Source organism: Lutibacter sp., from assembly GCF_021647475.1.
GTDB lineage: Bacteria > Bacteroidota > Bacteroidia > Flavobacteriales > Flavobacteriaceae > Lutibacter.
Map to the genome: position 1 here is coordinate 1 of NZ_JAKIUR010000018.1, position 51086 is coordinate 51086.

The window sequence follows — 51086 nt, forward strand, 5'->3', positions numbered from 1 at the left end:
ATATAATCAGATGTAAATTATTAGCTAGAATTTTTGCAACTATAAAACGACAAACACCTTATGTAGATATACTAAAATATGCTGCCTGAAAATATTTGAAATATATTTGGTGGAGTCATAGAATACGTAATGACGTTTTACTTTGTCGTTATCATTTCTTGCAATGACATAAATTGTTGATTTTTAGTCTGTAATTAAGAACTTAGATTTAAAAGTAAAGTTAAAAGATGAAAAGAAGTATCTAAAATCTTTCAAAAACACCTAAACCAAACAATGCAAAGTCGTATTTTACAGGATCATTAGCATCTAGCTTTCGTAAATAAGTATCTAATTTAGCCAAAGCTTTAGCATCATTTTGTTTTCTGGCTAGTAATCCTAATTTTCGGGCAACATTTCCTGAATGTACATCTAACGGACAAGATAGTTGAGAAGAAGAGAAGGTTTTCCAAATTCCAAAATCAACTCCGGCATTATCATTTCTAACCATCCAACGTAAAAACATATTAATTCTTTTGGCAGCTGAGCCTTTTAAAGGATCAGAAATATGCTTTTCTGTTCGTTGTAAATGTGGTTTTTCAAAAAAAATATTTTTTAATTTGTGAATTGCCGGTTGCGTGGAAATAGCAGTTGAATTTTTTGAAAATACTTTTTCCAATCCACCATAATTTTTATAAATATGTTGTAAGCCAATAATAAAGTATTTTAAATCGTTGGCATTAAAAGTACGATGAACAAATCCATCAAAATAATTAGAATTATTAGATTTATAATTCATTACAAAATCATAGGGTGAATTACCGAGTAATTTCATCATTTTAGTTGCATTTTTAATAATCATTTTTCTGTTTCCCCAAGCAATGATTGCAGTTAAAAATCCAGCGATTTCAATATCTTCTTTCAAAGAAAATTGATGAGGAATTTGAATAGGATCACTTTCAATAAATTTTGGATTATTGTATTGTAGTACTTTTTCGTCTAAAAATTCTTTGAGTTCTGCTTTATTCAAACTATTAATTTTTCTATTTTTTTAATAATTACTGAAGGATTTTCTTGAAAATTGAACCAATTTATGTTCGCATCTTTTTTATTCCAAGTTACTTGTCGTTTTGCAAAACGGCGTGTATTTTTTTTAATTTCTTCAACAGCAAAATCTAGAGTATAATTTCCATCAAAATAATTAAAGAGTTCTTTATAACCAACTGTTTGTAAGGCGTTTAGGTTTTTGTGTTTGTATAATTCTTTTGCCTCACCAACTAAACCTTCTGCAATCATAATGTCAACACGTTTATTAATACGCTGGTACATTATTTCTCGTGGAGCTTCCAACCCAATTTTTAGTGGAATAAAGTTTCGTTTTACTTTAGGTTTATTTTTAAACTGTGAGTAAGGTTTGCCAGTACCAATACAAATTTCTAAGGCTCTAATTAATCGATGTGGATTTTCAATTTCAATAGAATTATAGCTTTCTATATCTAATTTTTTTAATTGAAGTTGAAGATTTTCAAGTTTACCATTTTCAAGTTGTTTATTTAACTTTTCTCTTATTTCAGAATTTACTTCAGGAAAATAATCTAATCCTTCAATTACTGCATTAGTGTATAAACCGCTACCACCAACCATTACAACAATATTGGTTTTTTTAAATAATTCGTCTAATTTTTGCAGTGCTTCTTTTTCAAATTGACCAACGCTATAATTTTTAAAAATACTTCTGTTTTGAATAAAGTGATGAGGAACAGTTGACAATTCTTTAAAAGAAGGAACAGCGGTTCCTATTATCATTTCTTTATAAAACTGGCGAGAATCAGAAGAAATAATTTCTGTATTAAAATGGTTAGCTATTTGTATGCTTAAATTGGTTTTTCCAATAGCAGTTGCACCAATTATGGTAATTAAATAATTTGTTATGGTTTGGTTATTTTCCACTTTATATTGTCAAAATTAACTGCTAAAATTGTATTATTTTTTTTGTATTATTTTTTTGAAGATATTTTTTAACAATGTTTCTGTTAAGTATATTGTTTTCAATAGATGATAGCAAGTTATGTAAAACTTCTAAATTATTTATTTGATAATTTAAATCGGTAAAACAAAAACCTTTTAATTCATTATTTTCTATGAGTAACACAGATTTTTCTCCAGTATCTCTTCCCTTTTCAACAACTAAGAAATTATCATTATTAAAATGGACTTTATGTAGATTATTTTTTTTAATAAAATTATATTTGGGTTTATTTACTTTTAATTCTTCTGCAAACTTTAACTGTGCAATTAATTCATTACCAGTATCTTCATAAGAAACAGAAGTTACGTTTTTTTGAATTTCTTTAGCTTTTTTTGAAGTACGCAAAAACAGTTGATTAACCGACTTTTTTATATTTTTCCCTTTTCCAATATATAAAATAGTACTTGTGCCATTATGAAGGTAAAACAATCCTGTTTTAGAAGGAAGCTCATCTAAAAGATTTTGTAATTTTGGTGCTAATTTTTTTTTGTTTAGGGTTTTAACAGCTTTTTTTATAATTTCTTTATCAACATCTTTGTTCAATAAAAGTTTAAAAAGTTGAACGGTTGCCATTGCATCTCCATCTGCTCGATGACGACTAGCTACAGGTATGGCTAATGATCGACATAATTTACCTAATTTATAAGAAGGTAATCCTGGAATTAATTTTTTACTTAGTTCAACCGTACAGACAGATTGCTTTTCATAATGGTAGCCTAATCTTCTAAATTCTGTAGTTAAAATTCTATTATCAAAAACCGCATTGTGAGCTACTAAAATACAACCGTCAGTTATTTCAATAATGCGTTTTGCAACTTCAAAAAATTTGGGTGCATTTTTAAGCATAGCATTATTAATACCTGTTAATTTCACCACGAAAGGTTGAATGTCTATTTCTGGATTAACTAAGCTAATGAATTGATCTACAACTTGATGTCCGTCAAATTTATAGATGGCTATTTCAGTAATACCTTCTTCATTGTATTTGCCACCAGTAGTTTCTATGTCTAAAACGGCATACATTAAGTGTAGTTTCTTGCTCCAAAAATAGCACTTCCAACTCTAACCATTGTACTACCTTCTTCAATTGCAATTTTATAATCGCCACTCATTCCCATAGATAAAATGGTTGGATTAAAATTTTGTAAACTATATTTTTTTGAAGATTCAAATTGAGTTTTTAAGGTTTTAAATTCAGAATGAACAATAGTTTTGTCGTTCGTAAAACTTGCCATTCCCATAAACCCTTGGATATTTATATTTTTTAATTCTTTTAATTCAACTGAAGTAAGTATTTGTTGAACTTCATTAAAAGATAAACCAAATTTTGTTGCTTCACTAGCAATTTTAACTTCTAATAAACAATTTATAATACGATTATGTTTTAAAGCTTGTTTGTTAATTTCTTTCAGTGTTTTAAAGCTATCAACACCGTGTATTAAATGCACGAAACTTGCCATATATTTAACTTTATTACGCTGTAAATGCCCAATCATATGCCATTCAATATCTTTTGGAAGCTGTTCAAACTTATTTGCCATTTCTTGAATTTTATTTTCACCAAATACTCTTTGACCAGCATTATAAGCTTCTAAAATATCAGAAGTAGGTTTAGTTTTAGAAACCGCTACTAATTGAACATTTACAGGTAATGTACTTTTTATGATATGTAAGTTTTCTTGTATACTCAAGATAATTAATCTAATTTATTGATTACTAATCCAGATCGTAATTTAGGTTCAAACCAAGTAACTTTTGGTGGCATAATATTATTAGTATCTGCAATATTCATTAATTGCTTCATACTAACAGGAAATAAAGCAAAAGCAACTGCCATTTCACCTTTATCAACTCGTTTGCTTAATTCACCTAAACCTCTAATTCCACCAATAAATTCAATTCGAGTATCAGTCCTTAAATCTTTAATATTTAAAACAGGCTCTAAAATAAATTTTGATAAAACGCTTACATCTAAACTATCAATTGGATTATTGTCATTAAAAGTATTTGGTTTTGCCGTTAATCCATACCATTTACCATTTAAATACATTGAAAAGTCGTGTAGTTTAGCTGGTTTTATAATAGCTTCGCTAGCTTCTGAAATAATAAAATTTTCTTCAATTTTCTTTAAAAAATCTTGAGTACTTAATCCGTTTAAATCTTTTACAACTCTATTATAATCAATTATTTGTAACTGATTATCAGGAAAATGAACTGCCATAAAATAATTGTAAGGTTCGTTTCCTGTATGATTAGGATTTGCTTTTTTAAATTCTTCCCTCATACCAGCAGCAGCAGCCGTTCTATGATGTCCATCAGCAACATACGTATAAGGTACTTTTTCTTTAAAAAGTTTTTCTAAAGTTGTGTTAGTTTCAGTATCTTCAATTACCCAAAAATGATGTCCAAATCCATCTTCTGCTGTAAAATCATATTCTGGTTCTTTAGTATTTACAATATTTTCAACAATGGCATCAATTTCAGGAACCGCTCTATAGGTAAAAAATACAGGTTCAATATTTGCTTTTAAATATCGGGTAAGTACTTTTCTATCTTCTTCTTTATCTGGACGTGTTAATTCATGTTTTTTAATAATGCCATCAATATAATCTTGACAAGCAGCGGCACCCACAATTCCGTATTGTGTTTTGCCATTCATAGTTTGTGCGTATATGTAATAATGTGCATTATTATCTTGAACTAGAATTCCTTGTTTTTGAAATTTATCAAAATTTTCTTTTGCTTTAAGATAAACTTTTTCTTCGTGAGGATCTGTGCCTGGTTCAAATTCAATTTCTGCTCTTGTTATATGTAATAAAGATCCATCTTTTCCTTTTGCCATTTTGGTGGCTTCTTCAGCATTCATTACATCATAAGGTAAACTTGCTACTTCTTCAATACGTTTTTTAGGAGGACGAAGACCTTTAAAAGGTTTAATTATAGCCATATTTTTATTTATATTTATGTTGTTTAACTATTCGCAAATTCTTTAAAAATTGAAATTATTTGCGTAGCTAATTCTGTTCCAATACGTTCTTGAGCTTCACCAGTTGCGGCACCAATATGTGGTGTTAATGATAAATGTTCGTTCATTAACAATTGAATTGCTGGTTTTGGTTCATTTTCATATACATCTAAAGCGGCATTTGAAACTTTTCCATTTTCAATGGCTTTAACTAAGGCTATTTCATTAATTACACCTCCACGAGCGGCATTAACAATAAATACGCCATCTTTCATCATATCAAATTCAGCAGCATCAATAATATAATTTTTTTGTGCAGGAACATGTAATGAAATAAAATCAGCTTCTTTTAAAACTTCTTCTTTAGTAATGGTATTTATATGAAAAAATACAGATTGGTGATCGAAAAAACTAAGTTCTAAATTAACAGCATCTAAAAAAGGATCAAAAGCAACAACTTTCATTCCTAATCCTAAGGCTATTTTAGCAGTGGCTTGTCCAATTCTGCCAAAACCTAAAATACCTAATATTTTTCCTTTTAATTCTACACCTTTTGCAAAAGATTTTTTTAAATCTTTAAATTTAGAATCTCCTTTTAAAGGCATTTGACGGTTAGATTCAGGTAAAAAACGAGCCATGCCTAATAAGTGTGCAAAAACAAGTTCGGCTACAGAATGAGAGGAAGCTGCTGGAGTATTAATTACTTTAATACCTTTTTCACGAGCATATTCTACATCAATATTATCCATTCCAACACCGCCACGACCTATAATTTTTAAATAAGGACAATTGTCAATAATATCTTTTCTAACTTTAGTGGCACTTCTTACCAATAAAACAGAAATTTTATTTTCATTTATATAATCAATAAGGTTTTCTTGAGCTATGGTTTTTAAAACTACTTCAAAACCAGCTTCTTTAAGTGCCATTACGCCACTGGTTGCTATTCCGTCGTTTGCTAATACTTTCATAATACAGTTTAATTATTTTTAAGAGATTTGTTTTTCGAATTGTTGCATAGCATCTACTAAAATTTGAACGCTTTCAATTGGCATTGCATTGTAAATACTTGCTCTATATCCACCAACAGATCTATGACCTTTAATACCTACAATACCTGCTTCATTCCAAATTTTATCAAAAGTTTCTTTATTTGAATCATCGGTTAAATTAAAAGTAACATTCATAGTTGAGCGATCTTCCTTATTGGCATAACCTTTAAATAGTGGATTTCTATCAATTTCAGCATATAACAATTTAGCTTTTGCTTCATTTATTTTTTCAATAGCAGGAATTCCTCCTAGGTTTTTTAGCCATTCTAAGGTTAGCATAGAAACATAAACGGCATATACAGGAGGCGTATTAAACATACTATCTTTACTTATATGTACTTGATAATCAAGCATTGAAGGAATATCACGTCCTGATTTTCCTAAGATTTCATCCTTAACTATAACTAAAGTAGTGCCAGCCGGACCCATATTTTTTTGAGCTCCTGCGTAAATTAAATCGAATTTAGAAAAATCTAATTGACGAGAAAAAATATCAGAACTCATATCACAAACTAATAATCCATTAGTTTTTGGGAAGTTTTTAATTTGCGTTCCAAAAATGGTATTGTTAGACGTACAATGGAAAAAATCTATATTGCTAGGTATTTCGTAATTTTTTGGAATAGATTTGTAGCCTTCGTCTTTTGAGGAAGCTACTACGGCAATATCTCCTAATTTTTTAGCTTCTTTAATGGCTTTGGTACTCCACGTACCGGTGTCTAAATAAGCAGCTTTACCATCTACTTTTAATAAATTGTAAGTACTCATTAAAAATTCTAAACTTGCTCCGCCTTGTAAAAATAATACGGAATAACCATCTGGAAGATTTAATAATTCTTTTACTAAACTTCTTGCATTTTCCATTACCTCAACAAAATCTTTACTTCTGTGTGAAATTTCAATTAAGGATAGATTTAAATTGTTAAAATTTAAAATAGCATTAGATGCTTTTTTTAAAACTTCTTGTGGTAAAATACAAGGACCTGCGCTGAAATTGTGTTTTTTCATCTCGATTATTTATGAAATTATCAATAGCACAAATTTCGGAAAAAAAGTAGGATTATTTACTATAAAAAAGTAAAAAAAGTATTAAATGTTTAGTAAAAATTTTAAGGTATCAACATCATCGGCATAATCCCATAATTTTGGATGTTGTGTTTGTCCGAAATAAACGGAATTATCTTCATTTGAATTATTTACAACACACTGAATTTGTTCTTTTTCAACTTTTAACTTTCTTTTTAAATTAGTTAGAGTATCGTAATACTCATAAAACAAAGTTGCTATTGGAGAACCATAATTTGTATCTTCTTTAAGCATAAAAAAACCATTTTCTAAAAATTTAAATTGGCTCATTAAATAAATGGTTTTATTATAATCGTAATTATTTTCATACTTTTTGTAGGTAATAATATCTTTATACTTGTATAAAGCATTAAACAGCAAATCAAAATTATAATCTTTTGGTACAAATATTTTAGAAATGCTTCTACAGCCTAAACCAAAATATTGAAAAATATCTTCTCCTAAGTTTTCTAATTCTTCATTAGTTTCATTTCCTGTTAAAATTGCAACAGAATTTCTATTTTTTCGAATAATATTAGGTTTGTTTTTAAAGTAATATTCAAAATAGCGAGCGGTATTGTTACTGCCTGTGGCAATTACTGCATCAAACTGCGTTAATTTATTTTCTGTAAATGTGATTTTATTTTTGAAATAAGGATTTTCATATTCTAGAAATTTTGCAATTAATGGCAAAAAATGGCGGTCGTTTGAGGATAGTTTTACGGTTACTTTATGTCCACTTATTAAAACTGATAAAAAATCATGAAATCCAACCAGTGGAATATTTCCTGCCAAAATAATAGCCACATTTTTATTTGAATTAGTGAAATTATAGTTTGATGTCCAAGCTGTTAAATTTTTATAAGTAAGTGCTTCACTCCAACTTTCAAAGGCTTTGAGTACATTTTCTTTCGTAAACCATCCATTATATTCTTGAGCTCTTTCAATTTGCATTTTAAAAGCTTCAAAAAATAGCGTATTATTTTCTGATTCTTCTAATTTTTCAATTTTAGAAGTGGTAAACTGTTTAAAAAAAGTGCCAAGTTTAGTAAAGGATTGAATTCTTTCTTCTAAAGTCATCGTAATTTTAATTTTATATTTGCAAAAATAATCTAAATAATATTAGTATGGCCATAATAATAACCGATGCTTGTATAAATTGTGGTGCTTGTGAATCTGAATGTCCAAATAATGCTATTTATGAACCAGCAGAAGATTGGAAATTATCTGAGGGCACTTATTTAAAAGGAAATGTAGTTTTACCAAATGGTACAAAAATTAATGCAGAGGAAATCCAAGAGCCAATAGAAGATGATTACTTTTATATTGTATCAGATAAGTGCACGGAATGCAAAGGTTTTTATAATGAACCACAATGTGCAGCAGTTTGTCCTGTAGATTGTTGTATTTTAGATGAAAATCAGATAGAAACAGAAAAAGAATTATTAGCAAAACAACGTTTTTTACATAATAAAAATAAAATTTAAGCATCTTTTAAAAAACCAATTAGCCTAAGTCTTTTATATTAAATGTAAATACTATATTTGCACCGCTAAAAAAACAATAAATGAAAGCAGGAATTGTAGGATTACCAAATGTAGGAAAATCAACGTTGTTTAACTGTTTGTCAAATGCAAAAGCACAAAGTGCTAACTTTCCATTTTGCACCATTGAACCAAATATAGGCGTTGTAAATGTGCCAGATACTAGATTGTATAAATTGGAAAAATTAGTAAATCCTGAGCGAGTTATGCCAGCAACAGTTGATATTGTTGATATTGCTGGGTTAGTTCGTGGAGCTAGTAAAGGTGAAGGTTTAGGAAATCAATTTTTGGGAAATATTAGAGAAACCGATGCCATTATTCACGTATTGCGTTGTTTTGAGAATGATAATATAATTCACGTTGATACCACCATTGATCCTGTTAGAGATAAAGAAACTATTGATATTGAATTGCAATTAAAAGATTTAGAATCTCTAGATAAAAAATTAGACCGAGTTAAAAAAACAGCTAGAACTGGTAATAAAGAAGCTCAAAAAGAATTAGATGTTTTAGAAAAAGTAAAAAAAGGATTAGAAGCTGCTATTTCTGTTAGAGCCATAGAACTTAATGAAAAAGAAAGAGAAGAATATGTAAAACCGTTGCAGTTATTAACCGATAAACCTGTTTTATATGTTTGTAATGTTGATGAAAAATCTGCTGTAAATGAAAATGATTTTGTGGATGCTGTCAAAAAATCGATTAAAAACGAGAATGCTGAAATTATTGTTTTGGCGGTGGGAACAGAAGCTGATATTAATGAATTAGAAACTTTTGAAGAACGCCAATTATTTTTAGAAGATTTAGGTTTGAAAGAGCCAGGAGCATCCGTTTTAATTAGAGCCGCTTATAAATTACTTAATCAGCAAACTTATTTTACCGCTGGCGTTAAAGAAGTTAGAGCTTGGACTATTAATATTGGTGATACCGCACCACAAGCTGCTGGAGTTATTCATACCGATTTTGAAAAAGGATTTATTAGAGCTGAAGTTATTGCTTATGACGATTTTGTACATTACGGAAGTGAAACTAAAGTAAAAGAAGCTGGAAAAATGAAAGTAGAAGGTAAAGAATATATTGTAAAAGATGGTGATATTATGCATTTTAGATTTAATGTATAGCTGAATTTATAAGCCTTTTCTTCGTCATTACGAGGAACATAGTAACGAAGTAATCTATCACTTCATCTCGTCATTACGAAAGAGGTACGATTGAAGTAATCTTATCAATAGAAACAGATTGCTTCACTACATTTCATTTCGTTCGCAATGACGTCACTGTGAGGAGTATTTCACGACGAGGCAAGTCTTTCCATTCAAACCAATAGATTACTTCCTTATACTACCATTGCTCTCACAATGATTTTTTTAGATTTTTTAAGATATTACTGCAATTAATTACAATTTGGTTATCTGTTTCTAAAATAATTTATCTGTTAATAACTATTTTAACAGACTTTTTTTTATATTTTTAAACAAAATAGTACTTTAGCATCGCTTCAAAAAAATCACAAAAATAAATGGCAAAGCAAACATCCTATACTGAAGACAATATTCGTTCGTTAGATTGGAAAGAACATATTAGAACTCGTCCCGGAATGTACATTGGCAAGTTAGGAGATGGCTCATCACCTGATGATGGTATTTATATTCTTATCAAAGAAGTGTTGGATAACTCTATTGATGAGTTTGTGATGGGAGCTGGTAAAAAAATTGAAATCGTTGTAAAAGATGAATTGGTAACTATTAGAGATTATGGACGAGGAATTCCATTAGGGAAAGTAGTAGATGTAGTTTCTAAAATGAATACTGGTGGTAAATATGACTCCAGAGCTTTTAAAAAATCCGTAGGGCTAAATGGAGTAGGGACCAAAGCTGTTAATGCATTATCTTCTTATTTTAAAGTGGAATCTTTTAGAGAAGATAAAACCGTAATTGCTGAATTTTCAAAAGGAGAATTATTAAAACACGAAAAACCTAAAAATGCTACCCAACGCAACGGAACAAAAGTATCTTTTATACCTGATAAAGCTATTTTTACAAAATTCAAATACAGAAGTGAATATATTGTAAAAATGATTAAAAATTATGTGTATTTAAACACAGGATTAAATATCTATTTTAATGGCGAAAAATATTTTTCTGAAAATGGATTAAAAGATTTATTAGAAGAAAATATTGCAGAAGAATCTATGTTGTTCCCCATTATTCATCTACAAGCTGAAGATATTGAGGTAGCAATAACATTTAGTAAAGCTCAATATAGTGAAGAATATTATTCCTTTGTTAATGGTCAACATACCACACAAGGTGGAACGCATCAAAATGCTTTTCGTGAAGCAGTTGTTAAAACCATTCGTGATTATTTTGGTAAAAATTATGATGCTTCCGATGTTAGAAAATCAATCGTTTCTGCAATTAGTATAAAGGTAATGGAACCTATTTTTGAAAGTCAGACTAAAACAAAATTAGGTTCTACAGAAATGGGCGGTGGTTTACCTACGGTTAGAACCTTTATCGGCGATTTTGTTAAAACTAATTTAGATAACTATTTACATAAAAATCCAGATGTTGCTGAAAAAATTCAGAAGAAAATATTACAAGCAGAAAAAGAACGAAAAGATTTATCAGGAATTCGAAAATTAGCTCGTGAACGTGCAAAAAAAGCAAGTTTACACAATAAAAAATTACGAGATTGTAGATCTCATTTAAATAATTTAAAAAAAGATAATAGGTTAGAAAGTACTTTGTTTATTACCGAAGGAGATTCGGCAAGTGGTTCTATAACAAAATCGAGAAATGTAAATACACAAGCAGTTTTTAGCTTAAGAGGAAAACCTTTAAATTCCTACAATATGAGTAAAAAAATAGTGTATGAAAATGAAGAATTTAATTTATTGCAAGCTGCTTTAAATATTGAAGAATCTATTGAAAATTTACGCTATAATAATGTTGTAATTGCTACCGATGCCGATGTAGATGGAATGCATATTCGCTTATTGTTAATTACTTTCTTTTTACAATTTTTTCCTGAATTAATAAAACAAGGACATCTATATATTTTAGAAACACCATTATTTAGGGTCCGTGATAAAAAGAAAACCTTTTATTGTTATACTGAAGAGGAAAAACAAGATGCCATTAAAAGTTTAAAAGGAAAACCAGAAATAACTCGATTTAAAGGATTGGGTGAAATTTCGCCAGATGAATTTGTTCATTTTATAGGAAAAGATATTCGCTTAGATCCTGTAATGTTAGATAAAGATATGTCTATTGATAAATTACTCGAATTTTATATGGGGAAAAATACTCCAGATCGACAAAAATTTATTATTGAAAATTTAAAAGTTGAATTAGATATTGTAGAAGAAGCGTAACATGCAAGAAGAAAACAACGAAAAATTAAACGAGAAATTTGAAAGTCAAGAAACCATTACCAAAATTACAGGAATGTATAAAACTTGGTTTTTGGATTATGCATCGTATGTAATTTTAGAGCGTGCGGTTCCTGCAATTAGGGACGGATTTAAACCTGTACAGCGTAGAATTTTACATTCTATGAAAGACTTGGATGATGGGCGTTACAACAAAGTTGCCAATATTGTAGGTCACACCATGCAATATCACCCACACGGCGATGCTTCAATTGCCGATGCTATGGTACAAATAGGTCAAAAGGAATTGCTGATTGACATGCAAGGTAACTGGGGAAATATTTTAACCGGTGACCGTGCAGCAGCTTCACGTTATATTGAAGCTCGTTTGTCAAAATTTGCTTTAGAAGTTGTTTTTAATCCTAAAACTACAGAATGGCAAGCGTCTTATGATGGAAGAAGAAAAGAACCCATAGATTTACCAGTTAAATTTCCTATGTTGTTGGCACAAGGAGCTGAAGGAATTGCAGTTGGGCTTTCTACAAAAATTTTACCACACAATTTCAACGAATTAATTGATGCTTCTATAAAACATTTAAAAGGTAGAACTTTCACCTTAATTCCAGATTTTCTAACGGGTGGAATCGCAGATATTTCTAATTATAATGATGGAAAAAGAGGAAGTAAAATTAGAGTTAGAGCTAAAATTTCTCAGTTTGATAAAAAAACATTGGTTATCAATGAAATTCCTTTTGGTACAACCACTTCAACTTTAATTGATTCTATTTTAAAAGCGAATGATAAAGGTAAAATTAAAATAAAACAAATAGAAGATAATACCGCTGCTAATGTTGAAATATTAATCCATTTACCAAGTGGAATTTCACCTGATAAAACAATGGATGCGTTATTTGCATTTACAAATTGTGAAAATTCAATATCGCCTTTATGTTGTGTAATTGAAGATAACAAACCTGTATTTATTGGGGTTTCTGATATTTTAAAAAGTTCAACAGATCATACCGTAAATTTATTAAAAAGCGAACTTGAAATTCAGCTAAACGAATTAGAAGAACAATGGCATTTTGCATCATTAGAACGCATTTTTATTGAAAATAGAATTTATCGAGATATTGAAGAAGAAACTACTTGGAAAGGAGTTATTTCTGCAATTGATAAAGGATTAAAGCCTCATATCAAGCATTTAAAACGTGCCATTACTGAAGAAGATATTGTCAAGCTAACGGAAATTAGAATTAAAAAGATATCTAAATTTGATATTGACAAAGCAAAACAACTTATTGAGAGTTTAGAAGATAAAATTACAGAGGTACAACATCATTTAGCTAATATTATTGAATTTTCCATTGACTATTTTAAAAATCTTAAGAAAAAATATGGCAAAGGAAAAGAACGAAAAACTGAGCTTCGTTTATTTGATGATATAGTTGCTACTAAAGTGGTAATGCGTAATTCTAAATTATATGTTAATAGGGAAGAAGGTTTTGTTGGAACTTCCTTAAAAAGAGATGAATATGTTGCAGATTGTGCCGATATTGATAATGTAATAGTTTTTAGAAAAGATGGAAACATGATGATTACTAAAGTAGATTCTAAAACTTTTGTTGGTAAAGATATTATCCACGTTGCTGTATTTAAAAAGAATGATAAACGTACCGTTTATAATATGATTTACCGTGATGGTAGAAGTGGACCAAGCTATATGAAACGGTTTAATGTTACAGGAGTAACCCGAGATAAAGAATATAATTTAACTACAGGAAATAAAGCTTCTATTATACATTATTTCACAGCAAACCCAAATGGTGAAGCAGAAATTGTTACTATTAATTTACGTGCAGTTAGTGGTGTTAAAAAAATAAAATGGGATATAGATTTTTCAGATTTAGCAATTAAAGGAAGAGGTGTAAGAGGAAATAGGGTAACTAAAAATGCAATTAAAAAAATTGAATTAAAAGCAGAAGGAGTTTCTACATTAAAACCTCGTAAAATTTGGTTTGATGATATTACAGAACGATTAAATGTTGATGGACGCGGCGAGCTGCTGGGGGAATTTAAAGGCGAAGATAGATTGTTGATAATCAATCAAAAAGGAATAGTTAAAACCATAAAACCAGAGTTGAGTACTCATTTTGATAGTGATATGATTGTGTTGGAGAAATGGATTCCTGAAAAACCTATTTCTGCTGTCTATTTTGATGGCGAAAAAGAAAAATACTTTGTTAAAAGGTTTATGATTGATAACCCTAATAAAGATGAATTATTTATTTCAGAACATCCAAAATCACAATTGCAAATTGTAGCAACAGATTTTCGTCCAATGGCAGAAATTATATTTTCAAAACGAAGTTTAGAGAATATTACAATCAATTTTGAAGATTTTATTGCAGTAAAAGGAATTAAAGCACTTGGAAATCAATTGACTACAGATAAAATTAAACAAGTAAATTTATTAGAATCATTACCATACGAACCTCCAATTATTGAAGATGTTGAGGTAACTGATGAAGAAGTAATTGATAATTCAGAAATTTCAGAAAAAGATAAAAATTTATCAGATGAAAATAAATCAACCTCTGATGATGATGGACAGATAACGTTATTTTAAAGTAACAGATTGCTTCATCTTTTTCAAGGTTTTGCAATAACAAAATACATTGTCATTCTCAGTTTAACTAGGAATCTTTTGAAAAGAGACAGATACTGAAATAAATTCAGTTTTGACTTCAGACTTTTCATCATGGTCAAATCAATAATGGAAAACCTATTTCAATATAATACATGTAAACAATTCATTATTTAACAAATTATTTTAAGCCTTATTTTTTAAAAAATCATCCAAAAAAGATAATTTTTTTTATACCTTTGATTTAAGATTTTGAGTATATAATAAAATAAGTATATTATGAGAATTCTATCTACTTTTATAGTGCTTTTTCTAATTTTTTCTTGTAAAGAAGATACCACTGTTAACCTTAAAGATTTTTCTGCTGGTAAATGGAAGGTGTACAGTGAGGCTGACACCAATCAATCCAATTTATTGGGGGTTTTTGAATTTAGAGAAAATGGAACACTTTATGTCTATCCAGATTTGAATTTTAATACTGATGAAAGGATGGTTTTTACTTGGTTATCTGATAATGATTCTCAAATTGTTATTGTTTTACAAGGGGATCCAATAATGCAAGGAGATCCAATAATGTTTTCTAATGTTACCCAAGGTGATCCTATTATGCTAGATATAACTCATTGGAACAAAGATGACGACTATATGCGTATTACAATAGATGGAAATGGATATGTTTTTGTAGCGTTGAATTAATGAAGAACTTTTTGTAGAAGTGCTTTTTCCAATCCATTTGCTCTATAACTATTTAGGTTTTGTCATTTAACTTATTCACAACTTACCTTGCAATCTTCCTTAGTGTTAACAGATTTTTTTACCTAAGTTGTCTGTAAAACGTTAATTTATAATATTTTAAAAGTTTGGGATGTGCAATTTTTATTAAATCTTTTAATACTAAATCTGGTCTAGCAGGAGCTAATTCAAAATAAATTATTCCGCCTGTTGCTCCTTTATTATTAACATAAGAATATATTTTTTTGGTTTTAAACGCTTTAAATTTTGAATAGATGTCATTTGCATTTTTAAGATCATCTAAATTTTTATAAAAACTAGGTGAAATCCAAATAGTTGCATCTTTTCCTTTTGTAAATACATTTTCAATATTTAAGGATAAGCTTCCTTTTCCTTTAGTGTTTTTGTATAAATAATTAGTATTGGCATCTGCTAAAAAAGAGGCTTCAAAACTATTTCCTGCAGGTAAATTCCAGATATCTTTAAATAATCCTCCTGAAATTACAGAGGGTTTATTTGTAGCTTTTAACGCAATGGTTTTTGCATTTAAATAGTTTTTTTCTATGTTATTAAAAATACTATCAGCTAATTTTTCTTTTTTGAATAAAACACCAAAAAATTTAATCCATTCTGCTCTTCCAAGTGGTGTTTCTTCAAACCAATCGCCATTCAACAAAACAGGAATTCCTAGTTTTTCAATAGTAGTAAACATTTTGTTGGAGGCATTTAAGGTAAATCCAACCACCACATCAGGATGTAAATTCAATAAAAGTTCGGTATTTATTTGTTCTTCATTTCCTAAATCTTTAATAAATCCTTTTTCAATACGTTTTCTAGTTTTTTTAGAGGAAATATATTTGGTGTTTGGAAAGCCAACTAATTTATCTTCTTCATTTAATAATTCTAAAAAAGGAATATGAGTGGTACTTGTTACTACCAATGATTTAATTGGAATGTGAATAGTATTTATATCCTTAGATTTTTTAGAAGACAATTTAAATTCAAAAGTTTCTTTTGAATTTGGATAAGGAGCTTTAATAATTAATTTGGTAAAATCTTTAAAATGCTGAATCTCAAATCCTTTTGCATATTTAATATTGGTTTTACTAATTAGTATTTTTTCATTTTTTTTATTGTTAATAGTTGAATTACAGCTATTTAAAATAAGAAATAAGATGGCAATTATTGTAAAAAAGGGAAATTTAAACTTCATTTATTTATAAATTTCAACAAATGTAGTATTTCCATTTTTAATGCCATAAATCAAATTCAATATCTTACTTTTGCAATCGATTATGGTTCTTTTGTTTGATTTCTCAAACGAAGTGAAAAGGGAATTCGGTTAAAATCCGAAGCTGTTCCCGCAACTGTAAGCTTAGCCGAGTATTTCGGCGGTTGTTATGCAACTTTTACCACTGTTTTTTAACGGGAAGGTACATAACAGTACGCAAGCCAGGAGACCTGCCAAAATCCAAATAGTTCAAACTTTCGGGCGAAAGGTTTGGGTATGGTGTACTATACTTAACAAATTTTCCTGATTTATTTTATTAATTAAATCATTAAAAAAAATGAAAAAAACATTCATTAATCTTGGTGTTATTTGCGGATTATTTGCAATGAACACAATGCATGCACAACAAAAAAAAGATTCAGTTAGGCAATTAAATGAAGTGGTAATTACGGCTACTAAATTTGCTGAAGAAAAAGAAAAAGTAGGCAAAATTATTTATCAAATTTCACCTGAAACCATTGAAAATTCAAAAGGAAAATCGGTAGCAGCAGTTTTAAGTGATTATGCAGGAATAGAAATAAACGGAGTAAATAGTGCCGCTGGGAAAAATAAAAGTATTTATATACGAGGAGGAAGAGACCGTCAGGTTTTGGTGCTGATAGATGGAGTTCCTGTAAATGATCCTTCAGGAATTGCCACTACTTTTGATTTACGTTTGCTTACTTTAAATCAAGTTGCATCTATTGAAATTATGAATGGTGCTGCAAGTACGCTTTATGGTTCTGGAGCTGCAACTGGAGTTATTAATATTATTCTAAAAAAATCATCTAAAAAACCAATTGCGTTAAATTATCAAACCTCTACTGGAACTAATAATTCTTCTAATAATTCAAAATTAAATTTACATAATTTTGAACAAAATGTTTCTGTAAATGGGACCTTAAATAAATTTAATTATTTGGCAACACTTAGTACTTCTTTAACAAACGGATTGTCAGAGGCAAGTGATGAAAATAGTACTACAAGTTTTGAAAAAGATAAATTTTTAAGTACAAATTCTTATGTAAATTTTGGTTATTCATTTACTTCTAACTTTAAAGTAAATTTATTCGGTAATTATGATAAAAATAAATACGATTATGATGCAGGAGCATTTAAAGATTCTGATATTAATAACGGTACTAACAAACAAGTTAGAGTTGGAATTCTCTCAAATTTTAAGTATAAAAAAGGAATATTAAAAACAATTGCTTCCTATAATAAAATAGATAGAATGTTTGACAGTTTTAATAGTTGGACAAATGCCACTGATCATTTTGAATATACTGGAAAAACGTATTATGTTGATTTGGTAAATAATTATAAAATAGCAAGTAGATTTCAGTTTATTACAGGTTTAACTTATCAAAAACAAGAAAATAATACCAATTCACCTTATGGAAACATTGATGATAAATTAGCTAACTACACTATTTTTGATGCCTATACAACATTGATATATAATAGTTTAAATGGATTTAATTTAAGTGTAGGTACGCGTCTAAATAATCATAGTGAATATGGAAATCATTGGGTGTATGAAATTAATCCTTCTTATAATATTACCAAAAAATTAAAGTTAATTTCATCTTATAGTACAGCATTTATTGCACCAAGTACCTATCAACTTTTTTCGCAATACGGTAATGTTGATTTAAAACCAGAAGAAAATAAAACAACAGAAGGAGGTTTTGAATTTGAAATACAAAATAAAATAGATTTTTCAATGGTTTATTTTTATCGCGAAGAAAAAAATGCAATTATTTTGCCAGATTTTATTAAATATTCAAATGAAAACTCAATTACAAATGCAAAAGGTGTAGAAGCAAATTTGAATTTTAAACCACTTAAACAAGTTACTTTTAAATTAGGATATGCTTACACTTACAAAAGCTCAGATTTAGATTATATTCCTAAAAATAAATTTACAGCATTATTAGAAACAGCTACTCTTAAAAACACCTATTTATCTTTACAGTTTAAAAATACATCCAAACGAACTTATTTTGATCAATGGGGAAGTGGAAGTAATATAAATATTGCGGGATATAGCTTGGTAGATTTTTATGGAAGTCATCAACTAATTAAAAATACATTATCGCTTTTTGTTCAAGTTAATAATATATTTAATAAAAATTATGTTGAAACTATTGGCTATACCACAAAAGGCAGAAATTTTAAAATTGGTTTAGATTTTAAATTTTAATATAAAACTAAAAGCTGGCAAATTTTGCTAGCTTTTAAATTAGTTCTCGTATTTCATTTTTTAAAATTTTTAACGCAGATAATGAAGGTGAAGGATTAGAAGTGGTACTTTCTATAATTTTTTCACGTAATTCTTGTGCAGTTTTTATATCCTTTAAGTTTAAACTTGTTCTAATAATATAAATTGTTGCATTTTTTGAAGCAATTATTGCATCCCAACTATCATCAGAAATGTAAATCTGTTGAGCTAAATTGTGTTCAAATTCTTTTTCAATAGTCTCAATTAGACTTATAGCGTAAGCACCCTTATCATTATTTACTGAGGAAACTCGTATAATTAATTTTTGAAGATTTATTCGCTCTAAAAATAAAGTCATTCGTTCAAATGCTTGTAGTTTAATAGCTAACGTAGCTTTTTTGTTCTTTTTGAGTAGAGCAAGCTTTATTTTTTGAGTTTCATTAGAGGTATAAAGTTTAAAAAAATAATAGGCAACTAGTCCAGTTACGGCAGATGGAATGGTATAACTTAACAATTCTATAATTTTTGATAATTCAATATTTTGGATAAATAACATATAATGTGAAAATTAAGTTCAGATTTATTATAAATATTTCAATTTTTCTTAATAATACTGATAAATATCAGTGAATTTGATTTTAAAACAATTTAATTTTGTTCTCGTAACATTTATAAAAAATAGTTTAGTTAAAAAGTCATATTTGTTACAAATATAAAAGAACATTAATTAATTATTAAAATTATGAAAAATTTATTAAGATTAGTAGTAGTATTATTTACATCTGCAATTTTTGCACAAGCAGGCCATGTTATGCAAGGTGTTGGTGCCGTAAATATGTCTATGGGTGGAGCAGCAACTGCACAACCATTAGATATTAGTGGTGCTTTACAATGGAACCCAGCATCTATTTCAGTATTTGATAGTAAAATATTAGATTTTAACATTGGTATTTTCTTTTCATCTCCTGAATTAAGTTCAAGTTTACCAGCTGGAGCAATGGGTCCTGGTTCTCCTGCAGTTTCAGGAACAACTTTAGATACAAGACCTGTTTCTCCAATGCCAGCTTTAGCAATGGTTTGGGGTAAAGAAGGCAGCAAACATACCTTTGGTGTTTCTGCATTTGGTATTAGTGGTTTTGGAGTTACTTTTCCAGAAGAAGCTAATAATCCTTTAAGTTCAAGCTTTAACCCAACAATTAATTCAAATCCAATTAATTATCCTCAGGCAGCACATGGTTTTGGACAATTAAAATCTGATTATATGTTATTACAAGTTGGCTTAACTTGGGCATATGAAATTACTGATAATTTTTCAATTGGTGTGGAACCTACTGTAAATTATGCATCATTACAATTAGAACCAAATCCAATTGCATCTCCTGATTTTACTCCTCCAGCAGGAGCTCCAGGAGATAAAGGTTATCCAATTAGTGATAAGGCTTCAGCTATTGGTTTTGGTGCTCAATTTGGTTTATTTTATCATTCAGATAGCGGTGTTAAATTAGGTGTTTCGTACAAAACAGAACAACAATTTGGTGATTTGACATTTAATAATAAATATTTAGATGGTTCAGCTGCACCAGATGTTAATTTTAAAATGAATTATCCTGCAATTTTCTCAGTTGGTTTAGGTTATTCAAATGAAACATTTGACCTTGCACTTGATTATAGAAATGTAGATTATGAAAATGCTGATGGCTTTGCAGAAAAAGGTTGGACTAATACAGGTTCAGTAAAAGGTTTCGGATGGAAAAATATTAATATATTATCTGCTGGTATTCAATATAAAGGAATTAAAAAATTACCTTTAAGAGTAGGTTATACTTATAGTAGTAACCCTATTGATCCACAATTAGCATTCTTTTCAACTCCTGCAACCGCAGTTATTAAAAATGCTTTTCAATTTGGATTTAGTTATCCACTTACTGATAACCTAATGTTAAATGGTGTTTATCACCACGGAACTAGTGGGAAAAATGATACAAGCGGACCTTTATTAAACCCAGGAATGGCATCACCTACAAACCCTTATGGTGCAATTCCAGGATCAAATGTTAGTTATTCTATGAAAACTGATTTGATAATGGTAGGTGTAACTTATAAATTTAAAAAATAATTACTCGAATTACATTATTTTTTAAAGGCTTCTTTTTGAAGCCTTTTTTTATGTTTAGTATAAAGTAGTGAACTAATTAATTTGAAATTGTGTAATCTTGCAAAATGATTTTTAATAAAAAGAAAGATATTTTATTTAATGCTGCTATCCTATTATTTTTAATAGCATCTTTTTACGGGTTAATTATAAGATGGAATTTTACTTTTCCAAGTGAATTAATAAACTATAAAAATATTTTACAAGCACATTCTCATGTCGCTTTTTTAGGTTGGGGATATTTAGCTTCATTACTTTTAATTAATCATTTATTTATTAAAGAAAAAATAGCGTCATTAAAAATTTACAATATTGCAATACGCATTATTATAATAGCGATATCATTAATGTTAATAAGCTTTCCTTTAATAGGATATAAATCTATATCTATAGTTTTACTTTCTGTTTTTGGAATAACAAGTTATGTAATATCTTTCCAATTACTAAAAAATATTAAAGGGAATAATGTGCCTGTAAAATTAATTAGATATGGCGTTTATTATTACCTTTTATCAAGTTTAGCAACTTGGTTTTTGGCGTTTGTAATTGTAACTCAAGGGAAATCTACTTTGTATTATAATACCATCTATTTTTACCTTCATTTTTTATATAACGGCTATTTTGTTTTTGTGCTTTTTGGTTTGTTGTTTAAACTTTTTGAAAATCAGCAGATAATTATTTCTAAACAAAATCAATACCGATTTTTTATCTTTTTAAATATTGCTTGCATTCCAGCGTATGCGTTATCCATTTTATGGAGTAAAGTATCTTTAGCATTTAATTATATAGGATTTTTTGCTGCTATTTTACAACTAATTTCATTGTATTATTTATTGAAAATAATGAGAGAAGTTTTTGGTGAATTAAAATGGAATTATTTTTCAAAACTACTTTTAAAATTTTTATTAGGAGCTTACGTCCTTAAAATTACTTTTCAAATTGCATCAGCTTTTCCATATATAGTTATAAAATCACTAGCCCTAAAACATTATTTTATAATTGGTTATTTACATCTATTTACTTTAGGATTTATGACTGTTTTTTTAATGATGTTGTTAATTCAAATTAAAAAAATATCAATAAAAAATATGATTTCAAAAATTGGTTTAGTAACTTTTTTAACAGGTATTGTAGGAACTGAATTTTTACTCTTTTACCAAGGTTTTTTATTTTTATCTAAATTCAAATCGTTAAAATTTTATAATATTGAAATGCTAATTTTTAGTGTGTTGTTGGTTATTGGTTTAAGCTTTGTTTTTCTCCCTCAGTTATTAAAAAAAAGAAGCTAAATAGTAAAGGAGTTTGTCAATAACTTTTATTGCTTAACTTAATTTGTAATAGTACTTTTGAATTTTATTGAATTTCTGTGAATACTTATTTAGAAAATCTTAACGAATCTCAAAAAGCTGCCGTTTTACACAAAGATGGTCCAATGATTATCATTGCTGGTGCAGGCTCTGGTAAAACGCGAGTTTTAACTTATAGAATTGCTCATTTAATGAAGCAAGGTATTGATCCTTTCAATATTTTATCGTTGACTTTTACCAATAAAGCTGCACGAGAAATGAAAAATAGGATTGCAACCGTAGTTGGCGATTCTGAATCTAAAAACCTTTGGATGGGAACTTTTCATTCCGTTTTCGCCAGAATTTTACGTTCGGAAGGTCATCATTTAGGTTTTCCTTCAAATTTCACTATTTATGATATGCAAGATGCTGTCCGGTTGATTTCTTCTATTATTAAAGAAATGCAGTTAGATAGAGAAAAATATAAATCAAAACAGATTTTAAGCAGAATTTCTTCCTTAAAAAATAGTCTAATAACGGTTAAAGCATATTATAATGATACTGATTTAATTTTGGCAGACAAAATGGCTCAACGACCAAAACTGGGTGAAATTTATCAACAATATGTAGATAGATGTTTTAAAGCCGGAGCTATGGATTTTGATGATTTACTACTACGAACAAATGAAATTTTAACAAGGTTTCCTGAAGTTTTAGCAAAATATCAAAATCGATTTAAATATATTTTGGTGGATGAGTATCAAGATACCAATCATTCTCAGTATTTGATTGTTAGGGCATTAGCCGATCGTTTTCAAAATATTTGTGTAGTTGGTGATGACTCGCAAAGTATTTACGCTTTTCGAGGAGCAAACATTCAGAATATATTAAACTTTCAACGCGATTATGATAAAGTTTCTGTTTTTAAGCTAGAACAAAATTATCGTTCAACAAAAAATATTGTAGAAGCTGCAAATAGCGTAATTGCAAAAAATAAAACAAAATTAGATAAACAAGTTTGGACAGATAATGATAGAGGTACAAAAATAAAAGTAATGCAAACTTATACAGAAGCAGATGAAGGCAGATTTGTAGCTAATTCTATTTTTGAAAATGCGATGAATTTGCAATTAAAAAATTCTGATTTTGCAATTTTGTATAGGACTAATGCACAATCAAGAGCTATTGAAGATGCTTTACGAAAAAAAGATATTAAATATAAAATTTACGGAGGATTATCTTTTTATCAACGAAAAGAGATAAAAGATATTTTAGCTTATTTACGTTTGTTGGTAAATCAAAATGATGAAGAAGCATTAAAAAGAGTTATAAATTATCCAGCCCGCGGAATAGGCTCTACAACTATGGACAAATTAGCTGTTGCAGCAAATCATTATAAAAAATCTATTTTTGAAATCATTCAAAATATATATAAAATTGATATAAATTTAAATGCAGGCGTAAAAACAAAACTTTCCAATTTTGTTACTATGATTCAACATTTTCAAATTGAAGCAAAAACCAAAAATGCTTTTGAAATTACCGATTTTGTAGTTAAACAAACACAATTAATAAGAGATTTAGAAAAGGATGGAACTCCTGAAGGTGTAAGTAAAGTTGAAAATATTCAGGAATTATTAAATGGAATTAAAGATTTTATTGAAGTTCAAAAAGAAAAAGAGGAGGAAGATTCCTTGTCCTTTTTTTTAGAAGATGTTGCTTTAGCTACCGATTTTGATAGTGATAAAAAAGATGATACTCCAAGAGTAGCTTTAATGACCATTCATTTAGCAAAAGGACTGGAATTTCCATTTGTGTATATTGTTGGTTTAGAAGAAACATTGTTTCCATCCGCAATGAGTATGAATACCAGAAGCGAGTTAGAAGAGGAACGCCGTTTATTTTATGTAGCATTAACAAGAGCAGAAAAGCAAGCCTATTTAAGTTACGCACAAACAAGATATCGTTGGGGAAAATTAATAGACTGTGAGCCTAGTAGATTTTTAGAAGAAATTGATGAAGAGTTTTTAGAGTATTTAAAAGTGAAAAAAGTACATTTTCAACAAAATAAATTTATAAATGAAGATATTTTTGGAAGTGTACCACAAAATAAAATTCGTTTTAAAAAGCCTATTCAAAGAAATCTTATAAAAAAACAAATATCAAAAATAGAAACACCAAACCTAAAATTTAATATGCCTAAAAACTTAAAGAAAGTTACAAATGCCACTATTCAAAATAATAATTTATTCGATAATGCTATTGTAGTAGGCAATATAGTTGTACATGCCAAGTTTGGTAAAGGAGAAGTAATTAATTTAGAAGGTACAGGAGCTAATAAAAAAGCAGAAATTAAGTTTGCTTCAGTCGGATTAAAAAAATTATTATTACAATTTGCAAAGCTTACAATAATTAGCTAAAAGGCATTGTAAAACCAATTTTTAAGTTGTAATTTGCATAAAATAAAAACAGAAATAGATAGATGGAATTTGATTTAGAATACAATTCAGATAGGTCGCATTTAATTATTCCGGAATACGGAAGGCATATTCAAAAATTAATAGATTATTGCGTAAAAATAGAAGATGATGCTGAACGAGATAAAATGGCAAAAGCAATAATAGATGTTATGGGAAATCTTCAACCTCATTTAAGAGATGTTCCAGATTTTAAACACAAACTTTGGGATCAATTATTTATAATATCTGATTTTAAATTGAACGTAACGCCACCTTTTGGTAAAATAACTAAAGAAGTTTTTGATGAAAAACCAGAGCCATTAGCATATCCAAAATCAGCTACAAAATATAAGTTCTACGGAACCAATATTCAAACTATGATTGATACTGCTTTAACGTGGGAGGAAGGTGAACAACGTGAAGCATTATATTTTGCAATTGCAAATCATATGAAAAAATGCTATTTAAATTGGAATAACGATACGGTAGATGATGCGGTAATTTATAAACATTTAATGGATTTATCTAATGGAAAAATAGATTTAGAACCATTACATGAAGAATTAGCAGAAAGTAGAAATTTATTGCGAAAAAGAAAGACAAATACCAAACAACAACACCAAAAAAATAAAAAATATAACTACTCAAAAAAATAGTATGGCAACATTTGTTATAGAAGGAGGTCATAAATTAAACGGTAGCATTACACCTCAAGGAGCTAAAAATGAGGCGTTACAAGTGATTTGTGCTGTTTTATTAACTGATGAAGAAGTTGTAATCAGTAATATTCCTAATATAAGAGATGTTAATAAATTAATTTTTATTTTAAAGGAATTAGGCGTTAAAATCAAACAAATAGATGAACACACCTATTCTTTTAAAGCCGATGATATAAATTTAAATTATTTAGAGTCTGATGATTTTAAACGTGATGGAAGTTCCTTACGTGGTTCAATAATGATTGTTGGACCATTATTAGCACGTTTTGGAAAAGGATACATTCCTCGTCCCGGAGGAGATAAAATAGGTCGTAGAAGACTAGATACCCATTTTGAAGGATTTATAAAACTAGGAGCCACATTAAGATACAACCACGATGAAAAATTTTATGGCGTTGAAGCTGATAAATTAGTCGGAACCTCAATGTTGCTTGAAGAAGCTTCAGTAACGGGGACTGCAAATATTATTATGGCAGCAGTATTAGCAAAAGGAGAAACTACAATTTATAATGCAGCCTGCGAACCTTACATTCAACAATTATGTAAAATGCTAAATACTATGGGAGCTAATATTTCTGGTATTGGTTCAAATTTACTTAGTATAAAAGGTGTAAAAAAAATAAATGGTTGTAACCATAAAGTTTTACCCGATATGATTGAAATTGGTAGCTGGATTGGCATGGCAGCTATGACAAAATCATCATTAACCATTAAAGATGTTAGTTGGAACAATTTAGGGTTAATTCCTACAGTATTTAAAAAATTAGGAATTAAATTAGAACAAAAAGGAGATGATATTTTTATTCCTGAGCAAGAAAATTATGAAATCCAAAATTTTATGGATGGTTCCATTTTAACTATTGCTGATGCTCCTTGGCCAGGTTTTACTCCAGATTTATTAAGTGTTGTTTTAGTAGTTGCTACACAAGCAAAAGGTAGTATTTTAGTCCATCAGAAAATGTTTGAAAGTCGATTATTTTTTGTAGATAAACTTATTGATATGGGAGCAAAAGTAATCCTTTGTGATCCTCATAGAGCCACAGTTATTGGTTTGAATCATGAATCTAGTTTAAAAGGTACAACCATGACATCCCCAGACATTAGAGCTGGAATTTCTTTATTAATTGCTGCACTTTCAGCTAAAGGAATAAGCACCATTCATAATATTGAACAAATAGATAGAGGTTATGAAAATATTGATGAAAGGCTTAGGGCTATTGGAGCTAAAATTACAAGAACTGAACAATGTATTTAAAATCTCGATTAATCGAGATTTTTTTTAATGTCATAATGTCATTTTTTTTAAATTGGCAAAAAAATTGCTATTACTAAAATGAATTTTTTTTAAGAAAAGATATGAGTAAAAAGAAGGAACATAAAAAAGAAAATCATAAAGAAGAGTTTATAGAAGAAACTACTGAAATTAGTGTTGAAGATCAGCTTACAGGAGAATTATCTAAAGAAAAAGATAAATTTTTACGTTTGTTTGCTGAATTTGAAAATTATAAAAAACGAACTTCAAAAGAGCGTATTGAATTATTTAAAACTGCCAGTGAGGAATTAATGACAGTTTTATTACCAATTTTAGATGATTTTGAAAGGGGTTTGGCAGAAATTAAAAAGTCTGATGATTCTGAGTTATTAAAAGGAATGGAGCTTATTAATAATAAACTTAGAAATTCTTTAGCTCAAAAAGGATTAACTGAAATGGAAGTAAAGGCTGAAGATGTTTTTGATGTAGAATTACATGAAGCAATCACTCAAATTCCAGCACCGTCAGATGATTTAAAAGGTAAAATTATTGATGTTATTGAACAAGGATATAAATTAGGAGATAAAATAATAAGATATCCAAAAGTAGTTGTTGGACAATAATTTAGAGATATGAAAGTAGATTATTACGAAGTTTTAAAAATTACCAGATCAGCGACTGTTGCCGAAATAAAAAAAGCATACCGAAAAAAAGCCATAAAATATCATCCAGATAAAAATCCAGGAGATAAAAGTGCTGAAGAAAAATTTAAGCAAGCAGCAGAAGCCTACGAAATATTAAGTGATCCAAATAAAAAAGCACGCTACGATCAATATGGTCATGCTGCTTTTGAAGGTGGTGCAGGAGGAGGTTTCCAAGGAGGACATATGAATATGGATGATATATTCAGTCAATTTGGAGATATTTTTGGCGGTGCTTTTGGTGGTGGTGGAGGCTTCAGTGGTTTTGGTGGATCTTCAAGAGGAAGAGCAAGAGTTAAAGGAAGCAATTTAAGAATTAGAGTTAAACTAACTTTGGAAGAAATTGCTACCGGGGTTGAAAAGAAAGTTAAAGTCCGTAGAAAAGTAAAAGCTGAAGGTGTTACTTTTAAAACTTGTTCTACTTGTAATGGTAACGGACAAGTAATGCGTATAACTAATACTATTTTAGGTAGAATGCAAACGGCTAGCACTTGTCCAACTTGTCATGGCGCAGGAGAAGTATTAGATAAGAAACCTAAAAATGCAGATAGTAGTGGGTTAATTCAAAAAGAAGAAACCGTCTCTATTAAAATTCCTGCAGGTGTAACAGAAGGTGTTCAGTTAAAAGTTAATGGAAAAGGAAATGCAGCCCCTGGAAATAATTCTATTGATGGAGATTTAATTGTTGTTATTGAAGAATTAGAGCATGCAACTTTAAAACGTGAAGGCACCAATTTGCATCATGATTTATATATTAATTTTTCAGAAGCGGTATTGGGAGTTTCTAAAAATATTACTACAGTTACAGGAAAAGTAAAAATTAAAATAGAGCCAGGAACTCAATCTGGTAAAATATTAAGATTACGAGGAAAAGGTTTGCCAAGTATTGAAAGTTATGGAAATGGAGATTTATTAGTGCATATAAATGTTTGGACTCCACAAAATTTATCTAAAGAGCAAAAACAATTTTTTGACAAGATGGTAGATGATGAAAATTTCGCTCCAAATCCATCTGCAAATGATAAATCCTTTTTTGAAAAAGTAAAAGACATGTTTTCGTAAAAAAAATATTTTTTTCTTTAAATTAATCAATAAAAAAATTATATTTGAAGTGTTATTAGGTTATTATCTAATAACACTTTTTCTTTTTCATAGCAATTTTCCCACTCATACTATGAGTGGGTTTTTTCATAGCGATTAATAACGTATTTTTGCCAAATTAAAAGTAGGTCGCCTTATCGTTCCGTTTATCGGAAAGGAAAGTCCGGACACCACAGAGTAGTATAGCGGATAACATCCGTCCAGCGAAAGTTGAGGACAAGTGCAACAGAAAGCAAGTACAGTTCGGCTGTAGTGAAACCAGGTAAACTCTATGCGGTGCAATGCCATGTATATTGAAATTTTAAAGTTACTCGCTTTATTTCAAGGGGTAGGCAGATTGAACTTTAAAGCAATTTAAAGTCTAGATAAATGATAAGGATTTCATTTTATTGAAATACAGAATCCGGCTTATAGACCTACTTTTTTATTCTAACTACATTTTTATTAAAATTTAACCATATTTAGAGCTGTTTTTTGATAAATAGCTAAATTTCAATAGAAATATTAAAACATTAATAACTTATTGAGGATTATGCTAATTATTTTTAAAAATAGTTCAAATTTTTGTAAATTTGAACTCACAAAATAATAAACTAAATAATATAGATATGGCATTTGATATAGATATGATTAAAGACGTTTATGCTCGTATGACAGAACGTGTTGATATAGCTAAAAAGGTGGCTGGAAAACCACTTACTTTGGCAGAAAAAATATTATATAACCATTTATGGGAAGGAAACTCAAAACAAGCATATAAAAGAGGTGAAGATTATGTAGATTTTGCTCCAGATAGAATTGCTTGTCAAGATGCTACCGCTCAAATGGCCTTATTACAATTTATGCAAGCTGGTAAAAATAAAGTTGCGGTACCAACAACTGTACATTGCGATCATTTAATTCAAGCTAAAATGGGAGCTACTAAAGATTTGCAAACTGCATTAAACAATAGTAGTGAAGTTTTTAATTTTTTAGCTTCAGTTTCCAATAAATATGGAATTGGTTTTTGGAAACCAGGAGCAGGAATTATTCATCAAGTAGTATTAGAAAATTATGCTTTTCCAGGCGGAATGATGATAGGTACTGATTCACATACTGTAAATGCAGGCGGTTTAGGTATGATTGCTATTGGAGTTGGTGGAGCAGATGCCGTAGATGTAATGGCAGGAATGCCTTGGGAACTAAAATTTCCTAAATTAATTGGTATAAAATTAACAGGGAAACTTTCTGGTTGGACTGCCCCTAAAGATGTTATTTTAAAAGTAGCAGGAATACTTACTGCAAAAGGCGGTACTGGTGCAATTGTAGAATATTTTGGAGAAGGAGCTAAATCTATTTCTGCCACAGGTAAAGGCACTATTTGTAATATGGGAGCTGAAATTGGAGCTACTACTTCTACCTTTGGTTATGATGATTCTATGGAACGTTATTTAAGAGCAACTGATAGAAATGAAGTTGCTGATGAAGCAAACAAAATAGCATCCTATTTAACTGGTGATACAGAAGTATATGAAAATCCTGAAAACTATTTTGATGAGGTTATTGAAATCAATTTATCAGAATTAAAACCACATTTAAATGGACCTTTCACTCCAGATTTAGCTACTCCAGTTGGTGAAATGACTGAAAAAGCAACAAAGAATGGTTGGCCACTAAAAGTAGAATGGGGATTAATAGGTTCTTGTACCAACTCTTCTTATGAAGATTTATCTAGGGCAGCTTCAATAGCAAAACAAGCCGTTGATAAAAATTTAGAAGTTAAAGCTGAATTTGGTATAAATCCAGGTTCAGAACAAGTGCGTTATACTGCTGAACGAGATGGATTATTACAAATATTTGAAGATTTAAATGCGAAAATATTTACAAACGCTTGTGGTCCATGTATAGGTCAATGGGCTAGAGAAGGAGCAGAAAAAGAAGAAAAAAACACCATTGTTCACTCTTTTAATAGAAACTTTTCAAAACGAGCTGACGGTAATCCAAATACCCATGCTTTTGTTGCATCGCCTTCTATGGTGGCTGCAGTGGCAATTTCTGGTAAATTAGATTTTAATCCATTAACGGATAAATTAATCAATAGAAATGGAGAAGAGGTTGTTTTAGAAGAACCAACAGGATTTGAATTACCTCCAAAGGGATTTGAAGTAGATGATCCTGGTTATGTAGCACCAATAAAAGATGGTTCAGATATTAAAATTAATGTAAGTCCAAAATCTGAAAGATTACAATTATTAACTCCTTTTAAACCAATTGGAAGTGAAATTAAAGGAGCAAAATTATTAATTAAGGCTTTTGGAAAATGTACAACAGACCATATTTCAATGGCTGGACCTTGGTTACGTTACCGTGGACATTTAGATAATATTTCTAATAATATGCTAATTGGAGCGGTAAATGCTTTTGGTGGTGCAACTAATAAAGTTAAAAATCAAATCACAGGAGAATTTGGCACAGTGCCAGATACAGCACGAGCTTACAAAAAAGCAGGAATTCCTTCAATAGTAGTAGGAGATTATAATTATGGAGAAGGCTCTTCTCGTGAACATGCAGCAATGGAGCCTAGAAATTTAGGAGTAGTTGCCGTTATTGTAAAATCATTTGCTCGTATTCATGAAACTAATCTTAAAAAACAGGGAATGTTAGGATTGACCTTTGATATGGAAACAGAATATGATTTAATTCAAGAAGATGATACATTCAACTTTTTAGATTTAAATGAATTTGCACCAGAGAAACAACTAACTTTAGAAATTGTTCATAAAGATGGTAGTAAAGATATAATTAAATTAAACCATACTTATAATAAAAATCAAATAGATTGGTATAATGAGGGCTCTGCACTTAATTTAATTAAAAAGGAAAATGCATAATTAATTTTAACTTTTAATTTTTAAAAGGGAAACTTTAAAGTTTCCCTTTTTTTTATTCAAATTAAAAGATAAACTATTATTTTTTTAGAGAATTAGTATTAGAATTTTTTGTAACTTTTTCCTTTAAAATAGTTTCTATGAAAATACTTCATATTAGTGCTGAATGTTATCCCATAGCAAAACGAGGAATCGCTTAAGCAAATTAGAGTATGGATATATAATTATTAGCTTGACATTAGAGCCTCCGTTAGGTGGTATAATACATTTGTATGTCATGCTAAAACCCACTCATAAATAGGATATTTGAAATTTGCACATGCCAATATTAAACCTAAAACTACAAAAGAACTATTTTTAAATCATCGCTCTTATTGAAATTATAATTTTAGTATATGGCAAAAAAAGAAGACTACAATTAGCTTTGCAAATATAATATTTTCTAGATATTATCCGCAATATTACCTAAAATGTTTTATCTTTGTATTATGAAATTATCAGAATTCTATAAATATTTTCCTGATGAATTGGCTTGCTGTCAAATATTGAGATGTATTAGAGAGCAAGAAGGTGTTGTTTGTAAAAAGTGTGGAAACGAGGAACATTATTGGAAAAAAGATAAGAAGAGTTTTGAATGTAAAGAATGTAATTATAGAACATCACTTAAAAATGGGACTATTATAGAACACAGTAATTTACCATTAAAATATTGGTTAGCGACTATAGCCTATTTAAATATCATAGGTAAAAAAATATCAGCACTTGAACTTCAAAAAGAACTTGGACATAAACGCTATGAACCCATTTGGTTAATGTTGAAAAAAATAAATAATATATCTGAAGCTGATAATTTTCTTTATAAGATATCAGATTATATTCAAATAGATGAAAATAGAGTTAAATATATAAATAATAAATAAACTAAACCACTATGGATTGAAAATCCATAGGTTCAAAAAAAATGTAAAGAATGAAATTCTTATTCCAAAATAATATTATCATTATCCAAGTTAGATGGATTACGATGATGTTCGAGATATTCTTGAACCATTTTGTCTGTAATGTTCCCCGTACTCCAAACACCATAACCTATCGCCCAAAAATGCCTGCCCCAATAACGTTTATTAAGTGCAGGGAATTCCTCTTGAAGTCGTCGAGATGTCCTCCCTTTCAAACGTTTTACAATATCACTGATTTTTTGAGAAGGTCGATATTCTATATGAAGATGTACATGGTCTTTGCTTATAACTCCGCTAAGAATATGGATGTCTTCAGAATCACAAATCTGTTTTACGATATCACGACATCTTACTTGAACATCGCCTTTAAGTACTTGAAAACGATATTTTGTAACCCAAACTATGTGAACTGTGAGTCTAGATACTGTGTGACCCATACGCCTTTGTCCTTTCATATCTCAAAAGTACAAAATTGTGTAGCAACTGAAAGTCTTGCACTAAAGTGCATAGTTTCAACTAACATCTGTGACCAATGAATACATATATATTAAATCTATACATTAACACTTAAAAAATAGGAATTATGAAAAGAATTAAGAATTTGTACGACGAGTTAAATTGGGAAACTGCCACAGGTTATTCTAAGGGAACAAAAAGAAAAGTCCTAAGGGATGATGATAATAAGGGACAAACAATTTTATTAAAATTACCAGAAGGCTTTAATATGGCTCCGCATTCGCACATTACAGCGGAGCAACATTTTGTGCTTGAAGGAGAATACCAAAGCGGTGGGGAAAGCTATCCAGCTGGTTCTTACCAGATTTTTTCGTCTGGAGAGGAGCACGGGCCATTCGAATCAAAAAAAGGAGCTTTAATTCTGGTTGTGTGGGATCCTCTTCAAGTAGTTCAATAATCGAAGGATTGCTTAACAGGTATTAAAGCAAGAGAGATACCAAGGAAATAGAAGCTAGAGTGTATCAAGGGCATGATGATAATCATCCTAGATTAATTGATTTGGTTAACAAAGGAGTTTTGTATGTTATTATTGGAAATACTGGTCCAAATCATTCAGTATTTTAGATAATCGAAATGCCAAGTTTTATTTAGCAAAAATATTTGTTGCGAAAGATGCTTTAGATGCTTTCCTAAATAATAAACTGGAAAGGCTGATAAAAGCTACCCTAAAAAAACTATTCGTAATAAATAGAATGAGTACATAATAATTAAATAATAATTTTAAAACTCATAAAATGACAAGATTAAGAAAAAATAACGGAACTGGACAAGGCAAGGGACTTGGAAGTGGTGGTGGTCAAGGGAAAAACAAAGGAGGAGCGTATAGTGTTGGGGGTTATTGTATATGTGCTAAATGTGGTGCTAAAGTTCAACATCAACAAGGCATTAAATGTACAACACTTAAATGCCCAGAGTGTGGCCATACAATGATCAGAGAAGAGTTGTTAAATGATAAGCGTTCTAAGGGCTAAAGGGATTTATCTTCTGCTATTTCTAATATGTTTAAATTTTGGTCACCTTCCCAAAATAAATAATTTGTTGTCATAACAATTAGATAAATAATTGAACAGTAATGAAATTAAATCATATAGGATTAAATGTTCAAAGTAAAGATGAGTTAGTTGATTTTTACCAAAACATACTTGGGTTCAACTTTGAATATCAATTTGCACTTAACTCTGTTTTTGCAACAATTTTTTTTGGTATAATAAAACAACCAGAAGTCTTTCTCTATAAAAAAGAGAATCTACATTTTGAATTATTTATTTATTCTGAAAACGCTAAAATGGGTTTTGCCCACCTCTGTTTAGAAGTAACAAACCGTAAAATAATTGCAAAAAGAAGTGAAAATGCAGGATATCCAATAACAAGAATACAAAGAAACGACAAACCCGATATTATTTTTATTAAAGATAAAGCGAGAAATATTTTTGAATTAAAAATAGAAAATAATGAAAACTTATCTTGATTGTATTCCTTGTTTTATGCAACAAGCATTGCGTGCGGGGCGAATGGTTACTTCTGATGAAAAACTATTAAAGCAAATTCTAAATAAAACAGGTGAAATGGTGAAAACCATTTCAATGCAAGCTACACCTGCTGAAACAGGAATGATAGTCTATAATATTGTAAAAGAAGTTACCGGAGTTAATGACTCATATAAAAATATTAAACAACAACATTTTAAAGAAACAAAATCTATTTATTCCGAATTGGAAAATATAGTGGCAAATTCTGATGATAAACTTCTTTCTGCTATAAAAATAGCTATTGCTGGAAATATTATTGATTTGGGTGTTAATAAATCATTTAATATAGTAAAAGATGTAAAAATTATTTTGAAACAGGATTTTGCTATTTTTGATTATGAAATTTTTAAAATTCAATTAGAAAAATCTAAAAACATTTTTTATATTGGTGATAATGCGGGAGAATCAGTTTTTGATAAACTACTCATTAAAGAATTGAAAAAACCAGTAAAATATGCCGTCCGTTCAATCCCTATAATTAATGATGTTACTATGGAAGATGCTATTGCTTCGGGATTAGATGAAGTAGCTGAATTAATTGATTCAGGATGTAAGTCTCCTGGTATAATTCTCAAACAGAGTACACCTGAATTTATTAGACTTTTCAATACTTCCGATCTTATAATAAGTAAAGGACAGGGGAATTATGAAGGATTATCTGATTGTAAAAGACAAGTTTTTTTCTTATTAAAAACAAAATGCTCAATTATATCTAATCATCTTGGGGTGAAAGAAGATTCAATTATTTTTAAAGAACATAAAATATAGTAAGAGATGAAGAGACTAAAATATAATATTCAAATAAATTTAATATTATGGTAAAATCAAAGAAAATTGGAATCATCATTTGTGACCGATACCGAAATTATGCAGGAGGGAAGTGTTTTCGTGCAATGAAAAATCATGAAGGAGCTTTTAGTATTTATGATAATGATACAAATTTAGAGTTAGTAGGTTATACAACTTGTGGGGGTTGTCCTGGTGGAAATATTGAATATACACCAGAAGAAATGATAAAAAACGGAGTAGAAGTAATTCATTTGGCTACAGGATTTGTTGTTGGCTATCCTCCATGTCCTTACATCAATCATTTTAAACAATTTATTAAAAATAAATATAATATAAAAGTAGTTGTTGGAACACATCCTATCCCACAAAAATATTTTTTAACACACACAAAATTAGAAACATGGAATACTCCGGAATGGCAAAGAATAATCAATCCAACACTGTGCGATGAAAAAACACGCTTAGCATATGATTAATTATTAAACATTTTTTATCTTTTTATCAGCTATTTTGTTAATGCTTAACATCTGCAAACAAATAAATATAATAGCTAAAATTTTAGTATATGTATAAACATCTTTTTGGACCTGTTCCGTCACGTCGGTTAGGAATGTCATTAGGAATTGACTTAATTCCTAAAAAAGTTTGCTCATTAAATTGTGTTTATTGCGAAGTAGGTAAAACTACAAAGCTCACTCTAGATAGAATGGAGTATGTTAAATATGATGATGTTATTGCTGAATTAAAGCAATTTATGAGCAATAATCCTAAAATTGATTACATTACATTTTCAGGATCGGGAGAACCAACTTTAAACAATAGAATTGGAGATGTCTTGAATTTTATCAAAAAAGAATATCCTAAAATGAAAACAGCCATATTAACAAATGGGTCTTTATTGTATGATAAAAACTTAAGAACCGAATTGTTGGATGCTGATGTAATTTTGCCTTCGTTAGATGCAGCAAGTAGAGATGTATTTAGAAAAATTAACAGGCCCAGTAAAAAATTAAATATTAAAACATATATTCAGGGATTAGTTGATTTAAGAAAAGAATATAGTGGTGAAATTTGGCTCGAAATATTTTTATTGAAAGGATACAATGATACAAAAGAAGAATTAAAATTATTGAAAGAAGCAATTCTTAAAATTAAACCGGATATCGTTCAATTAAACACCTTAGATCGTCCTGGAACAAGGCATGATTTAATTCCTTTAACAAAGAATGAAATGCAAGGAATTATTGACTTTTGGGAATTGCCAAATATTGAAATCATAGCCTCTCCAGATAAACGGTCAAGTATTGAATCATATAACGGTGATATTGAAACAGCAATTATAGAAACGATTACCCGCCGCCCTTGTACTCTTGATGATTTACATAATTTTTTAGGCATCCACATTAATGAAATAAATAAATATTTGGGAGCACTGGAGGCTAATAATAAAATTAGAACTGTTACCCTTGAAAGAGGTGTGTTTTATGAATTGAAACATAAATAAATTGATTTAAAGGAGGGAAATAATGGAACAAGCAACAAATAACTCATTAATTGGTAGAATTGCAGACATTTTTGGATTAAATAAAAAGTTTCATCAGTATAAAGATATAAATGTTGATATGCAGGATAAGGCTTTAATAAGCCCAGTCGAAGGAAAAGTTGTGCATATTGGTAATATTGATAATGATGGAATACTTATCTCAAAATTCAATAAAGAAATAAGGTTAAAAGATTTGATTGGGAATTATTATAGGCAATTTACTGGCGGAAAATATATCAATATTTATTTAAGTCCGCTTAATGATCATTTTTGGGTTACACCAAATAGCGGAAAGTTTATTTATACACAAAAAAACAAAGGAAAGGCTATTTTTCCTGTGTATATAGGCTTAGAAAATTTATTGGGAATAGAAATGTTTAGCAAGGCAATCAAAAAAAATGCATCTATAGGTTCTATTTTTCAAACCGATAAATTTCCAATAGCAATGATTGCTGTTGGCTCGTTGAATGTAAATAGAATTTTTACAGATTACGAAGAACAGAAAGAATATAAAAAAGGAGTTCCTTGTGGCTATTTTAGTATTGGTTCAACTATGTTATTATGCTTCCCTAATTATTTGAATGTTTTGGTAAAAAAAGGAGACAATATTAAAATAGGGCAGCGAATTTTATTGTAATTTATATTAAAGAATCTTATGGAAGTGATATATAAAATATTTCTGCATGCAATCATGATTACCGGCTTTGTTTTTGTCATGATGTTGGTTATTGAATATATTAATGTACAATCAAAAGGTCTGTGGCAAAAAAACCTTACTAAAAATAAATGGCGTCAATATCTAATTGCCGGTATTTTAGGAGCAATTCCTGGTTGCCTTGGAGCATTTACAATGGTTGCCATGTTTTCACACAGGTTGGTTTCTTTTGGAGCAATAGTTACTACAATGATTGCGACAAGTGGAGATGAGGCTTTTGTAATGTTAGCTATGTTTCCTCAGAAGGCCATATTGTTAACCCTGATTATTCTTGTGGTTGGGATATTGGCGGGCTATCTTACAGATAAATTTTATAAACCTAAAAAAACACTCGAAAAAGTTTCATCTCATATACTCCCTTTGCACGATGAACCTGAATGTAAATGTTTTGAAAAAGATAAAATTTGGAGCAATTTATTTCATCCTTCCTTATACCGGCTCACAATAGCAATTATTATTATATCTCTTATAGCAGGTATTGCTACCGGGATGTTAGCTGAAAATTTAGAGATTTGGATGAAAATATCAGTATTACTTGCATTTCTTTTTTCCCTTTTTATTGTATTGACGGTTCCTAATCATTTTATTAGAAAACACATTTGGGATCATATTGTAAAAATACACCTTCTACGGATTTTTCTATGGGTATTTGGAACCCTTTTGTTTATGCATTTTTTAATGAATTATATTGATGTTCAAGCATGGTTATCTACTAATATGTTTGTTGTATTGATTGTTGCTATTTTAATTGGTTTTATTCCCGAATCAGGACCACATCTTATTTTTGTTACACTTTTTGCACAAGGGAGTATTCCGTTTAGCATTTTATTGGCAAGTTCAATATCACAAGATGGACATGGAATGTTGCCAATGCTTGCAGAATCTAAAAGAAGTTTTTTTGCAGTAAAAATTGTGAATATGATTTATGCGTTTATTGTAGGATTGTCAACTTTATTATTAGGATTTTAACTTTAAAATAAATGAAAATGAAATTAGTTTTATTACGGCATGGAGAAAGTCAATGGAATAAAGAAAATCGGTTTACAGAATGGACGGATGTTGATTTAACCAAAAATGGAATTAACGAAGCAAAAAATGCAGGGAAATTATTAAAAAAAGAAGGATTTACCTTCGATGTAGTTTATACTTCAGTATTAAAAAGAGCAATTCACACACTATGGAATGTGTTGGATGAAATGGATTTGGCTTGGATTTCCGTATTTCGCTCATGGCGATTAAATGAAAAAAGTTATGGGGCTTTACAAGGTTTAAACAAAGCAGAAACGTCTCAAAAATATGGTGAAGAGCAAGTTTTAAAATGGCGAAGAAGTTACGATGTAAGACCTCCTGAATTGGATATTAGCGATGATAGGCATCCAGTTAATGAAAATAAATACAACAAAATTGACAAGATATTTTTACCTGCAACTGAATGCTTAAAAGATACTGTAGAACGGTTTTTACCCTATTGGAACAAAACCATTAAACCAACCATTCTTAAGAACCAAAAGGTGTTAATTGTAGCACATGGAAATAGTTTAAGAGCTTTAGTTAAATATTTAGAAAATTTATCTGATGATGAAATATTAAAAGTAAATGTTCCCACTGGTATTCCTTTAGTTTATGAATTAAATGAAAATTTTAAAGTTAAAGCTAAATATTATCTTGGAAATGACGATGAAATTAATAAAGCTATGAACTTGGTTGTAAATCAAGGTAAATCATCTAAATAAAATCATACTATAGTTAACCCATTGTGTATTATGATAAAATCTCGTCAATTTCTTTAGATTAATATACTGATAAAATTAACTAATATAAATTGAGTTTATAAAACATATTTTTTTAGATTTTATAGTTTAGTTTCCTTATTTTTTTTCGTAAATTTCAACATAAATCGTTTCTATGAAAATACTTCATATTAGTGCTGAATGTTATCCAATTGCAAAGGTTGGAGGTCTGGCTGATGTTGTAGGTTCTTTGCCTAAATATCAAAATAAACAAGGAATTACTTCACAGGTAATTATGCCTTTTTATGATAATAAATTTACAAATACGCATAAATTTATAACTGTTTTTAATAGTGAATTTCAATTAGGTGAAATCAACTACCCTTTTACAATTAAAAAATTGAAAAATAATAGTTTAGGTTTTGATTTATTTTTAGTAGATATTCCTGAACTACTGCATAAGAAATATGTGTATTCTAATGATGATACTGAACGCTTTTTAGCATTTCAAATTGCAACTTTAAATTGGATATTAACTTGGAAAGTTAAACCAACAATTATTCATTGTCATGATCATCATACTGGGCTTATTCCTTTTATGATGTCGCAATGTTTTAAATACGATCGTTTAAAAATGATTCCTACTGTTTTAACCATTCACAATGCACAATATCAAGGTTGGTTTAGTCATAATAAGCTAAATTTATTTCCTGCATTTAATTTTAAAAATGTTGGATTATTAGATTGGGATGGCAGTATAAATCCACTTGCAGCAGCTATAAAATGTACTTGGAAAGTTACTACGGTTTCACCAAGTTATATGGAAGAATTAATTCATTCTGCAAATGGATTAGAATCACTTTTAAAACATGAAGTCTCTAAATGCAAAGGTGTTTTAAATGGTATTGATACTGAAGTTTGGAATGCTGAAACAGATACATATCTTATTAAAAACTATAAAATTTCAGCTACTCAATCTGGGAAAAAGAGAAATAAACTGTATTTATGCAATCAGTTTAAATTAAATTCTAGTAAACCATTATTTATTTTTATAGGTAGGTTAGTAGGAGAAAAGGGAGCAGAATTGCTTCCTGAAGTTTTTGAAAAAGCTTTAACAAAAAATGAGTTATCTATTTTAGTATTAGGTTCAGGAAATGTAGAAATAGAAAAACAACTTGGAGATTTAAAAGCAAAATTTAAAGGAAAATATAATTCATATATTGGTTATAATGAAAAACTAGCACATATTATGTATGCGGGTGCTGATTTTTTGCTAATGCCATCAAGGGTTGAACCTTGTGGATTAAATCAGTTATACGCTTTAAGATACGGAACTATTCCGGTGGTTAGAAGTATAGGTGGTTTAAAAGATACAGTAATTGATATTTCTAAAAAAGATGGCGTTGGTATTGTTCATAAAAATGTAGCTGTAAACGAAATTATAGAAGCAATGGATAGAGCAGTTGAACTATATAATAATCCGTTAGGATTTAAAAAAATCAGAAAACGAGGAATGCAAAAAAATTATTCTTGGGAAGTTTCAGCAACTTCATACATAAACATATATAAATCATTAAAAGCTTAAATTATGATAAATGATAAAGTTTTAGCAATTATTTTAGGAGGCGGACAAGGTTCTAGATTATATCCATTAACACATGCACGTTCAAAACCAGCTGTGCCAATAGCTGGTAAGTTTAGATTGGTAGATATTCCTATTTCAAATTGTATAAATTCTGGTATTAAAAGAATGTACGTTTTAACCCAATTTAATTCTGCATCTTTAAACAGGCATATAAAAAACACGTATCATTTTAGTTTTTTTAGTGCTGCATTTGTAGATGTTTTGGCTGCCGAACAAACACCTACCAATCAAACATGGTTTCAAGGAACTGCGGATGCTGTTAGGCAAAGTATGCATCATTTTAATAAGCATAATTATGAGTATATTTTAATTTTATCAGGAGATCAACTTTATCAAATGGATTTTAATGCTATGGTTAAAGCACATATTAACAGTAAAGCTGAAATTACTATTGCTACCATTCCTGTAAATGCTAAAGAAGCACCTTCCTTTGGAATTTTAAAATCTGATGAAAATAACTTTATTTCTTCTTTTATAGAAAAACCAGAAACAAAATTATTACCAGATTGGACTTCAGAAGTTAGTGATGAAATGAAAGCAAAAGGGAAAAATTACCTAGCTTCAATGGGAATTTACATTTTTAATAAAGCATTATTAAATAAGTTAATGAAAAATCCTGATACCATTGATTTTGGTAAAGAAATTATTCCTCAAGCAATAGATAAACATCCTGTATTAAGTTATCAATACGAAGGATATTGGACAGATATTGGGAATATAGAATCGTTTTTTGAAGCTAATTTAGGATTGACTGATACATTTCCTGAATTTGATTTATACAGTAAAGCAAGGCGAATTTATACGCATCCTAGAATGTTACCAACTACAAAAATATCAGGTACCAACCTAGATAAAACAGTTCTAGCAGACGGTTGTATAATTGATGCAGGTAAAATTGAACATTCCGTTATTGGAGTTCGTTCAAAAATAGATAAAGAATCAACTGTAATTAACACCTATATGATGGGGAGCGATTACTATCAGTCCATTGAAGAAATACTTGATGAATCCATAGTATCTATGGGAATTGGGAAAAGATGCTTTATAAAAAATGCTATTTTAGATAAAAATTGTTGTATTGGAAATGATGTTAGAATTAATGGCGGACATCATTTAAAAGATACAGAAACAGATACTTACGTTGTAAAAGAAGGAATTGTAGTTGTTAAAAAAAATGCCGTTATACCAAATGGTTTTGTAATATAATAGATGACAAAAAAAGTACATACATATAGCCTTTTTACTGATTTTGATATTGATTTATTTAAAGCAGGAAAGCATTATAATTTATATAAAAAATTTGGGGCTCATATTTTAACTTTAGATGGAGTAGAAGGAACCTATTTTTCAGTTTGGGCACCAAGTGCAAAATCCGTTTCCGTTATAGGAGATTTTAATTATTGGAATGAAAATGAACACCATTTAAATGTTCGGTGGGATGAAAGTGGTATTTGGGAAGGCTTTATTCCAGAAGTTAAAAAAGGAGCTGTTTATAAATATAAAATTCACAGTTCTAATAATAATATAGTTACTGAAAAAGCTGATCCGTATGCTCGAAGATGCGAACATCCACCAAAAACAGCCTCTATTGTTTGGGATGACAATTATAAATGGAAAGATAAAAAATGGTTGAATGTTAGAAAAAATAAAAATGCATTAAATCAACCATTTTCAGTGTATGAAGTTCATTTAGGTTCATGGAAAAAAAAGGTTGAAGAAAATAGATTTTTGTCTTATACTGAAATGGCTGATGAATTAGTAGAATATGTTAAAGATATGAATTTTACGCATGTAGAATTTATGCCAATTATGGAATTTCCTTATGATCCATCTTGGGGTTATCAAATTACCGGTTATTTTGCACCAACTTCTCGTTTTGGCTATCCTGAAGAATTTAAATATTTAGTTGATAAATTTCATCAAAAAAATATAGGTATTATTTTAGATTGGGTACCTTCTCATTTTCCAGAAGACGCCCACGGACTTGGTTTTTTTGATGGTTCTAACTTATACGAACATCCAGATAAAAAAAAAGGATATCATCCTGATTGGAAAAGTTTAATTTTTAATTATGGACGTAATGAAGTGCGTTCGTTTCTAATTAGTAATGCTATTTTTTGGTTAGAACAATATCATGTTGATGGGTTACGAGTTGATGCCGTGGCTTCTATGTTATATTTAGATTATTCAAGAGATAATGGTGAGTGGGATCCAAATGAATTTGGAGGAAGAGAAAATTTAGATGCTATTAAATTTATGAAAGAATTTAATGAAGCGGTTTATAAAAATTTTCCAGATGTTCAAACCATTGCAGAAGAATCTACTTCATTTCCAATGGTTTCAAAACCAACATTTGTAGGCGGTTTAGGTTTTGGAATGAAATGGATGATGGGTTGGATGCATGATACATTAACATATTTTAAAAAAGATCCAATTTATAGAAAACATCATCAAGGAGATATTACGTTTAGCTTAACCTATGCTTTTACAGAAAATTTTATGTTGCCCTTATCACACGATGAAGTGGTGTATGGTAAAAATTCAATTTTAGGAAGAATGCCTGGTGATGAATGGCAGCGGTTTGCTAATTTACGAGTGTTGTATGGCTATATGTTTACACATCCTGGTACTAAATTAATTTTTATGGGAAGTGAATTTGGACAATACAACGAATGGAATTTTCAAAAAAGTTTAGATTGGAATTTATTAGATTTTGAACCACATCAAAAAACAAAAAAATATTTTAAAGCACTAAATACTTTTTATAAAAAAACGCCTGAATTATTCGAAAAATCATTTGAAACTGATGGTTTTGAATGGATAAATTATGATGATGCTGATAATTCAGTTATTTCTTATATCAGAAAAGATTCAAATAATAATGCTGTAATAGTAGTTTGTAACTTTATCCCTAAAATTTATTATAATTACAGAATAGGCATTCCTTATAAAGGTTTTTTAAAAGAAATTTTTAACAGTGATGCTAAAATTTTTGGAGGTAGTGGAGTTAAAAATAACGGACTTATTCCTGTAGAAAATAGCAGTTGGAACTCCAAAAATAATTCAGCAAATATTACTATACCTCCGTTAGGCATAGTAATATTTCGTATTAATAATTAATTTTCAAATTTTATTAAATCTTTTTAATAGTTTCAATCTTATTAGTTGCTAATTTTTATAAGTTTGTAACTTTTATGTAAAGAATGATATATGATAATTAATACAGAAATAGTAAATAAAGGAAATCAATTTCCTAACCAAATAATAGATTTCAAAAAAGATGTTGATACCTTATATTTTACAACAAGTAATAATGTAGTCTTACAACTTACAATACGGCGTGATAGTATTTTGCGTTTTAGATATACAACCAAAGGAGTTTTTGAAAATGATTTTTCATACGCCATAACAAAACATGCAACCAGCGGTTTTAATAAGCTAGAAATTACAGAAGATGATTTATATTACATAGTAACTACTTCAAAATTAATTTGTAAAATATTTAAAGAAAATTTACACATTTCAATTTTTGATGCAATTGATAATCAACTGATTTGCGAAGATGAATTAGGTTTTCATTGGGAAGAAAGTTATGAATATGGTGGCGATATTGTTAAATTATCGAAAGTTTCACAAGAAGGAGAAAGTTATTTTGGGTTAGGAGACAAGCCAATTCATAATAATTTAAAAGGAAAACGATTTGAAAATTGGGTAACCGATTCTTATTCTTATAGTAAAGATACTGATCCACTATATAAAGATATTCCATTTTATACAGGGCTTCACCATAAAAAATCATACGGAATATTTTTTGATAATACCTTCCGTTCCTTTTTTGATTTTTCTCATGAAAGAAGAAACGTTACTAGTTTTTGGGCTCAAGGAGGTGAAATGAATTATTATTTTATTTATGGTCCAAAAATGACGGATGTTGTAAGTTCCTATACTGATTTAACAGGTCGTCCACATCAATTACCTCCACTTTGGGCTTTAGGATATCATCAATGTAAATGGAGTTATTATCCTGAAAGTAAGGTAAAACAAGTTGCTAAAACATTTAGAGAATTGAAAATACCTTGCGATGCCATATATTTAGATATAGATTATATGGATGGATTTAGATGTTTTACTTGGAATAAAGAGTACTTTCCAAATCCTAAGAAAATGGTAAAAGAGTTGGGTGATGATGGATTTAAAATAGTAGCCATTATTGATCCAGGAATAAAAATTGATGCCAATTATTCTGTTTTTAAAGAAGCTTTAGAAAAAGATTATTTTTGTAAACGTGCTGATGGACCTTATATGAAAGGTAAAGTATGGCCAGGAGAATGTTATTTTCCAGATTTCACAAATCCAAAAGTTAGAGAATGGTGGTCAAATTTATTCAAAGAATTAATTGAAGATATTGGGGTAAAAGGAGTTTGGAATGATATGAATGAGCCAGCTATAATGGAAGTTCCAGGCAAAACTTTTCCAAATGATGTTAGGCATAATTATGATGGTAACCACTGTAGTCATAGAAAAGCTCATAATGTTTATGGAATGCAAATGGCAAGAGCAACTTATCATGGAGTAAAAAAATTCGCATACCCTAAACGACCTTTCGTAATTACCAGAGCTGCTTATTCAGGTACTCAGCGTTATACCTCAAGCTGGACAGGTGATAATGTTGCCAGTTGGGAACATTTGGCTATTGCAAATGCACAAGCACAGCGTATGTGCATGTCAGGTTTTTCGTTTGTAGGATCTGATATTGGAGGTTTTGCCGAACAACCAAATGGTGAATTATATACCCGATGGATTCAACTTGGTGTTTTTCACCCGTTTTGCAGAACACATTCATCAGGAGATCATGGAGAACAAGAACCTTACTCTTTTGATACAAACGTTACTAATATTGTACGTAAATTCATTGAAATAAGATATCAATTATTACCTTATTTATACACGGCTTTTTGGCAATATGCCAAAGAAGGAATCCCTATTTTAAAATCGCTGATGCTATTTGATCAAGATGATGCAAATACGCATTATAGAAATGATGAGTTTATTTATGGCGATAAAATATTGGTTTGTCCAGTAATTGAGCCTAATGCAAAAGGAAGAAGAATGTATTTTCCAATAGGAAATTGGTATAGCTTTTGGAATGCAGAAATTATAAAAGGAGGAGAAGAAAAATGGGTAGATGCAGATATTGATAGTATGCCAGTTTATATAAAGGAAGGTGCTATAATACCAAAATATCCTATTCAACAATATGTTGGTGAAAAAGTTATTGAAGAATTAACTTTAGATGTTTATTATAAAAAAGGTAAAGAAAAATCGAGAATATATGAAGATGCATCTGATGGTTATGATTATAAAAAAGGGAGATTTAGTCTTAGGAATTTCACATTGGTAGGAAAAAAGGATTCATTAACAATTCAACAATTTAAAGAAGGTAAATTTATAACTTCCTATGAAACATTTAAGTTAATATTACATGGAATTCCTTTTGAAATTGCTAGTGTTGAAATAGATAATGAAAAAATTGACATTTCAAAATTAACATCAGAAATAACTACTTTAATTATAACCAAAGAATTTACGGAACTTCATATTATTGGGAAATAGTAATAATTTGATAGAGGTCAGTAGTTAGTTACATAACTAAAAAAATAATTAATTATCTCATAATCATTAAATTACAAAACGCAAAAAAAGTCTGTTCGAGCGGAGCCAAGAACTGTTGTTACACTAATTACCTGAGTTCGATGTAAGAAAATAAATACCGGGTTGAAAATCAACAAGCTACGTCATTGCGATGAATGAAGTAAAGCGAAAAGAGGAAGCAATCTCATTTTTATGAAAAGATTACTTCAAATTATGGCACTACATTTATAATTTTCGCAATGACATTTTGATTTTCAGTTATTTAAAGTAAATTCTTAGGTCGAACTCAGGTTAATTAGGTCTCGACTTTGCTCGACCTGACACTATTATTGGAATTACAATAAAAAAAGGTTTCTCAATTGAGAAACCTTTTTTAATAAAATAAATAAAATTAATTATTTAAGATTTAAACTAAGTCTTGCAAATAAGAATCGACCACCAATTCCAAATTGTTGTGATCTTCTTGACCAATCAAATCGTCCACCACTTCTGTTATTTCCAGTTTGAGGATTCCCATTTGAATCTATATAACTAATAGAGTTTGCAGCTCTGTCCGGATAGATGTCAAATAAATTATTTGCACCAACAGTAACGGTTAAACTTTCAGAAGCTTTATATCCAAAAGATAAATCGGTTACTACTTTTGTTCCAAATTCTTGTTGTAAGCCAACATTATTGGTAGCTTCAGTAACTTTACCAAAGAAAACATTTCTTAAGAAAATATTAAATTTATCAGTAGTTAAACTATTTGATAAATTAATTTTTGCTCTAGGAACTGATTTTTCCAAATAAATTTTACTATCTTCAGGGAAGTATGTTCCTACTAATCCTGCATTTTCTAAAACTTGTGAAGCATGGATATTCCCAACTTTTACTGTTTTTGAGAAAGTAGCTGATAAATCACTCTTTAATTTAGCATTATCACCTAAAGTTGCATCGTTAGTAATAACAATATCAACACCTTTAGATTCTGTATTAATAGCATTTGCAAAAAATGAAGCTTTCGTTGCATTAGCTTGTGCTAATAAATTATCCAATTCAGTACCAGTTCCTGGGCCTTTAAATTGTCCAGTATAAACAACTCTATTATCTATACCAACCCAATAACCGTCAACTGTTAATGTTAAATTTAAGTTAGGTATTTTTGAAGTAAAACCTAAACTAACACTTCTTGAAGTTTCTTGTTTTAACTGTGGAATACCTAATAATTTGGCAGCTCTACTATCATTAGCAAAGGTTCCAACTTCTTGAGGATCCCCATTTTGATCAAAAATTGTAGAAGTAGAGTTGAAATATAATTGGTGTAATGAAGGAGCTCTAAAACCAGTGTTAAAAGCAGCTCTAATATTAGTGTTTTCACTTGCTTTTATTCTTGTCGCTAATTTAACATTTAATGTTGAGCCAAAATCAGAATAATCTTCATAACGTGCAGCTCCACTTAATAAAAAGTTGTCAGTAATATCAGCTTCTACATCAATATAACCAGCTACACTATTTCTACCTCTTGATAATTCATTATTAGGACTAAATCCAGGGAATACTTGTGAACCTCCTGGTCTTTTAGCACCGAAAAAGTCTGTAGGAACAAGAAGGTCTGAATTAGGATTAGGTATTGGATCACCATTTAAATCTAAAACTGGGGTGCCAGATGCATCTCTAACAATATCATCATAAGCATTATTTATATTTCCAGTACCATCATATTGTCCATAAGATGCTTGTTCACCAGCAATAATTTGATAGTTTTCTAAACGATATTCTGCTCCAAAAGCAACGTTTAAACCAGACATTGTATCTTCAAAAAATTGACTAACATCTAAATTAGTAGTATTTTGCATAAATGCGAATCCACCCGCGTCAAAAGTTGTAGGAGAAGAACCTTGCATAGAAGCATTAAATGTATTTCCAATTAGGTATGAAAATGTATTTTTACCCCAAGTGTTGCTAAAATCAACATCCCAATCAGAAACTTTTCCTTTAATTCCTACTGAAATAGATTTATCTTTAATGGTTGAATTAATTTCAGGTAAAAAACCATTATTATAGGCAGGAGTATAGGTTCTATTTTGGTATGGTAATCTATAAAACCCTGCAGAATTACCTGTTCTAGAACTTAATCCAGTAAAAGCATACAATTCTGTTCCTGCTTCATCTAAAGGTAATGAGAAGTTTGCAAAGAAACGACCACCACGTAGAGCGGATTGACCAACTCTCATATTGAAGTCAGTTCTATTTAAACCACGAGCGGCTAATTCAGCAGTAGTGTTGTCAGCAGATAAAATACTTTGTAACTGAGATTTAGTTGCAGAAGGACTTAAATTTAATCCAGCTTGATTACCATAAAGAATAACATCAGAAACATCATTATCTAACAAATTTGCGATATTATATCCTGCATTGTTGGCTACTCTTTCAACAGTATTGTAAAGGTTAAATATATTTCCTTCCCATTCTTTCATCCTATTGTAATCTTGTCTAACATCAAAATCACCTGTAAAGTTTATAAATCCACCTTTTTCACCAAGTTTTAAACCGTAATTAGCACTTACGTTAGTAGTTACACCGTCAACACCACCTGTTTGTGAGTTAGCATTTTTGGAGAAATTTGCACCATTAGTAACATTAACTTCTAATTTGTCTGTACTTCTTTTTAATACAATATTAATAACCCCTGCAATGGCATCAGAACCATATTGTGCAGCAGCACCATCACGTAAAACTTCAATACGTTCAATAGAAGCAGCAGGAATTGCATTTAAATCTGTACCAACACTACCACGACCAAATGTTCCGTTAACATTAATTAATGAAGAAGTGTGTCTTCTTTTACCGTTAATTAACACCAAAACTTGATCTGGACCTAAACCTCTTAAAGAAGCAGGGTCAATATGGTCAGTACCATCAGAAATAGTTTGAGTGTTTGAAGTAAAAGAAGGAGCCACATAGTTAAGTATTTGATTTAAATTTACTTGTGGGCCTGCAGTTACAAGTTCAGACATATCAATTACATCAACAGGAACTGGCGTGTCAACAGCTGTTCTGTTAGGATTTCTAGAACCAACTACTAGAATTTCGTTTAGCGAAACACCTGATGCTAAAGTAACATTAAATGTTTTAGTACCATCCATTTGTAATTTCTTTTCATTATAGCCTACATAAGAGAATATTAAATTTTCATTCATATTGACTTTAATCATGTAATTTCCATCAAAGTCAGTAGTAGTACCACGTGTAGTACCTTCAACAGTTACCGAAACACCTGGTAAAGGTTGGCTGGTTGCATCGGTTACTTTTCCATTTACTTGATAGGATTGTGCTTGAATCACAATGCTAAAAAGCAAGAAAAATCCGAAAATAAAGTGTCTTTTTTGTTTCATGTTTATATAGTTTTTAGTAATTATTTTGGCAATGTATAATAAATAATTTAAAATATTAAGAAAAAATATGTAAAATATGTTACACAATCATACCAATATTGTTAATAATCTAACATAAATTTAGATAAATATTATAGAAAAAGAGTTCAAAAATGAAAGAAATACTATCTTTGTTTGTAAGTAAAATTAAAGAATAACTACTATCACAATTAAAGTATGTTTTTATGAATATTAAATTAAATAAAAAGTTTTTTTCAAATGCTATTTTTGTTATTGCCATTGGGCTATTAATTTATTCACCTACTAGAATTTGGTTATTGCGGCAGATTGCTTTTTCACCATCGGTTGAAAATGTTAAAGACAGAGTAACTATAAATGACTATAATTGGCAGTTAAATGGTTTAAATTCTGAAAATATTAATTTTAAAGAATTAAAGGGAAAAGTTGTGTTTGTTAATTTTTGGGCAACTTGGTGTCCGCCTTGTAGAGCAGAATTACCAATGATTCAAAAACTATATAACGATTATAAAGATAAAGTGGCCTTTGTGTTTGTTACTAATGAAAACTGGGAAAAAATTTCGACTTTTTTTAAGAAGAATAATTATAACTTACCTGTTTATAATTCAGCTTCAAGACCACCAAGTGAGTTTTTAAAAACTAATAGTATTCCTTCAAGTTTTTTAATTGATAAAAAGGGAAGTGTTATTATTGAAAAAGTAGGAGCAGCTGATTGGAATAGCTCAAAAACAAGAAATGTAATTGATGAAATCCTAAAAAACTAAGTGTTTTAGTTTTTTAGGATATTTTTTGAAATAAGAATATGCGGTGTATTAATTTGAGCATAATTTAGATTCCATATCTTCTAGATGCATTCCATTGCAATCGTTTTGTATTTGAAAAGTTTACAAAAACTACCTTTTTTTTGTTTACTTGTTTGTTTAAGTTTAAAGTTGTCATAATAATAGATTTTATAGTTATTTACTAAATGACGTTTATTGATAAGGTTTGTTACATTATTATGCATAACAAGGTATTGTATTAACATATCTTTAACAATTTTTAGCATGTTAAGACCGTTGCAAGGTAAAACTGGTTAAATTGGAGGTATAAAAATCATTTAATCATTTGTTATTTAACTAATTAAGTCTTATTTTTAATGTATGAAATTACAGAAACAACCCACATTAGCAGACACAATTTGCGATTTACGAGCAAGAAAG

General features: G+C 29.4%; 41 protein-coding genes, 1 other RNA gene and 1 riboswitch. Of the genes, 30 read left to right on the forward strand and 12 right to left on the reverse strand.

The window, feature by feature from the left end; genetic code table 11:
- Positions 1 to 241: 241 nt before the first annotated feature.
- From L3J60_RS05990 to L3J60_RS06025, 8 genes are all read right to left on the reverse strand, one after another.
- Positions 242 to 1006: a TIGR02757 family protein gene (locus tag L3J60_RS05990; protein WP_291974587.1), complete on the reverse strand. Its 765-nt coding sequence runs from the start codon at positions 1004 to 1006 to the stop codon at positions 242 to 244.
- The gene (gene miaA, locus L3J60_RS05995; protein ID WP_291974588.1) at positions 1003 to 1926 is read right to left on the reverse strand and encodes a tRNA (adenosine(37)-N6)-dimethylallyltransferase MiaA; all 924 of its coding nucleotides are present in this window, start codon (positions 1924 to 1926) and stop codon (positions 1003 to 1005) included. Before miaA ends, L3J60_RS05990 begins: the two co-directional genes overlap by 4 nt.
- Before the next feature lie 22 nt (positions 1927 to 1948).
- Complete coding sequence (locus tag L3J60_RS06000; protein WP_291974589.1) at positions 1949 to 3028, reverse strand: exonuclease domain-containing protein; 1080 nt, start codon at positions 3026 to 3028, stop codon at positions 1949 to 1951.
- On the reverse strand, positions 3028 to 3696 hold the full coding sequence (locus tag L3J60_RS06005; RefSeq protein WP_291974590.1) for a YggS family pyridoxal phosphate-dependent enzyme: 669 nt from the start codon (positions 3694 to 3696) through the stop codon (positions 3028 to 3030). Before L3J60_RS06005 ends, L3J60_RS06000 begins: the two co-directional genes overlap by 1 nt.
- A gap of 5 nt (positions 3697 to 3701) precedes the next feature.
- Positions 3702 to 4952, reverse strand: coding sequence for a DUF1015 domain-containing protein (locus L3J60_RS06010; protein ID WP_291974591.1), 1251 nt, complete (start codon positions 4950 to 4952; stop codon positions 3702 to 3704).
- A 23-nt stretch (positions 4953 to 4975) separates the two neighbouring features.
- Positions 4976 to 5941 (reverse strand): D-2-hydroxyacid dehydrogenase, encoded by a 966-nt coding sequence (locus L3J60_RS06015; protein WP_291974592.1) that lies wholly within the window; start codon positions 5939 to 5941, stop codon positions 4976 to 4978.
- Positions 5942 to 5959: 18 nt separating this feature from the next.
- A complete protein-coding gene (serC, locus tag L3J60_RS06020; RefSeq protein WP_291974593.1) occupies positions 5960 to 7030 on the reverse strand; it encodes a 3-phosphoserine/phosphohydroxythreonine transaminase in 1071 nt (356 codons plus the stop codon).
- Between the two features lie 81 nt (positions 7031 to 7111).
- Complete coding sequence (locus L3J60_RS06025; protein ID WP_291974594.1) at positions 7112 to 8167, reverse strand: acyl-CoA reductase; 1056 nt, start codon at positions 8165 to 8167, stop codon at positions 7112 to 7114.
- 47 nt (positions 8168 to 8214) lie between these two features.
- Here L3J60_RS06025 and L3J60_RS06030 point away from each other — a divergent pair, with 47 nt between their 5' ends.
- The 5 genes from L3J60_RS06030 to L3J60_RS06050 all read left to right on the forward strand — a co-directional run bounded on the left by L3J60_RS06030 (position 8215) and on the right by L3J60_RS06050 (position 15344).
- Positions 8215 to 8574 carry a 4Fe-4S dicluster domain-containing protein gene (locus L3J60_RS06030; protein ID WP_291974595.1) on the forward strand — a complete coding sequence of 120 codons (360 nt, stop codon included), beginning with the start codon at positions 8215 to 8217 and terminating at the stop codon, positions 8572 to 8574.
- A gap of 80 nt (positions 8575 to 8654) precedes the next feature.
- Complete coding sequence (gene ychF / locus L3J60_RS06035; protein WP_291974596.1) at positions 8655 to 9749, forward strand: redox-regulated ATPase YchF; 1095 nt, start codon at positions 8655 to 8657, stop codon at positions 9747 to 9749.
- Positions 9750 to 10147: 398 nt separating this feature from the next.
- On the forward strand, positions 10148 to 12004 hold the full coding sequence (locus tag L3J60_RS06040; RefSeq protein WP_291974597.1) for a DNA topoisomerase IV subunit B: 1857 nt from the start codon (positions 10148 to 10150) through the stop codon (positions 12002 to 12004).
- Between the two features lies 1 nt (position 12005).
- On the forward strand, positions 12006 to 14630 hold the full coding sequence (locus L3J60_RS06045; protein WP_291974598.1) for a DNA gyrase/topoisomerase IV subunit A: 2625 nt from the start codon (positions 12006 to 12008) through the stop codon (positions 14628 to 14630).
- 297 nt (positions 14631 to 14927) lie between these two features.
- Positions 14928 to 15344, forward strand: coding sequence for a hypothetical protein (locus L3J60_RS06050; RefSeq protein ID WP_291974599.1), 417 nt, complete (start codon positions 14928 to 14930; stop codon positions 15342 to 15344).
- A gap of 118 nt (positions 15345 to 15462) precedes the next feature.
- Here the strand turns inward: L3J60_RS06050 and L3J60_RS06055 are convergent, their stop codons facing one another.
- A complete protein-coding gene (locus L3J60_RS06055) occupies positions 15463 to 16593 on the reverse strand; it encodes an ABC transporter substrate-binding protein (RefSeq protein ID WP_291974600.1) in 1131 nt (376 codons plus the stop codon).
- A 66-nt stretch (positions 16594 to 16659) separates the two neighbouring features.
- Positions 16660 to 16864, forward strand: a riboswitch (cobalamin riboswitch).
- 84 nt (positions 16865 to 16948) lie between these two features.
- Between L3J60_RS06055 and L3J60_RS06060 the strand changes: the two genes are divergently transcribed.
- On the forward strand, positions 16949 to 18856 hold the full coding sequence (locus tag L3J60_RS06060) for a TonB-dependent receptor (RefSeq protein ID WP_291974601.1): 1908 nt from the start codon (positions 16949 to 16951) through the stop codon (positions 18854 to 18856).
- 34 nt (positions 18857 to 18890) lie between these two features.
- Here L3J60_RS06060 and L3J60_RS06065 read toward each other — a convergent pair whose 3' ends face one another.
- Positions 18891 to 19430 (reverse strand): hypothetical protein, encoded by a 540-nt coding sequence (locus tag L3J60_RS06065; protein ID WP_291974602.1) that lies wholly within the window; start codon positions 19428 to 19430, stop codon positions 18891 to 18893.
- Between the two features lie 186 nt (positions 19431 to 19616).
- Here L3J60_RS06065 and L3J60_RS06070 point away from each other — a divergent pair, with 186 nt between their 5' ends.
- The 10 genes from L3J60_RS06070 (at position 19617) to L3J60_RS06115 (ending at position 32331) form a co-directional block, all read left to right on the forward strand.
- The gene (locus L3J60_RS06070; protein ID WP_291974603.1) at positions 19617 to 20990 is read left to right on the forward strand and encodes an outer membrane protein transport protein; all 1374 of its coding nucleotides are present in this window, start codon (positions 19617 to 19619) and stop codon (positions 20988 to 20990) included.
- A 104-nt stretch (positions 20991 to 21094) separates the two neighbouring features.
- A complete protein-coding gene (locus L3J60_RS06075) occupies positions 21095 to 22315 on the forward strand; it encodes a hypothetical protein (RefSeq protein WP_291974604.1) in 1221 nt (406 codons plus the stop codon).
- A 77-nt stretch (positions 22316 to 22392) separates the two neighbouring features.
- Entirely contained in the window at positions 22393 to 24732 is a 2340-nt protein-coding gene (locus L3J60_RS06080; protein ID WP_291974605.1) for an ATP-dependent helicase, read from the forward strand.
- Positions 24733 to 24794: 62 nt separating this feature from the next.
- The gene (locus L3J60_RS06085) at positions 24795 to 25427 is read left to right on the forward strand and encodes a DUF4290 domain-containing protein (RefSeq protein ID WP_291974606.1); all 633 of its coding nucleotides are present in this window, start codon (positions 24795 to 24797) and stop codon (positions 25425 to 25427) included.
- A 1-nt stretch (position 25428) separates the two neighbouring features.
- Positions 25429 to 26745, forward strand: coding sequence for a UDP-N-acetylglucosamine 1-carboxyvinyltransferase (murA, locus tag L3J60_RS06090; protein ID WP_291974607.1), 1317 nt, complete (start codon positions 25429 to 25431; stop codon positions 26743 to 26745).
- A 101-nt stretch (positions 26746 to 26846) separates the two neighbouring features.
- Positions 26847 to 27365, forward strand: a complete 519-nt coding sequence (locus tag L3J60_RS06095) for a nucleotide exchange factor GrpE (protein WP_291974608.1) — start codon at positions 26847 to 26849, stop codon at positions 27363 to 27365.
- Between the two features lie 9 nt (positions 27366 to 27374).
- Complete coding sequence (dnaJ, locus tag L3J60_RS06100; protein ID WP_291974609.1) at positions 27375 to 28505, forward strand: molecular chaperone DnaJ; 1131 nt, start codon at positions 27375 to 27377, stop codon at positions 28503 to 28505.
- 160 nt (positions 28506 to 28665) lie between these two features.
- Positions 28666 to 28971, forward strand: an RNA gene (gene rnpB, locus L3J60_RS06105) — RNase P RNA component class A.
- Positions 28972 to 29152: 181 nt separating this feature from the next.
- A complete protein-coding gene (locus tag L3J60_RS06110) occupies positions 29153 to 31414 on the forward strand; it encodes an aconitate hydratase (protein ID WP_291974610.1) in 2262 nt (753 codons plus the stop codon).
- Between the two features lie 485 nt (positions 31415 to 31899).
- The gene (locus L3J60_RS06115) at positions 31900 to 32331 is read left to right on the forward strand and encodes an IS1595 family transposase (RefSeq protein ID WP_291974611.1); all 432 of its coding nucleotides are present in this window, start codon (positions 31900 to 31902) and stop codon (positions 32329 to 32331) included.
- A 59-nt stretch (positions 32332 to 32390) separates the two neighbouring features.
- Here the strand turns inward: L3J60_RS06115 and tnpA are convergent, their stop codons facing one another.
- A complete protein-coding gene (gene tnpA, locus L3J60_RS06120) occupies positions 32391 to 32825 on the reverse strand; it encodes an IS200/IS605 family transposase (protein WP_291974612.1) in 435 nt (144 codons plus the stop codon).
- 128 nt (positions 32826 to 32953) lie between these two features.
- On the opposite strand from tnpA, the gene L3J60_RS06125 reads away from it, so the two are divergent.
- The 13 genes from L3J60_RS06125 (at position 32954) to L3J60_RS06185 (ending at position 46450) form a co-directional block, all read left to right on the forward strand.
- Complete coding sequence (locus L3J60_RS06125; protein ID WP_291974613.1) at positions 32954 to 33283, forward strand: cupin domain-containing protein; 330 nt, start codon at positions 32954 to 32956, stop codon at positions 33281 to 33283.
- Positions 33284 to 33620: 337 nt separating this feature from the next.
- Entirely contained in the window at positions 33621 to 33857 is a 237-nt protein-coding gene (locus L3J60_RS06130) for a hypothetical protein (protein WP_291974614.1), read from the forward strand.
- Positions 33858 to 33958: 101 nt separating this feature from the next.
- Entirely contained in the window at positions 33959 to 34354 is a 396-nt protein-coding gene (locus L3J60_RS06135) for a VOC family protein (RefSeq protein ID WP_291974615.1), read from the forward strand.
- Positions 34338 to 35183 carry an ARMT1-like domain-containing protein gene (locus tag L3J60_RS06140; protein WP_291974616.1) on the forward strand — a complete coding sequence of 282 codons (846 nt, stop codon included), beginning with the start codon at positions 34338 to 34340 and terminating at the stop codon, positions 35181 to 35183. The genes L3J60_RS06135 and L3J60_RS06140 overlap by 17 nt, the downstream gene beginning before the upstream one ends.
- 47 nt (positions 35184 to 35230) lie before the next feature.
- Entirely contained in the window at positions 35231 to 35680 is a 450-nt protein-coding gene (locus L3J60_RS06145; RefSeq protein WP_291974617.1) for a CGGC domain-containing protein, read from the forward strand.
- An 89-nt stretch (positions 35681 to 35769) separates the two neighbouring features.
- Entirely contained in the window at positions 35770 to 36708 is a 939-nt protein-coding gene (locus L3J60_RS06150; RefSeq protein WP_291974618.1) for a radical SAM protein, read from the forward strand.
- 22 nt (positions 36709 to 36730) lie between these two features.
- The gene (locus L3J60_RS06155; RefSeq protein ID WP_291974619.1) at positions 36731 to 37384 is read left to right on the forward strand and encodes a phosphatidylserine decarboxylase; all 654 of its coding nucleotides are present in this window, start codon (positions 36731 to 36733) and stop codon (positions 37382 to 37384) included.
- 54 nt (positions 37385 to 37438) lie between these two features.
- Positions 37439 to 38431 (forward strand): putative manganese transporter, encoded by a 993-nt coding sequence (locus tag L3J60_RS06160; protein ID WP_291974620.1) that lies wholly within the window; start codon positions 37439 to 37441, stop codon positions 38429 to 38431.
- A 17-nt stretch (positions 38432 to 38448) separates the two neighbouring features.
- Positions 38449 to 39195, forward strand: coding sequence for a 2,3-diphosphoglycerate-dependent phosphoglycerate mutase (gene gpmA / locus L3J60_RS06165; protein ID WP_291974621.1), 747 nt, complete (start codon positions 38449 to 38451; stop codon positions 39193 to 39195).
- Between the two features lie 172 nt (positions 39196 to 39367).
- A complete protein-coding gene (locus L3J60_RS06170) occupies positions 39368 to 40777 on the forward strand; it encodes a glycogen/starch synthase (RefSeq protein WP_291974622.1) in 1410 nt (469 codons plus the stop codon).
- A gap of 3 nt (positions 40778 to 40780) precedes the next feature.
- Positions 40781 to 42043, forward strand: a complete 1263-nt coding sequence (locus L3J60_RS06175; RefSeq protein ID WP_291974623.1) for a glucose-1-phosphate adenylyltransferase — start codon at positions 40781 to 40783, stop codon at positions 42041 to 42043.
- 3 nt (positions 42044 to 42046) lie between these two features.
- A complete protein-coding gene (gene glgB / locus L3J60_RS06180) occupies positions 42047 to 43957 on the forward strand; it encodes a 1,4-alpha-glucan branching protein GlgB (RefSeq protein ID WP_291974624.1) in 1911 nt (636 codons plus the stop codon).
- 90 nt (positions 43958 to 44047) lie between these two features.
- Positions 44048 to 46450, forward strand: a complete 2403-nt coding sequence (locus L3J60_RS06185) for a glycoside hydrolase family 31 protein (protein ID WP_291974625.1) — start codon at positions 44048 to 44050, stop codon at positions 46448 to 46450.
- 434 nt (positions 46451 to 46884) lie between these two features.
- Here the strand turns inward: L3J60_RS06185 and L3J60_RS06190 are convergent, their stop codons facing one another.
- Positions 46885 to 49866, reverse strand: coding sequence for a TonB-dependent receptor (locus tag L3J60_RS06190; protein WP_291974626.1), 2982 nt, complete (start codon positions 49864 to 49866; stop codon positions 46885 to 46887).
- Between the two features lie 224 nt (positions 49867 to 50090).
- Here L3J60_RS06190 and L3J60_RS06195 point away from each other — a divergent pair, with 224 nt between their 5' ends.
- The gene (locus L3J60_RS06195) at positions 50091 to 50648 is read left to right on the forward strand and encodes a TlpA disulfide reductase family protein (RefSeq protein ID WP_291974627.1); all 558 of its coding nucleotides are present in this window, start codon (positions 50091 to 50093) and stop codon (positions 50646 to 50648) included.
- Positions 50649 to 51086: the final 438 nt, after the last annotated feature.

Excerpts from the sequence above, each read along its gene's own strand:
- L3J60_RS06110 (WP_291974610.1), top strand. The coding sequence starts at position 29,153 with ATGGCATTTGATATAGATATGATTAAAGACGTTTATGCTCGTATGACA.
- L3J60_RS06000 (WP_291974589.1), bottom strand. The coding sequence starts at position 3,028 with ATGTATGCCGTTTTAGACATAGAAACTACTGGTGGCAAATACAATGAA.
- L3J60_RS06130 (WP_291974614.1), top strand. The coding sequence starts at position 33,621 with ATGACAAGATTAAGAAAAAATAACGGAACTGGACAAGGCAAGGGACTT.
- L3J60_RS06065 (WP_291974602.1), bottom strand. The coding sequence starts at position 19,430 with ATGTTATTTATCCAAAATATTGAATTATCAAAAATTATAGAATTGTTA.
- ychF (WP_291974596.1), top strand. The coding sequence starts at position 8,655 with ATGAAAGCAGGAATTGTAGGATTACCAAATGTAGGAAAATCAACGTTG.
- L3J60_RS06135 (WP_291974615.1), top strand. The coding sequence starts at position 33,959 with ATGAAATTAAATCATATAGGATTAAATGTTCAAAGTAAAGATGAGTTA.
- L3J60_RS06185 (WP_291974625.1), top strand. The coding sequence starts at position 44,048 with ATGATAATTAATACAGAAATAGTAAATAAAGGAAATCAATTTCCTAAC.
- L3J60_RS06045 (WP_291974598.1), top strand. The coding sequence starts at position 12,006 with ATGCAAGAAGAAAACAACGAAAAATTAAACGAGAAATTTGAAAGTCAA.
- L3J60_RS06030 (WP_291974595.1), top strand. The coding sequence starts at position 8,215 with ATGGCCATAATAATAACCGATGCTTGTATAAATTGTGGTGCTTGTGAA.
- serC (WP_291974593.1), bottom strand. The coding sequence starts at position 7,030 with ATGAAAAAACACAATTTCAGCGCAGGTCCTTGTATTTTACCACAAGAA.
- L3J60_RS06085 (WP_291974606.1), top strand. The coding sequence starts at position 24,795 with ATGGAATTTGATTTAGAATACAATTCAGATAGGTCGCATTTAATTATT.
- L3J60_RS06095 (WP_291974608.1), top strand. The coding sequence starts at position 26,847 with ATGAGTAAAAAGAAGGAACATAAAAAAGAAAATCATAAAGAAGAGTTT.
- L3J60_RS06115 (WP_291974611.1), top strand. The coding sequence starts at position 31,900 with ATGAAATTATCAGAATTCTATAAATATTTTCCTGATGAATTGGCTTGC.
- L3J60_RS06015 (WP_291974592.1), bottom strand. The coding sequence starts at position 5,941 with ATGAAAGTATTAGCAAACGACGGAATAGCAACCAGTGGCGTAATGGCA.
- L3J60_RS06010 (WP_291974591.1), bottom strand. The coding sequence starts at position 4,952 with ATGGCTATAATTAAACCTTTTAAAGGTCTTCGTCCTCCTAAAAAACGT.
- murA (WP_291974607.1), top strand. The coding sequence starts at position 25,429 with ATGGCAACATTTGTTATAGAAGGAGGTCATAAATTAAACGGTAGCATT.
- tnpA (WP_291974612.1), bottom strand. The coding sequence starts at position 32,825 with ATGAAAGGACAAAGGCGTATGGGTCACACAGTATCTAGACTCACAGTT.
- L3J60_RS06150 (WP_291974618.1), top strand. The coding sequence starts at position 35,770 with ATGTATAAACATCTTTTTGGACCTGTTCCGTCACGTCGGTTAGGAATG.
- L3J60_RS06055 (WP_291974600.1), bottom strand. The coding sequence starts at position 16,593 with ATGAAGTTTAAATTTCCCTTTTTTACAATAATTGCCATCTTATTTCTT.
- L3J60_RS06070 (WP_291974603.1), top strand. The coding sequence starts at position 19,617 with ATGAAAAATTTATTAAGATTAGTAGTAGTATTATTTACATCTGCAATT.
- L3J60_RS06060 (WP_291974601.1), top strand. The coding sequence starts at position 16,949 with ATGAAAAAAACATTCATTAATCTTGGTGTTATTTGCGGATTATTTGCA.
- L3J60_RS06155 (WP_291974619.1), top strand. The coding sequence starts at position 36,731 with ATGGAACAAGCAACAAATAACTCATTAATTGGTAGAATTGCAGACATT.
- L3J60_RS06125 (WP_291974613.1), top strand. The coding sequence starts at position 32,954 with ATGAAAAGAATTAAGAATTTGTACGACGAGTTAAATTGGGAAACTGCC.
- L3J60_RS06140 (WP_291974616.1), top strand. The coding sequence starts at position 34,338 with ATGAAAACTTATCTTGATTGTATTCCTTGTTTTATGCAACAAGCATTG.
- gpmA (WP_291974621.1), top strand. The coding sequence starts at position 38,449 with ATGAAATTAGTTTTATTACGGCATGGAGAAAGTCAATGGAATAAAGAA.
- L3J60_RS06170 (WP_291974622.1), top strand. The coding sequence starts at position 39,368 with ATGAAAATACTTCATATTAGTGCTGAATGTTATCCAATTGCAAAGGTT.
- dnaJ (WP_291974609.1), top strand. The coding sequence starts at position 27,375 with ATGAAAGTAGATTATTACGAAGTTTTAAAAATTACCAGATCAGCGACT.
- L3J60_RS06175 (WP_291974623.1), top strand. The coding sequence starts at position 40,781 with ATGATAAATGATAAAGTTTTAGCAATTATTTTAGGAGGCGGACAAGGT.
- L3J60_RS06040 (WP_291974597.1), top strand. The coding sequence starts at position 10,148 with ATGGCAAAGCAAACATCCTATACTGAAGACAATATTCGTTCGTTAGAT.
- L3J60_RS06190 (WP_291974626.1), bottom strand. The coding sequence starts at position 49,866 with ATGAAACAAAAAAGACACTTTATTTTCGGATTTTTCTTGCTTTTTAGC.
- L3J60_RS06145 (WP_291974617.1), top strand. The coding sequence starts at position 35,231 with ATGGTAAAATCAAAGAAAATTGGAATCATCATTTGTGACCGATACCGA.
- L3J60_RS06050 (WP_291974599.1), top strand. The coding sequence starts at position 14,928 with ATGAGAATTCTATCTACTTTTATAGTGCTTTTTCTAATTTTTTCTTGT.
- L3J60_RS06160 (WP_291974620.1), top strand. The coding sequence starts at position 37,439 with ATGATTACCGGCTTTGTTTTTGTCATGATGTTGGTTATTGAATATATT.
- glgB (WP_291974624.1), top strand. The coding sequence starts at position 42,047 with ATGACAAAAAAAGTACATACATATAGCCTTTTTACTGATTTTGATATT.
- L3J60_RS06025 (WP_291974594.1), bottom strand. The coding sequence starts at position 8,167 with ATGACTTTAGAAGAAAGAATTCAATCCTTTACTAAACTTGGCACTTTT.
- L3J60_RS06075 (WP_291974604.1), top strand. The coding sequence starts at position 21,095 with ATGATTTTTAATAAAAAGAAAGATATTTTATTTAATGCTGCTATCCTA.
- L3J60_RS06195 (WP_291974627.1), top strand. The coding sequence starts at position 50,091 with ATGAATATTAAATTAAATAAAAAGTTTTTTTCAAATGCTATTTTTGTT.